Source organism: Parabacteroides sp. AF18-52, assembly GCF_003479145.1.
In the GTDB taxonomy this organism is placed as follows: Bacteria; Bacteroidota; Bacteroidia; order Bacteroidales; family Tannerellaceae; genus Parabacteroides; species Parabacteroides faecis.
The window spans coordinates 173015-230685 of record NZ_QUGR01000009.1 but is presented as its reverse complement, the minus strand read 5'-3'; the positions used below and the strand labels follow the sequence as shown (position 1 = coordinate 230685).

The window sequence follows — 57671 nt, the reverse complement described above, 5'->3', positions numbered from 1 at the left end:
AGTTGCCCGCTTTTTACAAAGGTATTTTTGAAACGGCACGGAAAATCAATCCAAATGCCGTTGTGCAAAACTGCCCTTGTGGCACTGCCATGAACTTTTTCAATATGCCGTATATGAATCAGGCAGTTTCTTCCGATCCGTTATCCAGTTGGCAGATCAGGCTGAAAGGAAAAGTCTACCGGGCTATCTTTGATAAAATAGCATATTATGCAGACCATGTGGAGTTGAGTGATAACGGAAACGATTTTCCTACCCAGATTGGAGTCGGAGCGGTAGTTGGCTCTAAATTTACTTATCCTAGAGATAATCCGGAGGTAAAGATCTCTTATTTGCTAACTCCGGAAAAAGAAGCCTGGTTTAAAAAGTGGGTTGGTATTTATAACGATAAGATGCTGTCAAAGGGTGAATATCTGAATTTATATGACTTGGGTTACGATAAGCCTGAAACGCATGTAATAGAAAAAGAAGGGAAGATGTATTATGCTTTTTATGCGGATAATTGGGATGGAGAGATTGTTTTAAAAGGTCTCGAAAATAAAAAGTATACAGTTTGTGAATATACCGATGATTCTTTGAAAAAATACCAGGTTGATGGTTCTGATCCGGTAATTAATATTTCCTTTAAAGGAAGCTATCTTATAGAAGTATATTAGCTCTGGTTTTGATTTATTTGATCTGAGTTATATTTTGTAATAAGGGGTAGGTTTTTTGTATAAAATCTACCCCTTATTTTTTTTTTCATTCTTCTTACTTTGATTTATAATGGATCACGATTTTAGTACAAAAAAATATGATTTTGTTGTGAGTACTTTTTATCTGTCATTCGTTATATATTTATAGGAGTTGAATTTGTAAGAAAAAATCACTAATAGAAATACATGGAAAATAAATATATAAAATTAATCATTGATTATTTGGAAGGACACTCTAATAAAGATGAAATAAATGAATTTTATGAGTGGGTCAATGAAAGCGATTCGAATAAAGAATTTTTTTTCGATATTAAAATGTTGTATGATGCAAATAAATCTCCTAAAAATGTAGACAATATTGATGGAAGTTGGGAGCGTTTATTTAAGAAAAAAACAGGAAAGAAACCATATTATTTTAATTTCTTGTATAAATGGGCTAGCTATGCGGCAATAGTATTATTTGCTGTCATGTTTAGTACTGTATTCTTTTTAACTATTCTGAAAGATGGAGAAGAAAAAGGATTGAATACACGTTATATCGGAGGTGACGGTTTGGAAGCAGATATTGTCGAACTTCCGGATGGAACTCGTGTCAGTCTCGGTTCAACAACTACTTTCCATTATGCGAAGGATTTTGGTGAAAAAAAACGAATTGTTTACTTGGAAGGAGAAGCCTTTTTTGATGTTGCCAAACAAAAAAATAAACCTTTTATTGTAAAAACCCGGGAACAGGATATAGAAGCTTTGGGTACAAAGTTTAATGTAATGGCTTATTCTATGGATTCATTAGTAATAACAACATTATTGGAAGGTTCTGTCCGGTTGACTTCTGCTCATTTGTCAGAAAAAATTACATTACATCCTAATGAACAGTTTACTTATAACCGTAATACGAAAGTAAGTTCTTTGCAAAAGGTCGATGCCCGGCAGTTTGTATCCTGGACTTCGGGATATTACTACTTCCCCGGACAAAGTCTGGAAGTCATCCTTGACAGGTTGAGCCATGTTTATGGAGTAAAGTTCACTGTATTGTCGGAAGATCTCTACAAAAAGACATTTACCGGGACTTTCTATCGCGGACAAAGTATAAAGGATATCATGGAAATTGTCAATCTATCTATTCCGATCAAATATATAATAGATGATCGTCATGTAACTATTTTGGAAATATAACTAATTGTTAATCTTTAAATTGTGATAAATATGAGTGAGTAAAAAACGAAAAAAGAAGGGAAAATCTTGCAGGATCCTCCCTTCCGGAAATGTAATCCAATTAAACTTCCATGGGCTGGAATTAGTGTTTAATCTTCAAACAATCAAAAGTATGAATAATCAACGTATAGTTGTTTCCGTAAATCTGAAAAGAACTATAAAAATTATGAAATTAACCATGTTAATGCTGATCGTCTGTTTATCACAGGTGGTAGCTGCTACTTATGCACAAACAGCGAAACTGAATGTTTCCGCTGAAAATGAAACATTGGAAAATGTATTGAAACAAATAGAAAAACAATCGGAATTTCTGTTTTTCTATAATCTGGAAGAGATCAATAAAAATGAAAAGATCTCTATTGTCAAGCAAAATGCTAATATTCAGGATGTACTGGATGCTATTGTTGCTAAAACCGGTCTGAAATATGTGATTAAAGACCGTCATGTCGTTTTAACGACCAAATCCTCATCTCCTGTTGGTGCCGTAACGCAGCAGGGGCGTAAGGTTACAGGTATGGTAAGCGATGCCTTTGGTCCTATAACAGGGGCAAATATTATCCAAAAAGGTACGACGAATGGTACGACTACCGATATGAATGGCTATTATTCCATAGAGGTGCCGGATGATGCTGTCTTGCAGATTTCGTTTATCGGTTATATACCGCAGGATATAGCTGTAAGAGGACGGGGGACGATTGATGCATTGTTGAAAGAAGATACGCAGGCATTGGAGGAAGTAGTGGTAGTTGGCTATGGTACGATGAAAAAGAAAGACCTGACAGGTGCTGTCGCTTCTGTTAAAATGGACGATACGCCGGTTGGAACTGTTTCTACCATTAGTCATGCTTTGGCTGGTAAAGCGGCTGGATTACAGGTTAGTGCGATCAGTGCGCAGCCAGGTGGCGGATCCACTTTCCGTATCCGTGGTGCCGCTTCTGTTAATGCCAGTAATGATCCCTTGATTATTATAGACGGTTTTCCTATAAGTACGCCGAATGAAGACAAAATTAGTACTGGTAAATATTCGAGTGGGACAACGGATAATATCCTGGCATCTATTAATCCGAACGATATCGAATCTATCGAGGTTTTAAAAGATGCAAGTTCCACAGCTATTTACGGTTCACGTGCCGGCAACGGTGTGATCATAATAACGACGAAAAAGGGGAAAACCGGTGCTCCTACGGTAACGTATTCTGGAACAGCCAGTGTTCAAACCCTTGCTAAGTCTTATGATATGTTGAATTCAAAAGATTTTATGACTGAGTCTAACCGTTATCAATACGAGCAATGGATGAAAGATAATAGTATTGGTATTTACGGAGGGAAAAGTGCATCTGATGCATCGTCTGTTTATGTTCCTCGTTATACAGATTCCCAGATTGCTAATCCGGCCAATAATACAAACTGGTTTGATGAAATCACCCGTACAGGTTTCCAGACTCAACATAATGTCTCGATTAACGGGGGTACCGATATGACGAAGTATCTGGTTTCCGGCAACTTCTTCAAACAAAATGGTGTGGTGAAGAATAATGATATGGAGCGTTTTACAGGTCGTATGAATTTGGAACAGGTTGTCAGCAAATATGTAAAAGTAGGTGTAAACCTGACTTTGTCAAGAAACCAGACCAATAATGTGCCTTTAGGTGCCGGACAGTATGAAAATGCCAGTATTATGGTTGCTGCCGCTCAGTTCAATCCGGTTTTAGCAGTTAGGGATGAGAATGGTGAATATATCCTGAATGACGAAGCATCCTTTTTGCCTAATCCTGTCTCTTTATTGGAAATAACTGATAAAACAACGAAAGAGAGATTATTGGCTACCTCTTTTGTGGAGGTGAAACCGATCAAGGAATTAACTTTAAAGGCTAATTTAGGGATCGATCGTAATTACCAGAAACGCAAAGTATATCTGCCTAAAACAACGCTTTACGGGGCTAAGACCGACGGACAGGCTAATATCGCGCAATATGATAAATCCGATTATCTGTTGGAACTGACAGCCAATTATGCAAAACAGTTTGGTGAACATAACCTGAATGCCTTGGCCGGATATTCTTTCCAACGTTTTACGGATGAGTCTTTATCGGCGGGTAACAGCCAGTTCCTGATTGATGGATTCTTATATAATAACCTGGGGGCAGGCGCTTACCCGAAACCAAGTGTGGGTTCTTCTGCTTCGAAAGATGAAATGGCATCATTCTTTGGACGTGTGAATTACTCTTTCAGAGATCGTTATTTATTAACAGCAACATTACGTGCCGATGGAGCTTCCAACTTTGCTAAAAATAACCGTTGGGGATATTTCCCGTCTGTGGCGGTCGGTTGGAGATTTACAGAAGAAGAATTTATGCGTCCATTGACGAATGTATTGTCTAACGGTAAGTTGCGTCTGAGCTTCGGGCAGACCGGTAACTCGAATATCGGTAACAAGGCGATCTCTTATTATAAAACCGGTAACAATAATGAGTTTGGGGATACGGAATCTGTAGGTGTTTACCTGGACCAGATGGGTAACCCTGATTTGAAATGGGAAACAACGACCGAATGGAACCTTGGCTTGGATTTGGGATTTTTTAATAACCGATTAAACGTAACCGCCGAATATTATCATAAAGTGATCTCAGACTTGCTGAGTGAACGCACTCTGTTATCTTACAATGAGGTCAGTAAAATAGCCGCTAATATCGGTGAAACGCAGAGCCAGGGTTTTGAATTGACTATTAATACTAAAAATATTGATACAAAAGACTTCAGTTGGAGTTCGGATCTTACATTCTCTTTATATCGCGATAAATGGAAAACCCGCGATGCGTCATGGAAACCGGCTGCCTATTCACAGTACAATGCTCCGCTTCGTTATTTTCATGGGTATATGTCTGACGGGTTGATTCAGGAAGGCGAAACTGTAGAGTGGATGAAAGGTGCTGTTCCCGGACAAGTAAAGATCAAAGACCTCGATGGTTATGTGTATAACGAGGACGGAACAATGAAAGTGGATAAACACGGTATTCCTGTAAAGAGTGGTAAACCGGACGGCAAGATCGATGAAGCCGATATGGTTATCTATGGTAGCAAAGACCCTGGCTATTTATTGGGGTTCAATAATTCGTTCCGTTACAAAAACTTTGACCTGAATGTTTATTTCTACGGACAGTTTGCCTTATGGAATATAGGTTCTTACAATGATTTGTGGCTGACAGGTGCCGATGGTATGACTGGTATCGTAAATATGTACCGTGGATATAATATGCCGGTTTCAGCAAAGGATGTTTGGGCTCATGATAATACGACAGCAACCCGTCCGGGATATTTCCAGGATAAGAGTCCTATTTCTGAAGCAGGCACAAGCACGGGTAAGATCGGTGACTATTATCTGGAAAAGAGTTGGTTTATCCGTTGCCGTAACATCACTTTAGGATATACGATTCCGATGAAGCAGTCGAAGAAAATTTTATCTAATATACGTGTGTATGCAGATATCAACAATCCGTTCACGATCACTCCGTATAAAGGGCTTGACCTGGAAACAGACAACTCCGTATGGGCTTATCCGAACGTTAGAAGTTTCAGTCTGGGATTGGATATAACATTTTAATTAAAGTCTAAATCGAGTATAATATGAAAAAGTTATTATATATAGTATCGGTATTGTTAGCTACCACTGCTTTCCTACCTTCTTGTACAAATCTGGAATCAGAAATGTATGATGTGATTAATCCGAATATCTTTCCGGTGAATGAAGCCGATGCGAATGCGTTGGTAACGGCCGCGGCTTATGCTCCGTTTCGTTCTAACTGGTACAGTGGTCTTTATTCTGCCGGATCCGGAGGCATACATGTGACGGCTGAACTGACTACCGATATCGGTTATTGTCAGTGGAATGACTCTTATTATCCTGATTTGTTGGAAGTGAATTTCACCCCTTCTTCTCAATGTCCGACGTCGCCGTACAAAGACTATATTGGTTATATAGGTAAAATGACGTTGACTCTGGACCGTATTTCCGGTATCGATATGAAGGAAGAAACTAAAAAGCGGTTGGAGGCCGAAATTCTTTGCGGACGGGGATGGTTAGCTTATCTTCTGTATGATTTTTATGGACCGATCCAGATCCCGACTTTGGAACAATTGAGTAATCCGTTGGGTGAAGAGATTATTCCGCGTGTTTCCCGTGAAGAAATGGTTGCTTTTATTGAAAATGACCTGAATGCTGCGATTGCCGTATTACCGGCCAGCTATAAATCTTCGGACAGTAATTACGGACGCTTTACAAAGGGCTTGGCTTATACGGTACTCATGAAATTGTATATGCAGGAAAAAAACTGGACAAAGGCTGTTGAATGCGGACGTGAACTGATGAAACCGGAATACGGATATGAGTTGGTGAAGAATTACAAAGATATCTTTACATTGGAAAATGAAGGGAATGCGGAAACGATTTGGGCTGCCATTTGTAGTAGTAGTGTGAATAAGCAACTTTGGGTGGCGCATGTTCTTTCCAGCCAGTATCCGACAAAGAACGAGAGCATCCAGAAATGGGGTGGTTACCGTGTGCTGTGGGATTTCTATGAGACGTTCGATAAGAATGACAAGCGTTTAGAAGTGCTGGTTGGTGAATTTGTAGGAACAGACGGGAAACTTTACAATAAAGAAAATCCCGGGACGGTTTTGCAAACAGGTGCCATGCCGATTAAGTACGGAGAGGATCCGGCAGCTACGGGTGAAGAAAGCCAGATCGACTGGATCATTTATCGTTATGCTGATGTCATTACTTTATTATCTGAAGCAATTGTCCGCAATGGCAATGCCGTAACGCAGGAAGCTGTCGATTTATTGAATATGGTGCGTTCACGTGCTGGTATTTCTACATATAACTTTTCTGATATTAAAGGCGTCGACGATTTTCTGGATAAGGTTTTGCTGGAGCGTGGTCATGAGCTTTGGTTTGAAGGTGCCCGCCGTACAGACTTGGTTCGTTACGGGAGATATATTGAATATGCCCGCAGATACAAAGGTTCTGTTACTGCACAGGACTATATGAACCTGATGCCTTTACCGCAGTCTGTAATAAACGAAAGTAGAGGGACAGTTATTCAGAATCCGGGCTATTAACAGGAAGGTTTTAGTAACTGAATAATTTATAGGGGGCTGTCTGACAAGTCGGAGACAGTCCCTTTTTTTATCAATAATTTTGTCGTTGTTTTTTTATGTAAAAAGTGCGTTTACCCTATCGTATTAAAAAAATCATTAGTTAAAAAAGAACTCTTTCATGTGTCGTTTCGAGATTTTTAATATGTTTGCAATATGGATGTAAGAGATCAAACGACAGATTGCTATCAGCGCATATACCTTGAATATGCTCCAATGCTGCTTCGTTTTGCCGGAAAATTTGTGTCTGATTTCTTTGCAGAAGATATAGTCCATGATGTTTTCCTTAAATTGTGGGACAAGCAGGTTTTCCTTCTTCCTGATGATGATCTGAAAAGAATTCTTTATACTTCCGTTCGCAATGCCTGTATTGATCATTTGCGCCATGCAAATATAGAACAGGAAATACTTGATCACCGTTCTGTGCAGCTTAAATTAGATGAGTTGGACTATTTCGAGTCGTCCGACGAACTTTTTATGCGTAAAGATCTCCTGGCTTTTTTAATGAAGAAGGTCGAAGAGTTACCGGAACGCAGCCAGGAAATTTTTCGTCTTTCTTATATGAAGGGAATGAAAGCAGCTGAAATTGCCGATCAGTTGGGTTTGTCTGTTCGTACCGTTGAAAATCAGTTGTACCGTTCATTACTTTATTTACGTAAACATTGCTCTCATTTATTCTTTTATCTTTTTACCCTGATTTAAAGCGCTTTATTATTTTATTTTAAAAAAAGATTGTTTTCTTGTGAGTATTTTTTTTCCGCCATGCGTTATAAGTTCATAAAGGACTAAGTCACCGAAAGGTAACAAATCAAAAAAGATGTCATGGAAAACGAACATACAGAGTTGATTATAGGCTATTTGATGGGGAATCTTCCACCTGAAGAAATGACTCATTTTTATGGTTGGGTGAATGAGAGTGCTTCTAATAAGGAGTTGTTTTTTGAAATTAAGGCAATGTATGATGCCGGAATATCATTGGGAAAACCAATTGATACGGCTTCCAGCTGGCAACGTTTGCTTAATAGAAAGAAAAATTCACAGATACGAAGGTTCAAACTTTGGTACCAAATAAGTACTTATGCTGCTGTCGCTTTGCTGGCTGTAGCGATCAGTTCTGTTTATTTTTTATTCTTCCGCGAGAGTGATAAAGGGTTATACTCTAGATATATAGGAGGGAATGGGCTGGAAGCGGATGTTGTAGAATTACCGGATGGTACACATGTTAGTCTTGGCTCAAAAACAACCTTTTATTATGACAAGGATTTTGGGAAAGATAAACGTGTCGTGTATCTGGAAGGAGAAGCCTATTTTGACGTTGCCAAACAAAAGAATAAACCTTTTATTGTAAAGACAAAAGAACAGGATATTGAAGCGCTTGGAACAAAGTTCAATGTGATGGCTTATCCGTTAGATTCGATGGTGATAACAACTTTATTAGAAGGATCGGTGCGTTTGACAACAGCGAATATTGCTCAGCAGACGATACTAAAACCAAATCAACAGTCTGTATATAACCGGAATTCCAAATTTGCTTATTTGCAGAAAGTAGATGCTTTGCAATTCACTTCCTGGACCGCTGGTTATTATTATTTCCCGGAACAAAGTCTGGAAACCATACTTAAAAGAATGAGTCATGTGTATGGTATACAGTTCTCCATCAATTCGGAGAAATTAAAGAAAAAGACTTTCACCGGAACTTTTTATCGTGGGCAAAGTATCAAAGATATCATGGAGATTATTCGTTTATCCATGCCAATCCGCTACAGGATAAACAGTCAATATGTGATTATATCGGAAATATAACGGCCGTTCTAATTATAAAATCAGAAAAGCATATGGATACAAGTTAATCTGAAAAACAAGAAGGTAAAATCTTGCCGGATTTTATTATTCTGAAATGAGTGAATCAATTAAACTCCCATTGCCGTGGGATAGTGTTTAATCTTAAAACAATCAAATGTATGAATGATCAACGTATAGTTGTTTCTTTAAATCTGAAAAGGACTATAAATATTATGAAACTGACCGTGCTAATGCTCGCAGTATGCTTGTCACAAGTAGTTGCAGCGACTTATGCTCAAACGGCAAGGCTAAACGTCTCTGCTAAAAATGAAACACTGGAAAGTGTATTGAAACAGATAGAAAAGCAGTCGGAGTTTCTGTTTTTCTATAATCTCGAAGAAGTCAACAAAAACGAAAAGATTTCTATTAACAAGAAGAATGCCGATATTCAGGATGTATTGGATGCAATTGCAACTAAAACAGGTCTGAAATATGCGATTAAAGACCGGCATATTGTGCTTACTTCTAATGATACCCATGCAGTTAACACTGTGCAACAGGATCGTAAAATTAGAGGTAAAATTGTTGATATGAACAATGAGCCTGTTATCGGTGCAAATGTTGTTATAAAAGGAACAACCAACGGTACCGTTACCGATATAGAGGGTTACTTTGAAATCGATGCTCCCCTCAATGCAGAGATGTTAATAAGTTATATCGGTTATTTGCCTCAGGCTGTCAAAATTGGAAAAAACACTTCATATACAATTCAATTGAAGGAGGATACACAAGCCCTCGACGAAGTGGTAGTTGTAGGTTACGGAACGCAAAAGAAAGCAACATTGACAGGAGCTGTGGCTTCCATTAAAGGAGAAGAAATTGTTAAAGTAAGCCAACCTTCGATTCGTGCCAGTATGTTAGGTAAGGTTCCGGGTATCCGTTTCCAACAGACTAACGGTGAGCCGGGTAACGATGGAGGTACATTCGATATTCGTGGTTTCGGGGATGCTCTGACCATTGTGGACGGTGTGGAAAGACCTTTCTCGCAAATAGATCCAAACGAAATAGAATCTATCAATATATTGAAAGATGCCTCTGCATCCGTTTATGGTTTTAAAGGTGCAAATGGTGTCATCATTATTGAAACAAAGAAAGGTAATATCAGTAAACCCAAAATCAACTATAGCTATACAATAGGTTTGCAGAATCCGGTTAAAAACCTGGAGATGATGGATGCTTATCAATATGCATATTATCGTAATGAAGCATTGATGAATGCCGGCCAAGCGCCAAAATACACAGCGGAAGAGCTTGAAAAATATCGTACAGGTTCCGATCCTGTGAACTATCCGACTACGGATTGGTATAAAGAAGCCGTTAGAAAAGTGTCTCCAAAACAGCAGCATAACTTAAATATCAATGGTGGTTCTGAAAAAATCAGATACTTTTTCTCTCTTGGTTACCTGAATCAGGAAGGTATACTGAAATCTTCACAGGAATTCGACCGTTATAACTTCAGATCAAATATTGTAGCGGATATTACTCCGAAACTTAAAGCAGAAGTAGGTTTGGGTGGCCGTTTGGAAGATTACAAATATCCTTATTATCTGGGTGACGAAGGTGTCAAGGTCTTTTCTGCAATTAAGTCAAATGCTCCGAACGTCCCGGTTTATGCCAACAACAATCCGGCATATTACTATAATTCCGACAACAACGAATTGAATCCGATAGCCATGCTCGACCGTGAAGCAACCGGTTATAAGGATAAACGTTATCTCGAATTCAATGGTCAAATGTCTCTAAGCTATGAAATTATGAAAGGTTTTATAGCAAGAGCTTTCCTGGCTTACGACTACACAAGTGAAATGAAGAAAGAATTGAAGAAAGATTTCAAATCTTATACCTACGATCAGACACTGGATGTATACAATCCGATTACCAAAGTGGCACAAGGCGAATTGTATCAGAGAACACAGCCTTACTATAAAACTACTCAGCAGTATTCGTTAAGCTATAAGAATACTTTCGGAAAGAAACATAACGTAGAAGGTTTGTTGCTTTTTGAGTGGAAAGAAGTTAAAACAAACTGGTTTGACGCACGCCGTTATTTCAGCATGACTTCTGCTATACCTGAACTGGATAAGGGAGATAAGGATAATATGCAGAATTCAGGAAACTCATCCGTTGATAAATATGGAGGTTATGTAGGTCGTTTCAACTATGATTTTGCCGGTAAGTATATGGCTGAATTCAGTTTCCGTTATGATGGTTCTTTCAAGAACTCTCCTAACCACCGCTGGGGGTTCTTCCCTGCTGTATCCGCCGGTTGGAGACTATCTGAAGAACCGTTCATTAAAGATGCAGTTCCGGCTATGGACAATTTCAAAATCCGTGGCTCATGGGGTAAGATTGGAAACAACAATTCGTTGAATGCAAACAACTTTGTTAGCGGTTGGTTATATCCGTCAGGTAATTACATTTTCGGGGGTAACAACGGAGCATCTATTACTCAGGGACTTTCAGAAGCTAATCTGGCAAATATGAATATCTTCTGGTATAAAGTACAAACAACCAATATTGGTTTCGACGGCTCTTTCTGGAATGGAAAATTGAGTTTTGAATTTGACTATTTCTACCGTAAAACAACAGGGTTATATGCAACTCGTGAAACTTCATTACCGACAACAGCCGGTATTCCTCTTCCGCAGGAAAACCTGAACAGCAGCGATAACCGTGGTTTCGAATTAACCCTGGGGACAGCACAACGCATTGGTAATGTAGATTTCCGTATTAAAGGTAATGTTGCTTATTCCAGAGCAAAAGATTTATATAAAGAACAAGCTGCGCCGTTAAACCAATATAAGAACTGGCGTGATAATGGAAGTTACCGGTATACTAACAAAACATGGGGGTATGAAGCTATCGGTCAGTTCCAGTCTTATGAAGAAATCTATAAATCTCCTATTCAGGATGGTAAGGCGAATTCTTCTTTACGTCCGGGTGATATCAAATACCAGGATTTAAACGGTGATGGCATCATCGACGATAATGACCAGAAGGTTATCGGTAAGGGGGCATTTCCTGACCTGAACTTTGGGTTGAATCTGACATTTGCATGGAATAACTTCGATCTCGACATTCTGTTTCAGGGAGCTTCCAATTATACCCAGATGCTGAATGCTTGTAAAAATCCGTTCAGAGGTCCAGGTGAAGGGAACGGTTTTGAAATTTGGACGGACAGATGGCATAAAGCAGACTATGATGACCCATATAGCGAGTGGGTACCGGGTAAATTTCCTTCTTTGCGTATCGATAATAATGATAACAATTCAAGAAGTTCTACATACTGGACGACCAATGCTTATTATGTCCGTATGAAGAGTATCGAATTGGGATATTCTATTCCTAAATCATTACTGAGCAAGGTCGGGGTGGATAACCTGCGTGTATACTTCAATGCTTATAACCCGTTGACGATTACTAACGTGAAATATACGGACCCGGAAGCTGTGGAAGGATGGATGAGTTTTTATTATCCGCAATTAAAAGTTTATTCATTCGGTATTAATATTGGTTTTTAAAAAGAAGATATATGAAAAGATTAGTATATAGTTTTATTTTCGCATCCCTTGTCGGCATGTCTTCATGTAACGATTTCGATGTTCCTGTTACTGACAGGTTAACAGAAGAAGATGTATGGAAAGATGAAACGTTGGTTACAGGTGCACTTGCCAATTTATATGATAAATTACAGGTGGAACAAAATTCTGCTTATTTTGAAGGTTGGGATGTTTGGAATGTGAGTTTAACAACTGCTTCCGATGAAGGAACCGGAGCTTTTCAGGCGGGTGATCTTGGAACAGGCGATGTGGTAAGAGCTACATTTAACGACGAATGGTTTGGGCTTTGGGCAGATACTTATAAAAGTATCCGTGGTTGTAATGTTTTTCTTGAAAAGCTGGAAGCATCTGCTATGGAGGAAAAACTGAAGAATGCCTACAATGCAGAAGCACGTTTCTTGCGTGCATTCCATTATTTCAACCTGGTAAAACGATACGGTGGTGTACCTATCGTAACAGATGTACAAAGTTATACAGGCCCGGAAGATTTGCCAGCTTTGCAAGTACCGAGAGATAAAGAGCAGGCAGTTTGGGATTTCATTATCAACGAAGTCGATGAAATTACTTCCGAACTTCCGGTTTCAAGAGACGCAAACAGCCGTACTCGTATTACCCGTTACGGAGCTTTTGCCTTACAGTCCAGAGCAGCTTTATATGCAGCCTCCATCGCCAAGTATGGAGAAGTTCAATTAAATGGTATCGTTGGAGTCAACAACGGAGACGCCGATAAATACTGGAAAAAAGCCATCACCGCATCAGATAGTGTTATTAATTCCAATCAATATAGTTTATATAATAAGTATTCCGATAAAGTTGAAAATTATCAAAAAATGTTCCTTGAAAAGAGAGGATGTTCAGAGTTCATTTTCTATAGAGAATTTCAGGCTGTAGATAAAGGACATTCCTGGGACTTACTGAATGTCCCGTTTAGTTTTGTTCAGAATGGATATGGCTGCGGACAAAATCCTACTTTAGATTTAATTGAAGCATATGAATATAAAGATGGAACTTCCGGTAAACTGAAGTTGAAAGATAACTCTGGCAACTTCATTAAGTATGATTCACCGCTGGATCTGTTCAAGGATAAAGACCCGCGCCTGAGAGCTACATTTTATCTCCCGTTTGATAACTGTCGTGGTGGTATCGTTGAAATCAGAAGAGGTATTTATGACCCGTCTATTGCAGGAAATGACAAATTCGTTACTTCCGGCAATAAAGATGAATACTACAAAAACAGCCAGGTGAAAATCTTGGGTAAAGACGGTGTTTGGGATACGGGAGACGTTGGTAAGACCGGTTTCTATACAAAAAAGTTTTCGGATGAATCGATTACAAACATTGTTGGGAATTATTCTGAAGCACCCTGGCCTATCTTCCGTTTGGCAGAAATGTATCTGAACAAGGCTGAAGCCGCTATGGAATTAGGGAAAAGCGGCGAAGCTGAAGCTGCATTGAATGAAGTCAGAAGACGTGCCGACATACGTGAACTGAGTGGTGAGGTAACTCTGGAACGTATCCGCAACGAACGCCGTGTCGAACTGGCTTACGAAAATCATCGCCATTGGGATTTGAAAAGATGGAGAACTGCCCATATCGTATTGGCTGACTTTCCGACAAATGCTTTATACCCCTGGTTTGTATGGGGCGAAAATAAATACATCTTTACTACCGGTAAAGCTCCAAAACCCAATAAAGTGTTCCAGACAAGGAATTACTATGTAAAAATCAAGGACGATGACATGAGTAGTAATCCAATGTTAGGTCCTAATAATCCTGGTTTTTAATTAAAAAATATTCTAAATATGAAAAAAATTATATATAGCATATTATCCATTTTGCTTGGCTCCCTTTCCTTGGTTTCTTGTCAGGATGACAACTATGATGAACCCAATTCTGGAATCAAAGGTCGTTTTATTGATGCAGAGACATCGGAACTTGTCCCTATGCCGGTACAGGGAGACAATGGCGTAAGGTTGCGACTGTATGAAAAAGACCGTTTCTATTCTACAGACCGGGATCATTCGGAACTTCCGGTTTCTTTCTATGCAAAAATAGATGGAACCTATGAAAATAGCTGGGCGTTCAGTACGGATTATCTATTGACTTTTGAACAAACTAATTTCTATCCGGTCGATACAATAGATGTGTCTCTTCGAGGTGGAAGCATTACAGAAAAAGATATCTTAGTCACTCCTTATGCCCGTATTAGTGATGTAAGAGCTACTTTCGAGAACAAACAACTGAACGTGGCTTATAAGATTTCAAGAAGTAAAGCTGATTACAAGATTGAAAATACATTTCTAGCCTGGCATATCAGTCCGTATATAGATAAGGTTACCGGTAATTTTATGGATATGAATACTCTCGATCGTAAAGGAACGGATGATAATCAGTTATTAAACACAGAACTGACCCAATCTATTGACCTTACCAATAATGCGAACTTCAACAAAGAAGATAACAAAGCCATTATCTTGGGTCACGGAAGCCAGATCTTTGTCCGTATTGGTGTAACTACAAACGGCAAAGTGAACTACAGTACAGTTGTTCCCGTTAAAGTTACTATAGAAAAATAAACAGAAAGGTTTATAGGTTTTAGTTTATTCACTTACAAGAATATACACTCTCTGTGTATCCTATGGAAACATCGGATACCGGGGAGGTATATTCCTAAGTAAAACGATTTTCTATTATAAAAATAACATGAGAAAACAGTTATATACATTTTTCCTGTCTGTTGCAATACAGATTTTATCTCTTTGGCCGGCTGTTTTACAGGCGCAGGATTATAGCGGGAAAGTAAATACTTTAATCGGAACTCAGGGGAATGGCTGGTCTTCGGGATATTTGTATCCGGGAGCTACTTATCCATTCGGGATGGTACAATTTACGCCTACTTATTTCTCAAAGCAACTGGGATTTGTTATCAACCAGTTGAGTGGGGCGGGTTGCGACCATATGGGTAATTTTCCGACTCTACCGTTATCCGGTGAACTGAGGACATCTCCGGACAGTATTATAAATCTGCGGGCATCTCTCACCAAAGAAAAAGGTACGGCAGGATATTATGCAACCTGTGTCAACGACAGTATACAGGCTGAATTAACGGTTACGGAAAGAACCGGAATGGCTAAATATTCTTTTTCAGCAAATGAAAATAGAGGAACGATTATTATAGGTGGTGGTGTAGCTGCAACGCCGATTCAGGTTGCTGCCATTTCAATAACTTCTCCTACTTCCTGCGAAGGTTATGCTGACGGGGGCGCTTTTTGCGGATTTCCTACTCCCTATAAAGTCTATTTCGTTGCAGAATTCGATGCTTCTTCCGTATCGTTAGGTGTATGGAAAAATGAACGCTTACTTCCCGGGGAGAAATTTGCGGAAGGTAAAAACTCCGGGGTTTATTTCACTTTCGACCTTAATAAGAAGAAAGAGGTTTTATATAAGATCGGAGTATCTTATGTTTCGGTCGAAAATGCAAGAGAAAATCTGAAAACAGAAAATCCGGCGTGGAACTTCTCCTCTGTAAAACAATCGGCAGCCAATAAATGGAATCAGTATTTGGGAAAAATTGAAGTAAAGGGAAATAATGAAGACCGTGTCTCACAATTCTATACGCATTTATACCATTCATTTATCCATCCCAACGTTTGTAGTGATGTGAACGGTGAATATATGGGTTCAGATAATAAAGTTTATAAATCCGAACGTAAATATTATACCTCTTTCAGTAATTGGGATACTTACCGCACACAAACTCAATTGATCGCCATGCTGGCTCCCGATGTTACTTCCGATATTGTCATGTCGCATCAGTTATTTGCCATTCGTTCAGGAGGTGGATTTCCCCGTTGGGTTCTGGCAAATATTGAGACTGGTATTATGCAAGGAGATCCTACACCTATTCTGATTGCGAATGCTTATGCTTTCGGTGCCAGAAATTACGATACACGCAGTATACTGAAAACGATGCGTTATGGAGCAGAAGTGCCGGGAGCCAATTCACAGGGTGTATTGACCCGTCCCGGTCTCGAACAGTATCTTGAAAAAGGGTATTATGATGCTTCTGCCATGCTGGAATATACCTCTTCCGATTTTGCGATTGGAAGATATGCGCTCCAGGCTTGCAACGATGAACCTGTCTGCAATTATTATACCAACCGTGCCATGAAATGGAAGAATTTGTATGATAAAGAAACTAATTGGCTCCGTTCCCGCAACGAAGATGGTTCCTGGAAGAAACAGGGTGACGATTGGCGTGAATCTACTTACAAAAATTATTTCTGGATGGTTCCTTACGATCTGAAAGGATTGCTTCAAATAATCGGAGGCAAACAAGAAGGAGAAAAACGTTTGGACGAATTATTTCACCGCCTGGATGCCAGTTATGGAGATGAATGGTTTGCTTCGGGTAATGAACCCAGTTTCCAGATTCCCTGGATTTATAATTGGGTGGGGGCACCTTATAAAGCACAGCATATCATCCGTAAAGTATTGGATGAACAGTACAATAGCCGTCCGGATGGACTTCCCGGAAATGATGATTTGGGTTCGATGGGGGCTTGGTATGTATTTGCCAATATCGGTCTTTTCCCTGAAATACCCGGAGTTGGAGGTTTTTCCATTAACAGTCCCTTTTTTCCTGAAATTATATTGCATTTGGCAGATGGGGATTTAGTGATAAAAGGTGGGGACGAAAGGAAAGAATATATACAGGCTTTGAAAGTAAACGGGAAAAGATCTGATTCGACTTGGATTGACTGGAATGACATTAAAAATGGCGGAATACTCGAATATTCGCTGTCCCCGAAACCGAATAAGGCATGGGGAACTTCAGTAACTCCACCTTCTTTTGGAAATTAAGCAGTCTATCCTGTCATAAGAAAGAAAAAATGATACAATTACACGAAGAAGGTCAAGAGTAGAGGCTTAATAACAGATATATATTATAATATTGTAAGTCTAAAAACAGTTGTGTGATAAATTGTATCTGTTATCTACTAATTAAATAAAAAAAAGATATCCATGAATAAAGGTATTATGATTATCTCTGTCGGCTTACTGCTGGCAATAGCATTCACTTCATGCGAAATGAAAAAGAAAAGTACAGAAACTGTCGCAGTAGACACTACAGACTGGTGTCTGGATGGTTTCGAACGCCCAGCCGGTAAGAATCCGATTATCTCTCCGCAGGGAAGTACAAAGTTTTACTGTCCGATGCGGGAAGACTCTGTTGCCTGGGAAGAAAGCGACACATTCAATCCGGCCGCAACTATTTACAAGAATGAAATTGTCGTTCTTTACCGTGCAGAGGATAATTCGGCACAGGGGATTGGTTCCAGAACATCTCGTTTAGGATATGCAACCTCTGTTGATGGGCTTAATTTTACAAGGAAAACTACCCCTGCATTCTACCCTGCGAAAGATTCGCAAGAAGCGAATGAGTGTCCTGGAGGAACGGAAGATCCACGTGTAGCAATGACTGAAGATGGTACATATGTATTACTATATACACAATGGAACCGAAAAGTACCCCGTCTTGCTGTTGCTACATCCAAAGATTTAGTAAACTGGACAAAACACGGGCCGGCATTTGGCAAAGCATATGAAGGTCGATTTTATGACGAACCGTCTAAATCTGCCTCTATCGTAACCACACTAAAGGGGAATAAACAAGTTATTACAAAGATCAATGGCAGATATTTCATGTATTGGGGAGAACAGAATGTATATGCTGCAACCTCCGATAATCTGACGGACTGGGAACCGCTTGTAGATAAAGATGGTAATTTGTTGAAGCTATTCTCTCCCCGTCCAGGTAAATTTGATAGCCATTTAACGGAATGTGGTCCTCCCGCCATCCTTACCAAGAAAGGCATTCTGTTATTATACAACGGGAAAAACAGAGCCGGAACCGAAGGGGACACCGCTTATCCAGCCAACTCTTATTGTGCAGGTCAGGTTTTGTTCGATCAGAAAGATCCGACAAAAGTAATAGCCCGCCTGGATAAACCATTCCTGCAACCTACGGATGATTTTGAAAAAAGTGGCCAGTACCCAGCAGGAACTGTTTTTATCGAAGGGCTGGTATATTATAAAAACAAATGGTATCTATATTACGGCTGTGCAGACTCATTTGTAGCTGTTGCAGTTTCCGACAAACAATTAGAATTTTAATGAAAATGAAACAATTAATAGTATTAATAGCTTCAGCTTTATTGGCTGTGCAATTTTTGTCTGCCCAAAAAGCTCCGGAACCGTTTAAAGCTGGCGACCGGGTGGTCTTCGTTGGAAATAGTATTACCGAAGGAGGACATTACCATTCTTATATCTGGTTATATTATATGACCCGTTTTCCGGATCAGCGTATGCAAATGTATAGTGCAGGTATCGGAGGGGACGCATCCTGGGATATGCTCAAGCGTCTGGAAGAAGATGCGTATGCAAAAAAGCCGACTGTTCTGACTTTGACGTTTGGGATGAATGACAGCGGTTATTATGAATACTTCCGGGATGATGCAGCTCAGTTTGTTGAAAAGCAACTACAAAGAGTGGATACCACGTTTCAGGCTATGCAGAAAATAATGAAAGGACATCCGGAAACGGAAGTGGTTTTGATAGGAGGTTCTCCTTACGATGAAACCTGGAAAAATGCGGATAATAAACCGTTCCCGAACAAAAATGAAACAATTCGGAAAATTATAGGCATGCAGATTGATGCTGCGAAGAAAAACAACTGGGCCTTCGTTGATTTCCATAACCCCATTTTACAAATCAACGCAGAACAACAAGCGAAGAATCCTGAGTTCACTTTAATGCAGGGAGACCGTATCCACCCGGATAACGATGGGAATATGCTGATGGCTTATTTCTTTCTTAAATCACAGGGACTTGCCGGAAAGTCAGTCGCTGAAATTTGTGTAAATGCTACAAACAAAAGAGTAGAAACGCAAAACAATTGTTACATTAGTAATGTGGAAAACCAAAACGGTAACCTCTCTTTTAGCTACCTGGCAAAAGCTTTGCCTTATCCTTTAGATACAGTACCACGTGGTTGGGGTAAAAAAAGGAGTCAGTCGATGGCTTCTCAATATGTGCCTCTTATACAGGATATTAATCAGGAAGTGTTGCGGGTTAAAGGTTTGAAAGGCAATTATACCCTGAAAATTGACGGAGAAGAAATGGCAACTTTTCCAGCGGGAGACCTGGCTAAAGGTATCAATATGGCGGAGTTGACCCAGACGCCCCAATATCAACAAGCAGTAAAAATCATGCATCTGAACGAAGAACGTTGGGAAATAGAAAAACGTTTTCGAGAATATGCCTGGACTGAATTTGCTATTTTGAAAGATAAAGGACTTCTGTTTGCCGATAATCATGTAGCGATGGATTCTATTCGAGCCAATCTGAATGCCAACATTTTCTTGCAGGGACATATTGATAATTTCACCAAAGCGATGCATCCTGAAATACGCGAAGCATGGAATAAAGAAATGGAGGTACTTGTAAACATGATTTATTCGATCGCTCAACCCAAAATCAGAAGAATTGAATTAATACAGATGTAAAAGTGAAAACAGACCAACAGTTAGTACCATGAGAAAGCAAATCGTATCATCACTTATTACCCTGATAGGGTTAGGAGGATTACATGCCCAGTCTGTCTATTTTGCCGACGGATATCACGGAGGTGTGTTCGGACATTACCCTAAATGGCAAACTGCATTCATGATGGATAAACTGAAAGAATATCCGAGCTGGCGGATTAATCTGGAATTGGAACCGGAAACATTTGACTCTGTTAAAGTTTGGGTACCGGATACATATAGAGAGTTTCAACAATTCCTGGCGAAAGAAGACGGACGGCTTATTGAATTCACTAACCCCACCTATTCACAACCTTATTGTTACAATATCTCGGGGGAAAGCCTGATACGGCAGTTTTCTTATGGTATGAACCTGTTGAGGGTTCATTTTCCTACACTTTCATTCCACACATATGCCGTGGAAGAGCCCTGCTTCACCAGTGCGTTGCCACAAATACTCCGTTTGTTTGGTTTCCGGTATGCTGTATTGAAGAACCCGGATACTTGCTATGGAGGATATATGATAGCTTACGGAGATGACTTAGTGAACTGGATCGGTCCGGACAATACTCAAATGCTGACCATTCCCCGTTATAGTGTGGAAAAACTGGAAGATAACTCCACTTGGCAGACAACCGCATGGAACAATTCCTCCAAATACCTGAATGCCTGTAAAGAAGGTGGTATAGCATATCCGATAGGTATGTGTTATCAGGATGCCGGATGGAAAAACGGACCTTGGCTCGGAGCCCCTGAAAAATCTTCCGGAACTTATACTCTATGGACTGATTATTTAAACAAGGTAACAGACAGACTTCCTGCTAAGGACTGGAGAGTCAGCCAGGAGGATGTGCTGGTTTCTTTGATGTGGGGAAGCCAGGTGCTCCAAAAGCTGTCGCAGGAAATACGAGTTACCGAACAAAAACTGATACAGACCGAAAAAATAGCTACTCTACAGAGGTTTTACGATCGGAAAGCCTGGGATAATAAAGCGCTCGACAGGGCATGGCGTAACTTATTGATGTCACAACATCACGATTGCTGGATTGTACCTTACAATAACATGGGAAGTACTGGAAAAACCTGGGCAGAGAACGTACGTTTATATACAACTGAAAGTAATAACATATGTGATCAGCTGATTGCTCCCCAACAAAGAGATGACTCAACGATACAAATATATAATACGGCTGGAATAAATCGTAAGGAGTTAGTCCATTGTAAATTAAATACTCCCTGGACTTCCATTCCATTTGTTGTGAAAAATATTTCTGGTAAAACGGTTCCTTATCAGAAAATATCAAAAAATGAAATCGTATTTATGGCGGATGTCCCCGCAATGGGATATACTTCTTTTTCCCTGAAAGAAGGTAAGGTTTCAAAGAGTAAAGAGATACAAACCAAAAGGTTAGCAAATAACCACTTACTTGTAGAGAATGATTTGTATCGGATAGAAATTGACCCGGAAAAAGGTGGTACAATCACATCTCTCTACAGTAAAAAAGAAAAGAAAGAATGGATAGACAATCAGGCAGGTTATGCTTTCAACGAGCTGCGTGGTAACTTTTATGAAGAAGGAGGCTTTTTATCTTCCTCCTCAACTCCGGCCAATGTATCTGTAGAAGTGGATGGGGCTCTGATAACGACTGTTTCCATCAAAGGGAAAATAGGACGACATCCGTTTACACAATATTTGACATTAAAGAAAGGAGACCCCCGGATTGATTGTCGTTTGATAATTAGTTGGCAAGGTAATACCAGGATTGGAGAACGGAAAGAAACCAGCAAAATGCAGGAATCTCGTAAGACTTATTATGATGATCGTTATAAATTACATCTGCTTTTCCCCGTTCTTCCGGGTCATAAGCAGGTTTACAAAAATGCACCCTTCGATGTCTGCGAAAGTAAATTGAAAAATACTTTTTTCAATCGTTGGGACAGTATAAAGAATAATGTCATCCTGAATTGGGTGGATTTGTACGACAAACAGAATGATCAGGCTTTCTGTCTATTTACAGACCATACAACCAGCTATTTGCATGGAGAAGACTATCCGTTGGGACTGACTGTCCAGTATTCTGGTGGAGGACTGTGGGGGCGGGATTATGCCATAAAGGAACAGACGGAAATCAATTACAGCTTTCTACCTCATAGAGGTATGTGGAATGAAGCCCATATATCTTTTGAAAATGCCAGAAGGGGAGAACCATTGGTTGCCTTGTATGCGACTTCGGATAAACCATCTGCTTCTTTATTAAGTATACCGGATAAGGATTTACTTTTGAGTACTGCTTATTACGACGGGGATAATTTGATTGTCCGTCTTTATAATGAGGGGACAAGCGGAATGAAATCCTTTATACTACCGTTTATTCCGGCTTCTGTTGAAGAAATAAATCTGGAAAATGAAAAGATAAAAGATTATTCTTACCGGAAAGATAAGAACCGGCAGATTTTGTCTTTTGATATTCCTCAATTCGGGATTAAGACATTCAGAATTAAACAATAATAAAAATAGACCTTCAGATGTATAAACTATTAGGTATTCTAGTCAGTACCGCATTGGTCGGTTGTAACTCTGTAGCCAACCAGGCGGAAATATCTTTGCATCTATCGGATTATGTCAACCCGTTTGTCGGGGCTAGTACGAATGTAGATGCGGCGGGAGCTTATCATGGGCTAGGAAAAACTTTTCCGGGGGCAACGACTCCTTATGGTATGGTTCAGGTAAGTCCCAACACGATTACCGGAGGAGATAACGGTTCAGGATATAGTTATGAACATAAGAGCATCGAAGGCTTTGCCTTCACCCAAATGAGTGGGGTTGGCTGGTTCGGGGATCTGGGAAACTTTCTGGTAATGCCTACTACCGGACCATTGAAAACTAATTCCGGTAAACCGGATAATCCGGATGCAGGTTACCGTTCCCGTTATGATAAAAAATCAGAACAGGCAAAAGCGGGATATTATTCGGTTCTTCTAAGCGATTATAATATTCGTACGGAAGCAACAGCCGCTCCACATAGCGGAATGCTTCGTTTTACTTTCCCTGCTGGTAAGCAGTCGCGTATCCAGATCGACCTGGCGCACCGTGTAGGCGGAACCTCTACCTGGCAGGAAGTGGAGGTGTTGGATAAACATACAATTGCCGGAAAAATGATATGTACGCCGGATGGCGGAGGCTGGGGTAATGGAGAAGGGAAAGCTAATTATACCGTATACTTTTATGCTCAGTTCTCCAAACCGTTAAAAAACTATGGAGTATGGAGTGCCGATATACCCGATGATCAATCCCGCAAAAGGGAAAACATAGAAAGTGATACATATCAGCAATTGATTGCTGATGCAAAAATTATACCGGGCGTAAAAGAATTTAAAGGGAAACATCTGGGTTTTTACTCCGAGTTTGAAACGCAAAAGGATGAACAGATATTGTTGAAGGCAGGGATTTCTTTTACCAGCCCTGAAGGCGCTGAAAAGAATCTGAAAGCTGAAATACAGGATTGGGATTTTAGTCAGGTATATGATAATAGTCGTATTTTATGGGATAAGGCATTAGATAAAATTTCAGTAGAAGGTAAAAACGAAGAGCAAAAGACAATTTTCTATACTTCACTTTACCATACAATGATTGATCCCCGTATTTTTTCCGACGTAAATGGAGAATATCCGGGAGCAGATGGAAAAGTTTATATTTCCGATTCATTTACCAAACGGACTATATTCAGTGGATGGGATGTTTTCCGTAGCCAGATGCCTTTACAGACGATTATCAATCCACAATTAATTGATGATTTATTAAATTCATTAATTGTGTTAGCAGAACAAAGTGGAAAGGAATATTACGAACGTTGGGAATTATTGAATGCTTATAGCGGGTGTATGTTGGGTAATCCGGCCATTTCAGTATTGGCAGATGCTTATGCGAAAGGTATCCGGAAATATGATATAGAAAAGGCCTACCAATATGCCGTTAACTCTTCTGAAAAATTTGGGAACGGGGAACTGGGATATACACCAGACCCAATAGGAATATCCAAAACATTGGAATACGGATATACAGAATGGTGTCTGTCGGAATTGGCGCGTCAGCTCCGGAAAAAGGAGGACCAGGAGAAGTATCGTAAACGTTCGCAGGCATACCGCAACATCTATGATCCTGAAAAGAAAAGCTTTCGCCCCCGGCAAGAAGACGGCTCTTTTGTTGCATGGCCGAAAGAAGGATATTTACAGGAATGGTATGGCTGCATGGAATGTAACGAATTACAACAAGGTTGGTTTGTTCCACATGATATCGAGGGTTTGGTTACCTTAAAAGGAGGAAGAGGCGTTGTGATTACAGATCTCGATAATATGTTTGAAAAAACACCTCCCGATTTTTTGTGGAACAGTTATTATAACCATGCAAATGAACCGGTACATCATGTTCCCTTCCTGTATAATCGTCTGGGAGAGCCCTGGAAAACTCAGAAATGGAGTCGTTTTATCTGCGAAAAAGCCTATAAAAATGCTGTCGAAGGATTAGTTGGAAATGAAGATGTTGGCCAAATGTCTGCCTGGTATGTATTGACTGCTTGCGGCATTCATCCAGTCTGCCCTGGAGAAACTCGTTTTGAAATTACAACGCCATTATTTGATCATATTGTCATACAGGTTGGGAAAGGTAAAACGTTTACAATTCAGGTGCGGAATAATTCACCTGAAAACGTGTACATCCAATCCGCACGGTTAAATGGCAAAACATATACAAAGTGCCACATCGACTATCAGGAAATAATAGCAGGAGGAACTTTAGAAATAGAAGTAGGAGCTGCTCCTAATCAAGAATGGGGAATAAATTAGCAACGAATAACATAAACGATAAATATGAGAAAGATTATCAAACCATCATTATTAGCTGTAGGCTTATTGTTCAGCAGCTTTATGCAGGCTACTGTCAGCCTGCCGCATTTCTTCTCCGATAATATGGTACTTCAACGGGATATGCCTATTCATATCTGGGGAAAAGCGGATAAAAAAGAAACCGTTACTGTTTCATTCAACGGAACGAGTATAACGGCAAAAGCAGATCAGCATGGTCGCTGGCAGGTAGAACTACCCTCTATGAGATATGGAGGTCCTTTTAGTATGACGGTGAAAGGCCATGATAATACTATTGCATTAGATAATATTCTGATTGGAGATGTCTGGTTGTGTAGCGGGCAATCCAATATGGAATTTAATCTGAGTGGAGCACATAATGCGGAAGAGGCTATTCGACAGTCGGAAAATAAGCAAATCCGTTTACTTACAGTTCCTAAAACGATACAAACGAATGAGTGCGACGATATACAAGAAACTTCATGGGAAGAATGTAACCCATTGACAAGCCCTACATTCTCTGCTGTCGCTTATTTCTTCGGACAAGCTTTAGAGAAAGAGTTGGATGTCCCTGTCGGGTTAATCCATTCTTCCTGGGGAGGTACCGATATTGAAACCTGGACAAGTTGGGAGGCCGCTATGGAGAACCCTGTATACGCCTCTTATAAAGGTAAAACGTTGGAAAAAGCATTAGGTTATTCTATGCAAGATATCGAACGCTTCAAAAAGGCTCTGGAAAAAGATAAAGGATTGATCGAAAAATGGTATGCTCCTACTATGAAAACGACCGATTGGAAAAAGGTTCATATCCCATCTATCTGGTCCGGTGATTTGAAAAATGAAGATGGGGTAGTCTGGTTCAGAACAGAGATTGACTTGCCGGATGAAACTGCCGGCTTGGAAGGCCACATCCAGTTGGGGGGTATTGATGACGGAGATATTACCTATGTGAATGGTGTTGAGGTCGGAAGAACTGATTTCTGGTTTGCAAACAGAAACTACCACATTAAAGACGGTATATTGAAAAGTGGAAAAAACATAATTACCTTGCGTATGACAGATACAGGTACTATCGGTGGCATGTCTGCAAAAGATGAGGAGGTTTTTCTGGAAGTCGCTGGACGTAAATATCCTTTAGCGGGAGAATGGAGTTACAAACCATCTGTTCTTAGTTCATCCTATGGTTTTTCAAACACAGGTTCCGGACCTAACAGCTTTTCGTCTTTGCTTTACAATGGCATGATACGTCCCTTGGTCGGTTACAATATTAAAGGGGTAATTTGGTATCAAGGTGAAAATAACGCTGCTCATGCCTGGCAATATCGTTCATTGTTTCCGCTAATGATTAATGACTGGCGTAAACAATGGGGGTACGAGTTGCCTTTTATCTGGGTTCAGTTAGCTAACTTTATGGCTATAGAGGCACAACCTCAGGAAAGTGAATGGGCTGAGTTACGTGAAGCACAAAATATGACTTTACGCTTGCACAAAACCGGACAAGCTGTAATTACCGATATAGGGGAGGCTTTTGACATTCATCCAAGAAACAAACAGGATGTAGGTAAGCGGTTGGCTCAGAATGCCTTGAAAATTGCTTATGGGCAAGATGTTTTGGGAGCCGGTCCTGTATTTGAGTCAATGAAAAAGGAAGGAAATAAAATCATACTTTCTTTCTCCAATGTCGGTAAAGGATTATCGACCAGTGATAAAAATAGATATAGCTATATCAACGGTTTTACTATTGCCGGATCAGACCGGAAATTTGTATGGGCACAGGCCTATATACATGATGGGAAAGTTATTGTCTTCAACGATGAAATCAAAGAACCGGTCGCAGTCCGTTATGGATGGTCTAATAATCCGGCAGACAATAACCTGGTAAATAGTGACGGACTGCTCGCTTCTCCGTTTCGTACGGATTCATGGAAAGGTCTCACTGAAAAATAAACAGGTCATGTAATAATTAATAAAATCAAACTATACAAAATGAATAAAAACAACAAATCCAATATCAAAAGATTATTTACAGCACTCATATTGATTGCAGGAATAAGCGTATCCCCGCAAGTATCGGCACAGAAAGATCTGGTAAAATATGTCAATACATTGCAAGGAACAAACTCTACTTATGAACTTAGCTGGGGAAATACCTATCCCACAACAGCCGTACCATATCCTATGCATGCCTGGTCGCCACAGACAGGTAAAAATGGAGACGGATGGAAATATAAATATACTGCTACTACTATACGTGGATTTCAGGAAACTCATCAATGTAGCCCGTGGGTGGGGGATTATGGCGTATTCTCTTTAATGCCGGTATTAGGAAAGCTGGTTGTTGGTGAAGAAGAACGTGCTTTATCTTTCAAACACGAAAATGAGGTAGGTAGTCCGCATTACTATAAGGTTAAATTTGATAATGGCATAACTACAGAAATGTCTCCGACAACTCGTTCTGTCCATTTTCGCTTTTCCTATCCTTCTACAGGTGATGCTTATGTAGTTCTGGATGGTTATACGAAAATGAGTGATGTAAAGATAGACCCGAAAAACAAACGAATTACCGGTTATGTGAACAATGGTGCATTTGTACCGAAAGAGTTCATGAACTATTTTGTTATCCAGTTCGATAAACCTTTTACGGCATACGGAACATGGAATAATAAAGACAATCAAACAGTAAGTGGTCAGTTAGCTGCTTCCGGTGCGGGTGTTGGTGCTTATGTCCAGTTCAAGCAAGGAGTAAAAGTGCAGGTTAAAGTTACCTCTTCTTATATTAGCCATGAACAGGCTATGGTTACGTTGCAACGTGAATTAGGGAATCACAAATCGCTGGAAGATACGAAAAAGGCTGCAAGGAACGAATGGAATACTTTGTTAAATCGTGTATTGGTAGAAGGTGGTACAGAAGAAGATATGACTACATTTTACTCTTGTATGTTCCGTGCCAATCTCTTCTCTCACAAATTCTATGAAGAAAAAGAGAATGGAGAACCTTACTATTTCAGCCCTTACGATTCTAAGATTCACGATGGATATATGTTCACAGACAACGGCTTTTGGGATACATTCCGTTCCCAGTTCCCTCTGACGAACATTCTCCATCCAACCATGCAAGGACGCTATATGCAAGCATTGCTTGACGCACAAGAACAATGTGGCTGGTTACCATCCTGGTCAGCACCCAGTGAAACCGGTGGTATGATTGGTAACCATGCTATTTCTTTGCTTGCCGATGCCTGGGCAAAAGGAATCAGAACTTTCGATCCTGAACAAGCTCTGAAAGCTTATGCACACGAAGCGATGAACAAAGGTCCTTGGGGGGGAGCCAACGGACGTTTTCTCTGGAAAGAATATTATCAGATCGGTTATATCCCTTATCCGGAATCCATGGGTTCAACAGCACAGACATTGGAATATGCCTATGATGATTTCTGTGGTTATCAGTTGGCTAAAATGACAGGAAACAAATTTTACCAGGATATATTCGGTAAACAAATGTATAATTACAAGAATGTATACGACCCTTCAGTCGGATTCATGCGCGGACGAAAGATTGACGGTTCCTGGGCCGATTTCGATCCGTACGAATGGGGCGGTCCATACTGTGAAGGAAATGCCTGGCATTACACCTGGTCTGTATTTCATGATGTAAAAGGGCTGATAGCTCTGATGGGGGGGGACGAAAAGTTTGTAGCAAAGATCGATTCTGTATTTTCTGTACCTAATACGATAAAATATGGTACTTATGGCACGAAAATACATGAAATGCTGGAGATGGAATTAGCAAAGATGGGACAGTATGCACAAGGGAATCAACCTATTCAACATATGATTTACCTCTATAATTATGCTGGTCAGCCATGGAAAACCCAGTACTGGATTCGTCAGGTGATGGACCGTTTGTATAATGGGACGGAGAATGGTTATCCTGGCGATGAAGATCAAGGCGGCATGTCTTCCTGGTATGTACTAAGTGCTTTAGGTATTTACAGTGTTTGCCCGGGAACAGATGAATATGTATTAGGTAGTCCAAAATTTCCAAAAGCAACAATTACTTTGGAAAATGGGAATAAATTCATAATAGAGGCTAATAACAATAGTAAAGATAATGTCTATATCCGAAGTGCAAGCCTGAACGGCAATAATCATACGCGCAACTTTATCAAATATAGTGATATAACCAATGGCGGTGTTCTCAAATTGGAAATGAGCAACCAGCCGGAAAAGAATCGAGGTACTGCACTGAGCGACCGCCCTTTCTCTCTTTCACAAAAATAAAATCAATTCATTTATATGATAAAACATCTCTTTGGTTTTATCGGAATGTTGCTCCCGCTACTTTCAGCTGGGGCAACAGCCGATAAGCTATCACTTAATAGTGCCGCAGAAATAGCCGATTGGCGTGTTAAAGCACAAGTAGAAATAGGAAAAGACAGTATTTCCATCTATAAAGAAGGGTATGATATTTCCTCTTGGGTAAAAGCGATTGTTCCGGGAACAGTGTTCGGTTCGTATGTGGAAGTCGGACTGGAAAAAGATCCTAATTATGCAGATAATGCTTATAATGTGGATAAGTCCAAGTACGACCGAAATTTCTGGTACAGAACTGAATTTGCAACTTCTTCATTACCGGCTGGCGAAAAAATCTGGCTAAATTTTGAAGGGATAAATAGAAAGGCTGAGATATTCTTTAATGAAAACCGCATTGGAGAACTCGATGGTTTTATGGAGAGAGGTAAATTTGATATTACTGATTTGTTGAAGAAAGAAGGGAATAATGTTTTGGCTGTTCTGGTATACTGGCCGACTTTACCAATTCCAAACTATGCAAGTCCGACTTATATATCGAGTGCCAGCTGGGATTGGATGCCTTATGTCCCCGGATTATTAAGCGGCATAACGGATGATGTATATATTTCGACTTCCGGTCCGGTATCCTTAATCGATCCGTGGGTCCGGACAAAGGTCCCTAATCCGGATGAAGCAGACCTGTCATTGCAATTTGAATTAAAAAATCATACGGGAGAAAAGCAAAAAGGTATATTGAAAGGTGTTATTCAGCCTGGTGATATTAAATTCTCCCAGGAGTTTAATATTGATGCCGGTAAACAGCGGACATTTCAAATAGATAGTAAATGGTGCGAACAGCTGCATATAAACAAACCTGAACTCTGGTGGCCGAACGGATATGGAGAACCGAACTTATATACTTGTGATCTTCAATATGTCATAAATGATAAGGTCTCTGATCAACAGGAGTTTAGTTTCGGTATCCGGGAATATTCCTACGACGACGAAGGTGGTGTATTTCATCTGTCTGTAAACGGGACCCGTATTTATGTCAAAGGTGGAAACTGGGGCATGAGCGAATATATGCTTCGTTGCCGTGGGAAAGAATATGACCTGAAAGTCAAGTTACACAAAGATATGCACTATAATATGATACGCAACTGGATTGGCTCCACCACTGATGAGGAATTTTATGAGGCATGCGACAAATATGGTATTATGGTATGGGATGATTTTTGGTTAAATTCGCATCCGAATCTACCGGACGATGTATTTGCATTCAATAAAAATGCCGTAGAAAAAATCAAACGTTTGAGGAATCATCCTTGTATAGCCGTCTGGTGTGGAGATAATGAGGGAGTTCCTTTACCTCCGTTAAATGGCTGGTTAAAGGAAAACGTGGCAGTCTATGATGGTAACGACCGCTATTATCATGCTAATTCGCGCGAATTCGACTTGTCGGGTAGCGGTCCATGGACTAATGGAACACCTGATTGGTATTTCACTAAATATCCGGGAGGTTTTGGGGACCATGCGCAGAAAGGATGGGGATTCCGTACGGAAATAGGAACCGCTGTATTTACTACATTTGAAAGTTTCAAGAAATTCATACCGGAAGAGTATTGGTGGCCTAGAAATGAAATGTGGAATAAACATTTCTTCGGACCTTCTGCGGGAAATGCCAGCCCTGACAAATATTTCTCTACTGTAAATGAAAACTATGGCGATGCTACCGGTATAAAAGATTTCTGCCGGAAGGCACAACTTCTTAACCTCGAAGTAAACAAAGCGATGTATGAAGGCTGGCAGCATCATATGTGGGAAGATGCTTCCGGAATATTGACATGGATGAGCCAATCAGCTTACCCTTCATTCGTCTGGCAGACATATGATTACTATTATGATTTGAACGGCGCTTACTGGGGCGTGAAAAAAGCTTGTGAACCTTTGCATATCCAGTGGAGTCCGGTAGATAATTCAGTAAAAGTAATCAATAGTAGTTCTTACAATTATACAGGATTAAAAGCTATTGCCGAGATTTATAACCTGAATGGTTCGATGGTAAAAACATATAATCGGATAGCAGATATTAACTCTCCTTCCAATACGGCATCGCTCGCTTTTAATCTCTTGCTGCCAGCCGAAAAACAACAGTCGGACTTGTCCCTCGTCTATTTTATTAAATTGAAACTGACAGATAATAAGGGTATAGTTCTTTCGGATAATTTTTATTGGAAAGGGACTGAAAAAGGAGATTACCGGGCTCTGAATAACTTGCCTAAAGCAAAATTAGCGGTAAAATCAAAAAAACAAAAAAAGGGAGAAAAAAATATTATTCATGCAACTATAAAAAATGTTGGTTCTTCCATTGCATTCTGTGTCAGGGTCACTCCTGTCCGCTCAGGTGATGGGGAACGTATCCTTCCAATAATGATGAATGATAATTATTTCACTCTGTTGAAAGGTGAGACCAAAGATATTGATATCGAATTTGATACAACTCTATTAGAAAAGGGAAATTACCATTTACTTGTAGAAGCGTATAATGAGTAAAATGTATAATGAGAGTGATTGGATACCGAATCACTCTCATTTTGTATAGTACAGATTATTTTATCTTCTCAAACCAAGGCAACCTCTCCAAAGGAGCTTCCACCTCAATCGTTTTCGGTCCACGGAATTTTTTGCCTGTATCGTCTTTCCATTGTCCTTTGGGCAACATAACTTTGCGGGTATGTTCTTTGGTCAGGATCGGGGCTACCAAATACTTATCCCCCAGCATGAACTGGTCTTTGCAATCCACAAATCCCTGATGTGGAAATGCGTATTCCATATGGCGGAGGATCGGTTCGCCTGTCTGAGCTGATTGGCGGGCTTGTTCCAGAATGTAACTTCCCATCTTTTCATGTAAATGAGCATAATCACGGCAAATAGCCAGGTGTTTCTCATCGAGAATACGCCAGGGAGCTACAGAAAACTGCATCATAGGCATTAATGTATGGACCTGGCAGGAACGAACGATCAGTTCCTGATCCAGTTTGGTTTGATCGACACCCAAAAAAGAACCGAACTGGCCTCCGCCAATCATATCCGGACAAGCATAAGCATATCCCAATAAGCCGGCTGCAATCATGTCAGGAATAAGAAGCCCTACAGCATTCCAGGAATAATCCTTATCTCCTAAACGCTGGACCAAAGCCTGTCCTCCCATTTTCCAACCGGCACGGTATTCGTTAAACGGAAAATCCAATCCTATTTTCGCCCAGTATTCACACATATCGACCGATGTAGCTGCTTTATCATAAAACTCCAGATTAGGATCATTATAATGACCTATATCGCCTGCATCGAATTTAAAACCATCGACACCGTATTTCTCCTGCATATTGCGTAACTGTTGCTTCAAATGTTCTGCCGCTCCCGGATTACTAAGATCGTAACAAGCGCTATACCCGTTCCACCAGGGGATTATCGCTGCTTGCTGGGTACCTTTTTTCTTGATCAGATATCCCTTTTGCTGCAATTCACGGAATTCGGGGCTATCCGGACTTACAAACGGACAGATCCATAACATAATGCGGAATCCGTCTTTGTGCAATTGGTCGATCATTCCTTTCGGATCGGGAAAACGTTCCGGCTTGAAGTCAAAATTTCCATAATGTTTTTGCCAGTTATCGTCTACCATAAAAACTCCTACCGGAAATTTGTTTTTCAATATGTTATCTGCATATTTCAGTATATCCTCCTGGTTCTGATTGTACATCAGTTCAATCCATGTATTATACTGCGGCATTGAGAAAAACAAAGAATCCGGCAATTGACCCGAAGGTGGAAAATACTTGGTTGAGGCAGCCAGATAAGCATCTCTTAATGTATTACCAGCCAATACAGGTTCCAAGCTTTCATACTCTGAAAAGATTTGTAAATTGCCATTCTCTATCTTGAAAGAGAACGGTTTTTCACTCCAGATATATCTTCCTTCAGAAGATAAAAGAAGAGGAACATTCTGATTGTTCAGGTTTTCAGAGGCAAGATCGAATAGACGGAGATTGTCTTTAAAAGGCATTTGAGATCCTAAGGCAACCATACCTCCCCACCATTTTTCACCTTCTAAAGATGCGATTTTTGATTCGTATTTGCTTCCGGCCCAACATGATAATGTAAAAAATACAGTCAGAAAGGATAGAAGAAGTGTTTTTCTTAAGTGCATAGCGTTATTATTAAAAGTTTTTATTCAAATACTTCCGCAAAGATACGTTTTACAGTTGGAATACAGTCTCCTTCCGGTTTCCAGGTATAAAAATTAGTTGCTTTTGTCCAAGGTTCTTCCAATGCATAAAAATCTATCTCTGCAGGATTATTCCCTTCCAGCTTTTGAAGTTGATGGTCAAACCAGGTTTTCCAGCGCATATAATAAAAGTCTTTCAGAATGCCATTCCATTCTTTGTGGGCATAATCCCGTAACCCTCCGTTATTTGCTGCATTCCGGTTTCCCCAGGTTGTGATCTGTACCCGGGCATTCCATTCATAAAGATCTTTTTCTTCCGGAGTATTACCAATGGAACGGGCTTGTCGAATCCAGTTACCGACTCTAAATTCCGGACGAGTCCCTAACAATTCGTCTTGTAACAGGAGTAATGCCAGAAAACGCTCTGTGGAAGCTCTATAAAGAGACTTATCACCGGAAATATAAGCCGCTTCGACCACTTTTTCAATCCGCCTTCCTTTTTCTGCGATTGCCTGGCGAGCGATATCTACCAGATCATATTCAAAGTTATTAATCCCTTTAAATTGATCAGCCACAGAAACCAGCATAGCTGCCGCATGTATCACATCTTCCGGATCGTAATAGTCCTCCATTTCCGACCAGCTGGATACCTGATACGGATGCTCGGAAGGGCGGGCGCAGAAAATAGATTCATGAGTACCTTGCTGCACATTTTCGGACGGACAGTTATAGATAGAATTACTTAATAATATCCAGGCATCCTGTACCGTCTTGTTTGTTTTCCCATAACGGGCAAACGTATAATTCTTTATCCATTGGTCTTTATCAAATTTTTCTGCACGCCAGGGTAGTTCAGTAAGCAATTCGAACATGACAGGATTATTCTCACTTCCTTCCATGGTCATGCCGACACCTTTCAATGTTTTGCCAAAAGGACTTTTCTTGGCTTTGTAGAATTCATCGATCACATGGTTCATCTTTCCATGTAATCCGATGTTCCCTCCGTAATTCAACAGCATACAGTAAATCCAGTCATGTTGTCCGAACCCTTCTTTCCGATACCAGGTAGATTTAGGATCTCCCCATTGCGGACGGCTTTCTGAAAACAGGTCCAAAACAATCATATCACCGGCTTTCAGGTTCTCTATCATTTGAGAACGTGGGTTTGCCTGCCACGCCTGAGCGACCCAAACAGCTTTCGGATTATTTTTTTTCATAGCCTGCATGATTGCTTTTCCGGCAGCATCCAGGTTTACTCCGGCAACACTTCCTCCTTCATGGAATGGGTCCATGCTATAAAAGTTGGCTTTGCCGTAGAGCTTGTTCATTTCTTTATAGTAAAGCGAGGCTATTTCATGAAAACGGGGATCGGTCGGCAGCAAAAATGCCGGACGGCGGTAATCGCACCATAATCCCGGATCGGATACGTTCAATCCCAATTTTTCTTTGGCATTATGAGGAACCATGCCTGAATAACCCGGGAGCACGGGTTCAATGCCATATTCACGCATTCGTTTTAAAATGCGTTGCTGGAGAGCTATCTGTTGTTTATACCAATTATCCGAATTGGGGCCTCCCCACCCTTCCTGATTGTTCATCAACCACCAGGCTTGAAAACCGGGACCGGCAATAAACTCGTCGATCTCTTCTTTACAGTATCCTAATTTTTTAAGCACATTATACCAGACACCATCTGTCCCAACCATAGCAAGCGGCAGATTGATCCCATGCAGGGCCATCCAGTCAATTTCCTTTTCCCAACGTTCCCAATCCCAGAAAGCCATAGTGTACGAATAGGTACAATAATTAAAATCGTACCGGTATTTCACTTCTGTTTCATGGCGTTCCTTTTGGGTGACGGCAGGCAAAATTTCCGGAAGCGTGGCCTGCATGCCATTCCAGGAAAGATGGATTCCGGCATAGTATTTTAAGTACCAGTTTAATCCCGCCGCAATATTTACCGGATTATTTCCACGGATAACGACTTTGTTCCCTTTCTGATCCAGTTCGAAGAAATCGACCGGAGAATTGACCTGTTCGATAAGAAATTTATCGGAAGCCCCTTTGTCTATACGCTCTAATAAAGCCTTTACTGGTGATGTGGCTTCGGCTATCACCGTGATGAACAGTAAGCATAAGAGATGAATTACTTTCATTGAATTAATTTTATTTAACAGTAATGATTAGCGTAGCTTTTTGTCCTTTCAGTAATGCCTCCGGTAGTCCTTTGATCCGACCGTCGACAATGACAGTTCCTTCTTTTTGAGTTTTCCCGAAGGCTTCGTCACTTAACGGTTCCCATTCGACAAATTGTTGTGTAGTAGTACCATCGTTATAATGTACGTTGACAAATGAAGGAGCAAATAACAACTCACGGGTAATATGTCCGTCAATGTTTCGTAGAACGGCATCCCCTTCCGCTATCTGTAAACGGGCAGGTTCTATAGAAGCGATGCACAGGTTATTCTCCGGAACAGCATTATATCCTTCCGGTATTTTTTTATACATGCGGATATAATCGATATCGAAACTTTTAGGGTAAGGAACGGACGGATCATAAGTACCTGTCCAACCATCTTTAGCTTTCCGGTTATCATAGAAAGAAATGATCTGGATAAGCGGATAAGTAATTGCTGCTTTGTGTTTCATTACCTCTATACCATCGACATAAACAGTGACACCTTCTGGTGTCCAGTCGAAGCCATATATATGGAACTCTTCTGCCAGTTTTTTATTGGCAAACCACGGATGTTCCGTATGATATTGAATGGTAGAATCTTTCCAGCTATGTACTGTAGCCCAAATACGATTGACATCAGTTCCCAGTATTTCGAATATATCGATTTCACAACTTTGATTCGGATCGTCTTCGAAACCGATGAGCCACCAGGCACAATGAACACCTCCGCCATCCTGCATCTTGGCACGCATTTCGTAATATCCGTACTGATTGATCTGAGTTGCTTCGGTTTTTATCTGGTGAAGTGCTTTTTTCTTTGGATCATAATGATGCAGTCCGGTTCGACTGGCACTCATGAAACCGGAAATATACATGCCGTTATCAAATTCATTTTTTGAGTTCTTGTCAATGATAAGTCTGATAATACCATTCTTCATTTCATAAGTTGGGGTACAAACGGATCTGTCTTTAGGCCATGACGGCAAATACTCCGGAATCCATTTATCGGTATTAATTTCTTTACCATCAAATTCATCATGGAAAATTAAACGGTATCCTTCTTTTTCCAAAGGATTGGGAGGATAGTCCTGGGCATTGGAAGGCAGTATATTACTTATAAAAAGTAAACCGGAGAGAAATGTATAAAACAAATGTTTCATGATATTTAGTTTTTTGTCAGAGAAAAAAAGGCCGCAGTTAAAGCGGCCTTTTCTTAAAATGCAAATATAGTTTTTATTCTTCAAAGCAGCGAATTAATATCCGGGGTTCTGAATAATTTTACCTTTGCCTTCGTTGATAACAGCCTGAGGCAACGGGAATAATACGAATTCATCTTTCGTTGTCGTACAGCCACGGTCTCTCGCATTCTGGATAAACTGTCCGTGACGGATCAGGTCGGAACGGCGAACTCCTTCAAACCAGAGTTCATGTCCTCTTTCATCCAATACTTTCTGAAGGAAGTCATCCACACCCTTCACATCACCCATTACATATGGATTCAGTTTGGCACGAACACGGACCTGATTCAACAAATCCAGTGCTTCTGAAGTAACAGCGTTGCCTTTGCGGACAATTGCTTCTGAAAGCAGTGTCAGGACATCTGCATAACGATAAACAACCAGGTCGATCTGACTGCCGTCACCCGTAGACTCGGGATCTTCACCATATTTTACGGGAACTGCTCCCGAATAGAGATTTCCATGTTTTTGGATATCAGATTCTTCATTGAAAAGGACCCCGTCGGTACCTACGTATTCACCGACTAAAACAGTCAAGCGGTCATCGCCTTTTTCAAATGTGCGATAGAAAGGCCATGGCACTTTATAACCATCCCATTTCTGGATAGCAGTATTCTGTGTCGGATAGTTACCTGGTAAAGCATGGTCATGCCATAACTGCAGGTTCGTACCTCTTTCTTCCGTACAAGCAAAGATAATTTCTTTATTACCTTCGTTTTCAAGTGTAAAGATGTCCGCATAATTACTCATTAATCCGTAACCGTATTCAGCTTTCAACAGTTCACGACCACATTCTTCAGCTTTCGCCCAGTTCTTTTCATGCATATAGAATTTCATCAGAACAGTATATGCCAAACCTTTGTCGAAACGTCCGAATTGTGTTGTACGGGTCGGCAGGCCTTTCAGGGATTCGGTCAATTCTGTTTCGATGAACTTTGTCATTTCTTCCTGGGTTGCACGCGGTTCTATCACCTCATCCAACGGATTCTGTAAATCTTCTAAGGTCGGGATTGGAATAGGACCGTAGAAGTCATATAGTAAAAATGCCAGCCAACCACGGCCGAGATGAGTTTCTGACACCAGTAATGCTTTCTTTTCATCACTCATTTCTACATTAGAAATACGATCCAATGTTAATGTCATTGTACCCAGGTATTTCGCATAATCCGTATAATTAAGAGTAGTATAACTATGGTTCGGAGTCCAGTTGTGAGTCGTCAGTGGAATCCAGCTGTCGTTTACCCAGCAGCAGACTGCAATATCGGTTGACATATCTCCGATAACCTGGAAGCTATGAGCCGTACTGAACACACCGCTATATTCCGCGCTACGGAAAGGAGCATAAACACCTCCTACAACAAGCGCTTCTGCATCTTTTTCATTTGTCGGGAAGAAGTCCGGATTGATCGCATCGTATCGCTCCGAATCCAAATTAGTACATGAGGCTAATGCGCAACAGCACATTACTGTATATAATAATTTTTTCATGACTTTATCTTTGTTTTTATCTGTTTATACTGATTAGAATGTAATATCCAAACCGAAACTATATGTGCGAACGTTCGGATAAGCCCATTGCAACTGTGCTGCATCGGTCTTGTCACTTGAGACATCGGTTTCAGGATCAAGACCTGTGTACGGAGTAATGATAAACGGATTGTTCACATCAAAGTAAACACGTACGTTCGACAAAATGTGTTTACTGGTCTTGAGCGGGATATTATAACCTAACGTAATATTACGGCAACGGATAAACCAGGTCTTTTCGTAATAATAATCACCTGTACCATATGCACTTTCTGTCTGGAAATAACCAGGCAGTGTACCATTCGGGTTTGCTGAACTCCAGATATCTTTGATGGAAGTCGGCTGGTTATAACCACGACGCAAGTCGTTTACGTTATTACTGATCCAAGTCTTTTTGTAACTGCCCGCAGATAATTTGTCGAACTGGCCGTAGAAATAGATATTGAAATCGAAGTTTTTATAACGTAATGTATTATTGAATCCCATTAAGTACCCCGGGTCTTTACTTCCGTAAATCACCTTATCGGCATCATCCAGCTTGCCGTCGGGTTTACCTGTCTTCATCGGGATACCATGTTCGTCTACTTTGATAGAACCATCAGCTTCATATACATAACCATCGATGTCTTTAATCTTTACCTGTCCAGGCAATGCACCCGGCATATGGTCGATTGTTTCACCCGGCTGAACTAATCCATCTGACAGATAACCGGAATAGTAACGCATCCAACCGTTATATTCGTCATACGCTTTCGGCTTCCAGTTCGGGTCGCGTTCTTTCCATTTGTCGCGATACAAAGAGAAGGTCAGGTCAGAAGTCCATTCGAAATCTTTATTACGGATATTCGTTGTATTGATAGTCAATTCAAAACCCTGGCTTTGTGTTTTACCAACGTTTGCAATGATTTTGTTTACTTCGTTATAAGAAAGCAAAGTACGTTCATTCAGCAGATCCGAGATATTCTTATGATAATATTCAGCTGTGACATTAACACGTCCGTCCAGGAATCCCAAATCCAATCCAACGTTCCATTCGCGTGTTGTTTCCCAGGTCAGGGCACCATTACCCAACTGATCCAGATAAACACCGTTGATCATAGAACCTCCGAATATATTATTGCGGTCTTTAACTTTATAGTAGCTGTAAGCCACATCGCCTACATTGGAGTTACCGGTTTCACCATAGCTTAAACGTAATTTACCATTGGACAGAACGTTTTTCAATGGTGACATAAAATCTTCTTCCAGGAATCTCCAACCGGCAGCAACAGATGGGAAAACACCCCAGCGGTTTCCTTCTGCAAAGTTGGAAGAACCGTCCGTACGAATCGTGGCAGTCAACAGATAACGATCTTTAAAAGAATAGTTCACGCGTCCGAAGAAAGATGCCATACGGGATTTTGTCGCACTAGAACCGACAGTCGGGCGTTTGGCATTACCAGCTCCCAGGTTATTATATAAGAAACCGTCTGTAATGAAGTCATTGCTCTTACCTGACAACATTTCGTACGTAAACAACTGATATGAATGACCAGCTAATACACCAAAGTTATGTTCACCGATCTGTTTGGAGTAGTTGGCAGTCAATTCCATCAGGTAATCCGAGTTATCAGCCTGAGCTACATATGCAGAACCATTCTCTCTGGCTCCGTAAAGTGTGGTAGTCGGCATGTACTGTTTACGTTTCTGGTAGTTACGGTCGATACCGAAGTTTGCTTTCAGCAGTAAATCCTGGATCGGACGGACTTCAAAGAATACATTTCCTAACAGACGTTCTTTTGTTGTCTTATCTGTAATATCCAGTAGAGATACAGGGTTCGGCAGGAAAGAAGCGTCGGAGTTCATCGAATAATCACCATTTTCGTCACGGATTGGTAATGCCGGATTGAATTGAGCGGCGGAAACCAGAATACCTGCATTTTCATTCTGTCCGTCTCCTAATGGAATATTGTCATATTCATTTCGTGAAACATTCAGGTTCACACCCATTTTTACATATTTGCTCAATTTCTGGTCCAGATTAACACGGGCAGAATAACGTTCCATTGCATTATTCTTGATCACACCGTCCTGTTTGAAATAGTTTCCGGAAATTAAATACTTTGTATTGTCGTTACCGCCTGTAATCGATAAGTTGTGTGAAGTCTGGAAACCCAAACGAGAGATCTCGTCAAACCAGTTTGTATTGTTTGCCGGATTGGCAATCTGGTCGGCCGTATAAGTCGGGACAAAAGGAGTTCCGATTTCAGATTCAGACTTTCCTCCATAAATACCGACACCGTTCGTACGTAACCACAACTCACGGTTATAGTTGTTTGTTGCCTGCATAAAACCGGAAGCATCCAGCATCTCATAAGACTTAGCGATATCCTGAACAGACACAGAACCGGAATACTGTACTTTAGCAGCTCCACTTTTACCGCGTTTCGTCGTTACGATGATCACACCGTTACCGGCACGTGCACCATAGATAGCAGTTGAACTGGCATCTTTCAAAACTTCGATAGATTCGATATCATTCGGGTTGATAGAGCCCAGGATGTTGTCTTTGTTACCATCTTTATACTGGTTACCACTATCCAATCCATCCGGTGCACTTACCGGGAAGCCGTCGATAATGATCAATGGGTCGTTTCCAGCTTTATCGGAGGAAGCTGCACCACGGATACGAAAAGTAGACTGACCGCCTGGCTGTGCACTGATCGTACTTACCTGCAAACCGGCAGCTTTACCAGCCAAAGCATGGCTGACGGTAGAAACGGTTCCGACTGGGGTATCGTCCATCTTGACAGAGGCTACAGCACCTGTCAAGTCTTTTTTCTTCATCGTACCATAACCGACAACTACCACTTCTTCCAGAGCCTGTGTATCTTCTTTTAAAAGAATATTGATAACACTTTGGCCTTTTACTGCTACATCTTGCGGTGTATAACCGATAAAAGAAACGACTAATGTTGCATTGGCTGGTACGTCAATAGAGTATTTACCATCGATATCAGTCGTTGTACCGTTGGTAGTTCCTTTCTGAATGACATTTGCACCGGCGACAGGTCCCATAGCATCACTAATCACACCTGTTACTTTCTGTGATTGCTGTGAGATGGCAGACATTGAAGCATGCTCTGTAGTCAGCACAATGTGACGGTCTTTAATAGTATATCTCAAGCCTGTCTTTGTAGCGATAGTTTCTAAGACATCCTGGATATTGGCATTTTTCTTACTGATAGAGATTTTTTCATTTTTGTTGATCTCTTCCAGATTATAGAAAAACAGGAACTCCGATTGTTTTTCTATCTGTTTCAGTACATTTTCTAATGTTTCTTCTTTAGCGGAAACATTCAGTTTTGTTGTTTGCGCATAAGTTGCGGCGACCATTTGCGACAGGCAAACGGTTAGCATTAACACGGTTAATTTCATAATTTTTATAGTTCTTTTCAGATTTACAGAAACAACTATATGTTGATTATTCATACTTTTGAATGTTTTAAGATTAAACATGATCCCACGGCAATGGGAGTTTAATTGATTCACACATTTTAGAAGAGAGAATCCGGCAAGATTTTCTCTTCTTTTTTCTTTTACCACTTTACTCACTCATATCCTTACATTTTTAAGATTAGCTATTATTTATATTTCAGAAACGGTTATATGATGATCGTCAATCTTGTATTTGATTGGAATGGAAAGGTTGATGATCTCCATAATATCTTTTATACTTTGTCCGCGATAGAAAGTACCTGTAAAAGTTCGTTTATTCAAAGCTTCAGATTCGACAGTGAACTGTACGCCGTAAACATGGCTTAAACGATATAGCATGGCTTCCAAGCTTTGTTCCGGAAAATAGTAATATCCTGTTGTCCAGGCTGTGAACTGTTTGGCATCCACTTTTTTAATATCGGTAAGATGTGTATTTCTGTTATAGATAAATTGTTGATTCGGCCTTAATACGGCCTGATGGGAAATGTTGTCCGTCGTTAGGCGGACAACACCTTCCAGTAATGTCGTGGTAAGCAGGGAGTCGGAAGCGTAGGCAGTGACATTGAATTTAGTACCCAACGCTTCAATATTCTGTTCCTTCGTTTTTACGATAAAAGGTTTATCCTTTTGTTTGGCAACTATAAAATAGGCTTCTCCTTCCAAATAGACAGTTCTTTGCCTTTTGCCGTAGTCATTTTCATAATAGAATACGGTTTTTGATCCTAGACAGACCTGTGTTCCATCCGGAAGTTCGACGATGTCTGCATTCAGGCCATCCCCACCGATATATCGTGTAGCTATTTTATCTTCCTCTTTATTCAGAGTCAGAAATAACGAAGTAAGACAGACCGTGATGAAGGAAACAGCTGCGTAATTGCCAAACTGAAGCCATTTGATTTTTTTCTGCCGATTGTTTTTCTTTTTCAAAAGACGGTTCCAGCTTTTATCTATATCATCATGCATTTTATTGGAATGGCAGGCATCATAGATAGCCTTAGTTTCAAAGAATACTTTTTTGTTTTCAGCATTCTCATTCACCCAGGAATAGAAATCATTTATCCCTTGTTCATCCAATTGCCCTTGCAGATATTTTATGATCAATTCAGATGGTTCCTCTTTCATATAATTTCCTCGTTAGATATAAAGTGACTTAGTCCTTTATGAACTAAGGATAAAATGTTATCTTTGTCAATGTCAACGGAGAGGAGAGATGAAAAAACACGCAATAGCCACAATAGACTCGGATGTTTTGCTTCGTTTGAAGCTGGGAGATGAAAAAGCGTTTGAGGTTGTTTACTGGAAATATAGTTCCTGGGTGTTTAATTTTATCCAGTCTCTTCTATATGATAAATCCCTGGCTGAAGATCTAACGCAAACTGTTTTTCTGAAAATATGGGAGAAACGCACAAATATAGATCCTGAACTGGGGTTTGATTCCTATCTATTTGCTATTGCCCGGAATCTGGTATATAAAGAAACAGAAAATCGTCTGCAATCAGAACAAGTCAATATTGCTTTGAAAGACCGGTCTATAGAGACCGAATCACTGATGGAAGAGAATATAGATGCAGACTCACTAAAGGAATATATTGATACATTGGTTGAACAACTTCCCCCTTCCAGAAAGGATATTTTTCATTTAAGCAGACGTCATCATCTGTCGAATAAAGAGATTGCAGCCCGTTTGTCTATTTCTGAAAAAACAGTTGAAACGCAATTGTATAGAGCGCTGCGTTTTATAAAACAAAAGCTTTCGGACGATACTAATTTGGCGATATTGATGCTTTTGATGATTAAAGGATGTTAAAGACATCCTTTTTTTATATCCCTTGTAAGGGAACAGTACGATTTTAGGATATACAATATAAAATAAAGATGATGGATAACACTAAGATATTATTACTGGATCGTTTTATGCGGGGAGAAACTTCGCCGGAAGAAGAACAACAGTTGTTGGCCTGGTTCCGGGAGGTTGATTCTCAGGAAGATATTTTGACTTTCTATCGCCAGCGCTGGCATGAATCTGCAACAAAGGAGATTTCCGAAGAGGTTCAGCTCCGGATGTTCAATCAGATAAGAGACCGGATAAATACAGATAAGACTGTACTGCAGAAGAACGATCGGAAACAAAACAGGAGACGTTTGCTTCGTTGGGGACAATATGCGGCGGCTGTTATTTTATGTGTAGTAGTTGGTATAACCTCTCATCTATATACTCGGCAGTCTATGGCGGAGGTTAAAGAGTATATGGTAGAAGCTGAAAAAGGACAACGGGCAAGTGTTACTTTACCGGATGGTACGAAAGTCTGGCTGAATTCTCATACACAAATAATATATAATAGTAATTATGGTGTGGAGGACCGGGTTGTCGATTTGCGTGGAGAAGCCTATTTTGAAGTTGCAAAAGATAAGGAACATCGTTTTATCGTAAAAGCCGGAGGACTGGATGTCGAAGCGTTGGGTACTACATTTAATGTAAAAGCCTATAAAGAAGATGACGATGTTATTGCCACATTGTTTTCCGGTAGTATTCGGGCAACGGCAGGAAAACACTCAGCTGTATTGTCTCCTGCCCAACAGGTTGCTTTTAGCCGGAAAAGTGAAACATTGGTAGTTGATAGTCCGGAGAATATAGCTTATGCAAGCATGTGGAGGGATAATGAACTGGCATTTAAAGGGGAAACATTGAATGATATTGCTATACGTTTGAACCGCTTGTATAATGTGCAGATCGAATTCAAGTCAGAAAAGATCAAACAGTACCGCTTCTCCGGTGTCATTAAAAATAATAGCCTGGATAACGTATTTGAGATCATCAGCCTGACATCCCCGATCATGTACGAATCACTTGGAGACACGATTCTCCTGAGTGAGAGAAAATAGAGTGAATTAACGGAGTATTGTTAACTTTAAATGAATTGCTTATGAGATAGATAAAGAGAATAAAAGAAAGGGACAACTTCTAATGAAAGCTGCCCCTTATACAAAGTTTTTTAGCTTAAATCGGAGTTTATAAATCATACTTATTACACAGTCAACTGGCGGGTTGACCGCGTGGGAATCTTTATATCCGATTTTAGCTTGTAAAGTTACTATTTATAATCCATTTACTATTAAAAAAACACTTAAAAATGAGTAACATCAAGCAGTTTTTAATACGGGCTTTTTTGTGTGGAATACTACTTGTTTCTTCAAGTATCGCAGCAATAAGCCAGATTTCCCTCACAATGAAGAACCGGCCGGTACGTGAGGTAATCAAAGAAATAGAAAAAGTGAGTGATTATCGTTTCTTTTATAATGATGAGCTATCGGATTTGAATAAAATCATATCTATCGATGTAAAGAACGGTGATATTAAAGACATTATGGAACTGATTGCACGACAGGCTGCTGTTTCCTATGTCTTGAAAGCGAACCATCAGGTTGTCTTGTCTCTGGCAACAGTTAACCAACAGAAAGATGTTGTGAAAATAACAGGGAAGGTCATTGACGATCAGGGTGAAGGTGTTATTGGAGCCAATGTAATGGAGAAGGGTACGACAAACGGAACTATCACCAACATGGATGGAGAGTTTTCTTTGGAAGTTCCGAATAAAGCAACCCTACAAATTTCATATATAGGATTCAATACCCAGGAAATACCGGTGAATGGTCAAAAAACGTTTACGATCAGGATGACGGAAGATACTCAATCATTGGATGAAGTTGTTGTTGTCGGTTACGGAACACAGAAAAAATTGAATGTGACGGGCGCTGTTGCTACCTTAAAGAATGAAGAGCTGGTTAAAAGTCCGGTGGCAAGTACGACGAACGCTTTAGTCGGACGCCTGCCCGGATTAATAGCCAAGCAAAAAAGCGGGCAACCCGGTTTTGACGCTGCGGATATAAATATCCGTTCTTTCGGAAGCGCACTTGTCATCGTAGATGGCGTAGAACAATCGTTCAATAATATAGATGCAAATGAAATAGAATCAGTTTCTATATTGAAAGATGCATCTGCAGCTATTTATGGTGCCAGAGCAGGAAACGGCGTTATCCTGGTTACTACGAAACGCGGCCAGTCTGGTAAGCCGAATATCTCGTTTAACGGAACGTTGACCAGCCAAAGTTATACGAATTTCCCGGAACCGGTTAATGCCGGCCAATATGCAACTCTTTTCAGGGAGGCCCAGATCAATTCAGGTATCCCTGAGAATCAGACTAAATTTTCCGAAGAAGATATTGCAAAATATTTTGCAGGGAACGATCCTCAGTATCCTAGTACGAACTGGTACGATGAGATTATGAAAAAATCAGCACTTCAACAACAGTATAATCTGACGATCAGAGGTGGTACCGATGTTGTTAAGTATTATACTTTCTTAGGTTATCTCAGCCAGGATGGTATGTTTAAAGGAGGAAATACCGGTTACCGGAGATTCAACGTACGTTCGAATCTGGATGTAAATCTGACTTCCGACCTGACATTTTCTCTTGATCTTTCTGCGATTAAAGACGATGTCCGTCAATCTAACCGGCCTGCTTCCGAAGAGTGGTTCTGGATGGACTTTTTCGATAGTACGCCGACCTCTCATGCTTCATTTCCTGATCCGACAAAGGTTCCCCATATAGGTCCGGGACCGTTCAATGCCATAATAAATACACATGAAGATTTGGGTGGATATGATAAAACATATAAGAACACATTGAACGGAGCATTTACGGTTAATTACAAAGTGCGCCCTGTTCCGGGATTGAGTGCCAAGTTGAAGTTGAACTATCAGCAGGTCTCTTACGACCGGAAGAACTGGACGAAGCAAAATGATATCTGGGATTATGATTATGCAACGGATACTTATACTTTATATGGTAAGTCGATGCCGACATCCCTGAAACAGGAGTTTCATAAAAATCAGGTTATAACAGGCCAGTTCTCTTTGAATTATGATAGAGTGATTAATAAAGACCATGCAATAAACGGTTTGGCACTGGTTGAGATTATAGATTATAATAATGGAAACTTTTCGGCCTATAGGGAGAATTATGTGACAAGTGCGATCGACCAGTTATTTGCAGGGGGTACCATCAATCAACAGGCGAACGGTAGTGCTTCGGTATCCGGAAGAGCCAGTTTCGTTGCTCGTGCGAATTATGCTTATCAGGGAAAATATCTGTTGGAAGCCACGGCTCGTTACGATGGTTCTCCGAATTTCCCGAAGGATAAAAGATGGGGATTCTTCCCTAGCCTTTCTGCCGGTTGGCGTATGTCAGAAGAAGCTTTTATAAAGAATAACCTGACCTGGATCGATAATTTGAAATTACGTGCCGGTGTGAGCCAGACAGGCTTTGACTCCGTCGGTGCATTCCAGTATCTTACAGGGTATAAGTTTGAAGGCTATAATGTACTGGGAGGAAAAGAGGTACCCGGTTTGACAACTACTGGTATTGCCAATACAAATATATCCTGGGAAACGATGACATTATATAATGTAGGATTGGATTTATCCGTATTGAATAATAAATTGTATTCGGAGATCGATGTCTTTTATAGAAAGCGGGATGATATGTTAGGAACCCGTGTCGTGTCATTACCCAATACCTTTGGAGCGACTCTTCCGAGTGAGAATATCAATAGCCAGAGTACAAGAGGTTTTGAAGTCCTGATCGGTCACCGGGGTAATTTCGGGGAATTCTCTTATGACATCAGCGGAAATGTTTCCTGGTCACGCTCGAAATGGATCCATTATGATGAACCTGATTATACAGATCCGGATGACATCCGTCTGAAGAAAAAGTCCGGTCAATGGATCGATGTCTATAATGCCTATAAATCGGACGGTTTATTTACGAGCCAGGAAGAAATAGACAATCTGGGATATGATATGGATGGCATGGGAAACACCTCCCTTCGTCCGGGTGACATAAAGATACTCGATTTGAATAATGACGGAGAAGTAGACTGGCGGGATGCCAGCACTATTGGAAGTGGCGGTACTCCTCATATCATTTACGGTATCAATCTTAATATGAAATACAAAGGATTTGACCTGAGTGTCTTTGCACAGGGAGCTGCTGATTATTATGTGCAACTGCAATCCGGTAATATCAATATCGATGGCGTAAGAACTCCTTTCAAAGTTATCTGGAATGAACGTTGGACACCTGAGAATAATGATCGGAACGCAATTATCCCGCGACAAAAGATCGGTCAGACCACCAATAACTGGAATTCTGACTACTGGTATAAAAACGCATCTTATTTGCGTCTGAAAAATCTCACTTTGGGGTATACTTTTGATAAGGGCCTGATACGTAACTTAAGAATGGAGAATTTGCGTCTGTTTGTTGTCGGAACAAACTTATTTGCAATAAATCCGTTGCGTAAATACGGATTGGATCCAGAAACACCGGATGCAACCAGAGGTTGGTCATATCCTGTCACCAAATCAGTCTCTTTAGGATTAAATGTTACTTTTTAAATAGTACGGTTATGAAAGCAAAATATTTTATCTACTTATTACTTTTTTGTGGAAGTTTTTCCTGCGATATAATGGATAAGGCACCGTTGGATATCATATCCGAGGAGGCTGTATGGAACGATAAGGCTTTGATAAATTCATACATCAGCGGAGTCTACAGTGAATTGGATTTTCTGATCCGTGACGGTTCCGGTTATGAAGAGGTAGACCCTACTTCCGGATTATCAGACGAAGGACGTCAAGGGCGGGACTGGCATCCTCTGTATTCAACATGGAAAGCCGGTTTTCTGAATAAAGATGGCGGTTTATTGGAGCAATGGCGTTATGGAACCATTCGTAAAACGAATGAATTTCTTGAAAAGATAGAGACATCCGCAGCCGTATCGGAACCGGAAAAGAAGGTGTTGTCCGGTAAGATCCGTTTTGCCAGGGCGATTACCTATTTCTTCATGGTAAAAAGGTACGGTGGCATTCCTGTTATTACAAAGGCACAGGCGATAGATGCTCCGATGGAAGAATTGCTGGTTTCCAGGGATAAAGAGATTGATGTTTATGATTTCATTATAAATGAAATGGATGAGATCGCAAAAGATCTGCCGGAGAGTTATAGTAGCGATGAGGTCGGTTATCCGACTAAATATGCTGCACTGGCATTGAAGAGCAGGGCTGCCATGTATGCTGCCAGTATTGCAACCTGGGGTAAAGTTCAGATCGATGGCCTGGTAGGTATTCCGGCGAATGAGGCAGAACGTTTCTGGAAAGCCTCTTACGAGGCATCGAAAGAGATTATCGACTCGAATGTTTTTGCGTTATATAATCAGTTACCTAATGATAAGGCAGAGAATTTCAGAAAATTGTTCCTGGATGAGAATAATGTGGAAGTAATATTCTCTAAACAGTTGACAGGCGAACAAGTGGGTAGCAACTATGATTTGTTCATGTCTCCGTTCCAGTTCTGTCCCGGATGGGGAGGTAGTAATACGTCCGTTTATCTGGAAATGGTAGAGTCTTTTGAGAATATAGATGGAACGCCGGGAACTTTCGACAGGGCCTTGGCTCTGAGTCAGCCCTGGGATTTGAATGAATTCTTTAAGAATAAAGATCCCCGTTTCTTTGCTTCCGTTTATTATGAAGGAACTATCTGGAAAGGAGAAGCCGTAGAGAACTGGGGCGGTATTATCACGGAAAACGGGACCAAGGTTACAACAGGATTTTATCAGGGAAAACCTGCTCAAGGCCGTTCTTACTCTGCTGCGGGATATGCAGGAGGAGCAATTACCGGATTCAATGTCAAAAAATATTTGGATGACGGTTTGGTGCCGGTAGATGCCGGCAAGACAAAAGTCGACTTTATCGTTTTCCGCTACGGGGAGATTCTGTTGAACTACGCGGAAGCAGCATTTGAGTTAGGTAAGAGTTCTGAAGCTTTGGATGCTGTAAACCAGATAAGGGGAAGAGCCGGTATCGCTTTGCTGACGAATATAACCCGTGATGCGATCCGCCATGAAAGAAAAGTGGAACTTGCTTTTGAAGACCAGCGCTGGTGGGATTTGAGACGTTGGCACACGGCAGTTGATGCCATAACCCGTAATTTCTCCGGTATTTATACATTCTATGATGTGAAAACCGGGAAGTTCAGGATTGAAATGAACGAAAATGCGATGGGGGGCGTACCTTCCGTATTTAAGGAAGAACACTATTATTTCCCGATTACTCCGGGTAGGATATCCAATAATCCGAACCTGGCTCCGGAGAATCCGGGTTATTAAAATTTATGGAGTATATGAGGGCGTACCGGGAATTGCTGTTCCCGGATGCCCTTTTATTGTCTGTTTTAATCAAATAAAAGAACATGAGAAGTCTGCAAAATATAATATATGTCTTGATTTTTGTAATGTTGACTCTACCGCTCAACGCACAGGATAAGATAAAAACACGTTCTGAATCATTTTGGGGTGTTCATTTCGACCGTCACTCCCAGTTAACGGATGAACATCTGGGGAAAACATTGACCGAAGGAATGATCGACTCCATGTTAAAGGCCGTGCGGCCTGACTATATTCAGGTGGATAGCAAAGGGCATCCGGGAGTCTCTTCTTATCCGACGGCGGTCGGACAACAGGCTGCCGGATATGATAAAGATCCTCTGGCTTTGATCCGGGAGGTTACCTTCAAAAGAAATGTGGCATTGTATGTACATCATTCAGGAGTAATGGATATAAACTATGTACGGTTGTATCCGGAAGAGGGTAGAAGAACACCGGACGGTAAACCGGATGGACAAAATACCAGCTTTTGGGGTAATTATGCCGACCGATTATTGATCCCCCAGCTCAAGGAACTGGCATTGAAATATAAAGTGGATGGTGTATGGATCGACGGAGAAAGCTGGGCGGTTTATCCTGATTACCACCCGAAGGCTCAGGAGGAATTTAAACAGGTGACTGGCTTGAGTTATATGCCGACTGTGGCGGAAGACCCAAACTACAAGATACTGCTGGAATTCAACCGGAAGAAATTTATAGCTTATATAGACCATTATACGGCAGAATTGAAAAAAGTAGCTCCGCAATTCCAGTTATGCTCGAATTGGGCTTTTAGTGCCTTGATGCCGGAACCGGTTCCGGCCGGAATAAAACTGGACTTCCTCTCCGGCGATTATGATCCGGATGATGCCTTGAACACTGCCAACTGGAATGCCCGTTGTTTAGCCGGACAAGGATTGCCTTACGACCTGATGGCATGGAGCTTTGTTCGTCATTCGGTTCCTAAAACAGCCTTACAGCTCTGTCAGGAGGCGGCAGCCGTGATCAGTCTGGGAGGCGGCTGCCAGATGTATTTCAGGCAAAACGAGGATATGTCTTTTCAACCCGCATCATTTGATATTATGCGGGAAGTTGCTGATTTTGTCTTGCCAAGAAGAGACTATTGTAAAGGAATAAAACCTATCCCGCAAATCGCCTTGTTCTATTCTACGGCAGGTTGGAAACAAAAGGTGAATGATATTTACAGACCTTTTGGTGTGAATGGGATTAGAGGTATTATGAATGCTCTTCTGGACGGTCAGCAGGCTGTTGAGGTTTTAATGACCCACCACATGGAAAAAAGGATGGAAGAATATCCGGTCATTGTTGTTCCCGAGTGGGAGGTTATGGAACCGGAAATGATCGCCAGGTTGAAGGAATATGTGAAAAAAGGAGGAAATCTACTCGTTATAGGTTCGGAGGCGACCGTTCTTTTTGACGATATATTAGGTGTGCAGGGAGTCGGTGAAAGAGGGGCATCCTGCCTGGGGTTTGATAACCGTTTTGTCGATATACAAGGTAAATTCCGTGAGATTCGTTGTGAGCAGGGAACTGAAGAACTTGCCCGGCTGTATCAGACGAATGATTTCCGTTTCCCATCGGGTAGTGCCGCAACGATTCATAAATACGGTAAAGGTAAAGTTGCCGGTGTTTATATGAATATCGGCGAATCTTATCTTTCAACGACTTCTCCTGTATTCAGGGACTTCCTGTCGGAGCTGATCGGCAACCTCTTCCCTGAACCTCTGGTTTCTGTGAAAGGTTCTCACCGGGTTCATGTGATCCCGTCGGAAAAGGACGGACGTATGTTGATCCAATTGGTCAATACATCCGGCGATCATGCAAACCGGAGTGTGAAGGGCATCGATGAGATACCTGAATTAAGAGATCTCAACGTCGTAGTCCGGTCGGAAGAAAGACCGAAGAAGGTATTGTTACAACCGGATGGACGGCCATTACGGTTCGATTACGTTGACGGGAAGGTTACTTTTGTAGTCCCTGACTTGAAAATACATGATATTGTGGAGATTATAAAATGAATGCACTATGAATAAATTAAATAAAAACGGATTATTCTCACTACTGTTGGTTACCTTGTTATTCTCCTGCCAAATGGAACAGTCTCAGTCTAATAATCAGTATGTGAATAAATTTATTGGAACCGGACTGAACGGATGTGTCACTCCTGTCGCTTCTGTCCCGTTCGGAATGGTACAGATAGGGGCTGATACACATGCGAACAGTTCAGGATATCATTATGACCATACGAGTCTGGTCGGCTTCAGCCATGTGCATAAAAGCGGCGGAGGCTGTGGCGACTTTCTGGATATTTTATTTCTGCCTCTTCCCCTGAACTATAAGACAGATAGCCTTACGGAGTTATATTCCCAGTATTATCAGGCTGATTTTTCCCATGAGAAAGAGTGGGCGGAACCCGGATATTACTCGGTTGATCTTTATAACGGCGATCTGAATGTGGAACTGACCGCTTCTTTACGTTGTGGACTGCAACGATATAAATATAAGTCTGCTGGTTCCGTCCCTGTTATTATAGATCTGGAATACGGCTCACAGGGGGCTTGTACAATCCAGCGTGAACACGATGTGGATACGGTCTTTTCTGCGTCTTTTGAAAAAGTAGATGATTATACGGTCCGCGGATACCGGTTGACTAATGGATGGGCTCCGGAACAACATGTTTATTTTTATACGACATTTTCTTCTCCGATAAAAGAGTGTCGGTTATTCCTGGATAACGAATGTGTAGAAGAGACCTCTGCCCTGAAAGGACGTAATGTGAAAGCGATCCTAACCTTTGAGAATCCGGAAAAGATACTGGATGTTAAAACAGGTATATCTGCAGTCGATATGAAGGGTGCTGAGGATAATCACCGGAAAGAAGCGGCGGATAAGGATTTCGATTCCTTGAAGAAAGAAGCGGCAGAGAGCTGGACGCCGGTATTGGGCCAGATAGAAGTCGAGACAAATGATTTGAAAAAGAAAGAACTTTTTTACACCTCCTTACACAATGTAATGATGTATCCGATGCTTTTTTCGGATGTAGATAACCGGTTTCGTGGTTCCGACAGCCAGGTACATCAGACGGATGGCTTCGCCTATTATGGTGCAGTTATCGGATTATGGGATACGTTTCGTGCCGCTTGTCCTTTGATCGCTGTCTTGCGTCCTGACGTGATGGAGGATTATATCCGGACAGCTTTGGAACATTTCAGATATGCCGGGCAGTTACCTATCTGGACATTGGCAGGCGTTGAGACTTACCAGATGACGGGTATCCATTCCATGCCCCTGATAACTAATGCCTATATGAATGGTGTCAGGAACTTTGATACGGAACTGGCAATGCGGGCAATGGTTGAATCAGCCATGAAAGATACGTGCGGCTATTCGATGGGGTACTTTGTCGGGTTGGAGAATTATAAGAAATATGGCTACGTGCCCTGTGATATGGAAATGGAGTCGGTAGCCCGTACGTTAGAATATGCATTCGACGACTGGGCAATTGCCCGATTCGCCTCTCTGACAAATCATCCCGATATTTGTAAAGAGTTCCGGGCCCGCTCCCTGAATTATAAGAATGTGATCGATCCTGTCACTTTGCTTGCAAGGGGAAAGACTAAAGACGGTCTTTGGCGTACACCTTTTTATCCTCTGCGCTCGGAACACCGGTCGGATGATTATTGCGAAGGGAATGCCTGGCAGTGGACATTCTTTGTCCCACATGATATAGACGGGCTGGCCAAATTGATGAGAGGCAAAGAGGTGCTGGCTTCTCGCCTGGATTCCTTATTTACGATGGATTCTTCGCTGGAAGGAGAAACCGTATCCGGTGATATCAGCGGGCTGATCGGTCAATATGCACATGGCAATGAGCCGGGGCATCATACTATTTATATGTATAATGAGGTTGGGCAACCCCATAAGACACAGAAATATGTCAATGAGGTATTGACAACTCTTTATGATACGACTCCGACGGGAATCTGCGGGAATGAAGATACGGGGCAAATGAGTGCCTGGTATGTTTTCAGTTCGTTAGGTTTTTATCCGATGGACCCGGTATCCGGTCGTTACGAACTGGGTGCTCCTTTATTCGACCGGGCGGTGATAAACCTGTCGTCAGGCAAGCAATTTGTCATAACAGCCGAGAATCTGTCCGATAAAAATATCTATGTAGAGAAAGTCTGGTTGAATGATCGTTCACTCGACCGGACATATATTACTTTCGATGAATTACTGAACGGGGGAACGCTCCGTTTTAAGATGACAGATAAAGTAGGGCTGTAAACCGGAAAGTCTGCGACTTACGGAATCTTTTGTCCTATGCTAAAAGTAGTGCCACCGTATTGGCACTCCAGTGTCACTATTATGGCACAACAATGCCAATAGGGTGGCACTGTTGTGCCATTATGATGTCATACGCTGTCACTCCCTCTTTTACAGTTAATCCTTTTATAGGAATAGTATTGTTCAAATCTCGGAAACAGTCAAAAGAACCACGCAAATTGAAAACTTCAACTCTTTTACTTCTGCTATTTTTGCTCATATTTAATCTAATAGATGGAAGAATATGAAACGTTATGGAAGTGTTATCGGCGTAAAGCCTGAAAAACTGGAAGAATATAAGCAATTACATGCAGCTGTATGGCCGGCGGTGCTGGCCATGATCAGCGAGTGTAATATCCGCAATTACTCTATTTATTATAAAGACGGAATGTTGTACAGCTATTATGAATATATCGGAAATGATTATGAAAAAGATATGCAGCGAATGGCTGCCGATCCGGTCACACAAGAATGGTGGAAGCTCACCGATCCCTGCCAGCAACCGGTAGAGAACCGTGCTCCCGGAGAATGGTGGGCGGCTATGGAAGAGGTTTTCCATACAGACTGAATAACGTATAAATAGAATAGGCTTTAAATATTATTGAACATGAACGACATCATTATTAAACTTGGCGAATGCGTGGAATTCGGCAAGATCAGTCTTGCATCGCCCTATCCACCGGCAATGAAAGGACAACCGGGTGCTGACGAATTGACCCGGGAAGCATTGGAGAGCGGCTTATCTCCTCAATCGGTATTGAATGACGCCCTGATACCGGCAATGAACCGGGTAGGCAATAAGTTTACGGAAGGGAAGATATTCGTACCTCAAATGCTGTTATCGGCTAAAGCGATGAATAGTGCCATGAAGCATCTGAAACCCTATTTTCAGAACGGAGAGATCAAACGGAAAGGTGTATTTGTTATCGGTACCGTTATGGGCGACTTGCACGATATCGGCAAGAACCTGACGGGTATGATGGTGGAAGGTTCCGGTTGGGAGGTGATCGACCTGGGGACAGATGTGCCAGCCGAGAAATATATCCAGGCATTGGACGAGCATCCCGGAGCTGTTTGCGGCATGTCTGCCTTGCTGACTACAACCATGAGCAATATGCAACCGATGATCGCCACTATCCGTGCAAAATATCCCGAGACCAAAGTGGTTGTCGGTGGCGCACCGTTAAATGCGAATTTTGCTCAGAGGATCGGGGCGGATGCTTATGCCCGTGATCCGCAGGATAATATCAACTGGTTGGAATTAATCGTAGCCTGTAACAGCGCCTCTTGTGCATATCGGAATATTAGAAGAAAAAACCAATAAGAGTTATGACATTTGAATTATTATTCGGAATCGGGCTGATAGCCATCGGGGCATTTTCGTCGGGAAGTTTTTCGATCCCTTTTGGAAAGACCCGTAACTGGGCGTGGGAAAACTATTGGCTGATATATAGTTTGTTTGCTTATGTGATCGTACCGCTGGTGGCATGTTATGTTTTTTGCCCGGGCTTTATGAATGTGCTGTCCGGTGTCCCGGCACAGACATTGGGATGGATCTTTTTACTGGGGATCATCTACGGTATTTGTAATCTTACTTTCGGACTTTCCCTGCGTTATCTGGGCCTTTCGTTAGGCTTCTCGCTTTCTCTGGGATTGATGATGATACTGGGAACGATCATTCCTCCGGCTATCGACGGGCGTTTGAATATTCTCTTGCAACAATCCGGAGGGACTATGTTGATAGCCGGTTTGCTGATTGCCGCAGTCGGTATTGCTTTGAGTGGATATGCCGGTTACCGGAAAGATAAAGGTGCCGGACCGGAGGCGAACCCGGAACTTAATTTCGGAAAAGGACTGGTGCTGGTTTTCTTTGTCGGAATAACCGGTGCTTCGCAAGCCCTGGGTATAGAACAGGGTACGGGTATTTCATCCGCTTTGGTTGCTTCGGGTATCGATCCGCTATTTCAGACGTTACCTGTCTTTTTCGTGTTGTTCGGCGGTTCTTTTCTGGCGACTGCACTTTGGTGTTTGTTCCTGTCGAAAAAGAATAATAACCTGAAAGCTTTTGTAAAGACAAAGGATATCGCGGTGTCAAGCAACTATCTGTATTGCGGATTGGCGGGTTTTCTCTGGTTTGTCAACTTTATCTTTTACGGTATGGGGAAAAGCCGGATGGGGGAGTTCTCGTTTACAGCTTGGGGAATATTAATGTCGCTGACTATTGTCTTTGCAACCCTTTGGGGATTGTACCGGGGTGAATGGAAGGCTGCGGATACAAAGACAAAAGTATGGATGTATGCCGGACTGGTCGTATTGGTTGCTGCCTCTTTCATTATAGGAATGAGTGGAGGAGAGTGAGGATAATTAAAAATTGAGAATTGAAAATTATGACTTCAAGAGAACGTGTTTTATCAGCTATAGCTCATAAAGAGCCCGACCGTGTTCCGGTCGATATGGGAGCAACTCCCAGTTCAGGTATTTCGGCAATTGCCTATTCCAATTTGCTGAAACAGTTGGGACGGACCGACTTACCGGTACAAATATACGATGTCGTACAGCAATTGGCACAACCGGATATGTCGTTGATCGATCAGTTTGGTATCGATGTTCTCGATATCGGCCGTACGTTTAATGTGAATGCGTCCGCCTGGCAGGAGACAATACTGGCTAATGGCGATAAAGCTCTGTATCCCGCCTGGTTCAATCCCATAGAACAACCTAACGGTTCCTGGCATTGTTATGATTCCGATGGTAAACGCCTGTTGGCAATGATGCCGAAAGGTGCCACATTCTTTGATCAGTCCTATTTCCCTTATGTGGATGGCTATCCTGATAGTTATGACGGCCTGGATGAAGAGATGGGGCGTGTCCTGTGGTCGCGTTATGTGCACAGTCCCTGGGATCATGCTGCCGATGACGGTTTCTGGGAACAGTTGAGAACAAATGCCTTGCATTTGCGGGAGACAACGGATAAGGCGTTGATGATCGTTTGCGGTTGCAATCTTTTTGAATGGGGAACTTTCCTGCGCCGGATGGATAATTTCCTGATGGACCTGCTTTGTGATCCGGACCAGGTGGAACGCGTATTGGATGAGTTACTGGAACGTCACCTGGCAACACTTGAAAAGGTCTGTGCTTCGGTTGGCGATATAGTTGACATTATCCGTTTCGGGGATGATCTCGGGATGACAACCGGTCCGTTTATGGATCCGG

General features: G+C 41.2%; 33 protein-coding genes (2 of these 33 running past the window's edge). 27 read left to right on the top strand and 6 right to left on the bottom strand.

Annotated features, from left to right (window positions below; genetic code table 11):
- The 17 genes from DWX23_RS16110 to DWX23_RS16030 all read left to right on the top strand — a co-directional run.
- On the top strand, nucleotides 1-653 hold the final stretch of the coding sequence (locus DWX23_RS16110; RefSeq protein WP_158607087.1) for a glycoside hydrolase family 36 protein. Its footprint begins 1264 nt before the window's first position; the window shows 653 of its 1917 coding nt (coding positions 1265-1917); its start codon lies beyond the left edge, outside the window; the stop codon is at nucleotides 651-653.
- A gap of 225 nt (nucleotides 654-878) precedes the next feature.
- A complete protein-coding gene (locus DWX23_RS16105) occupies nucleotides 879-1865 on the top strand; it encodes a FecR family protein (RefSeq protein WP_122375218.1) in 987 nt (328 codons plus the stop codon).
- A gap of 151 nt (nucleotides 1866-2016) precedes the next feature.
- Nucleotides 2017-5505 carry a TonB-dependent receptor gene (locus DWX23_RS16100; RefSeq protein WP_122375217.1) on the top strand — a complete coding sequence of 1163 codons (3489 nt, stop codon included), beginning with the start codon at nucleotides 2017-2019 and terminating at the stop codon, nucleotides 5503-5505.
- A 23-nt stretch (nucleotides 5506-5528) separates the two neighbouring features.
- A complete protein-coding gene (locus DWX23_RS16095) occupies nucleotides 5529-7022 on the top strand; it encodes a RagB/SusD family nutrient uptake outer membrane protein (RefSeq protein ID WP_122375216.1) in 1494 nt (497 codons plus the stop codon).
- Nucleotides 7023-7214: 192 nt separating this feature from the next.
- On the top strand, nucleotides 7215-7760 hold the full coding sequence (locus DWX23_RS16090) for an RNA polymerase sigma-70 factor (RefSeq protein ID WP_122355192.1): 546 nt from the start codon (nucleotides 7215-7217) through the stop codon (nucleotides 7758-7760).
- A 120-nt stretch (nucleotides 7761-7880) separates the two neighbouring features.
- Complete coding sequence (locus DWX23_RS16085; protein ID WP_122375215.1) at nucleotides 7881-8861, top strand: FecR family protein; 981 nt, start codon at nucleotides 7881-7883, stop codon at nucleotides 8859-8861.
- Nucleotides 8862-9019: 158 nt separating this feature from the next.
- Nucleotides 9020-12421: a TonB-dependent receptor gene (locus DWX23_RS16080; protein ID WP_233587636.1), complete on the top strand. Its 3402-nt coding sequence runs from the start codon at nucleotides 9020-9022 to the stop codon at nucleotides 12419-12421.
- A gap of 11 nt (nucleotides 12422-12432) precedes the next feature.
- Nucleotides 12433-14244 (top strand): RagB/SusD family nutrient uptake outer membrane protein, encoded by a 1812-nt coding sequence (locus DWX23_RS16075; protein ID WP_122375214.1) that lies wholly within the window; start codon nucleotides 12433-12435, stop codon nucleotides 14242-14244.
- Between the two features lie 18 nt (nucleotides 14245-14262).
- Nucleotides 14263-15036, top strand: a complete 774-nt coding sequence (locus tag DWX23_RS16070) for a DUF3823 domain-containing protein (protein ID WP_122375213.1) — start codon at nucleotides 14263-14265, stop codon at nucleotides 15034-15036.
- 127 nt (nucleotides 15037-15163) lie between these two features.
- On the top strand, nucleotides 15164-17323 hold the full coding sequence (locus DWX23_RS16065) for a GH92 family glycosyl hydrolase (RefSeq protein WP_122375212.1): 2160 nt from the start codon (nucleotides 15164-15166) through the stop codon (nucleotides 17321-17323).
- Nucleotides 17324-17485: 162 nt separating this feature from the next.
- Entirely contained in the window at nucleotides 17486-18637 is a 1152-nt protein-coding gene (locus tag DWX23_RS16060) for a glycoside hydrolase family 130 protein (RefSeq protein ID WP_122375211.1), read from the top strand.
- A gap of 5 nt (nucleotides 18638-18642) precedes the next feature.
- Complete coding sequence (locus DWX23_RS16055; protein ID WP_122375245.1) at nucleotides 18643-20028, top strand: SGNH/GDSL hydrolase family protein; 1386 nt, start codon at nucleotides 18643-18645, stop codon at nucleotides 20026-20028.
- Nucleotides 20029-20056: 28 nt separating this feature from the next.
- Nucleotides 20057-22555, top strand: coding sequence for a glycoside hydrolase family 38 C-terminal domain-containing protein (locus DWX23_RS16050; protein ID WP_122375210.1), 2499 nt, complete (start codon nucleotides 20057-20059; stop codon nucleotides 22553-22555).
- 17 nt (nucleotides 22556-22572) lie between these two features.
- A complete protein-coding gene (locus DWX23_RS16045) occupies nucleotides 22573-24888 on the top strand; it encodes a GH92 family glycosyl hydrolase (RefSeq protein ID WP_122375209.1) in 2316 nt (771 codons plus the stop codon).
- Between the two features lie 24 nt (nucleotides 24889-24912).
- Nucleotides 24913-26853: a sialate O-acetylesterase gene (locus DWX23_RS16040; protein WP_122375208.1), complete on the top strand. Its 1941-nt coding sequence runs from the start codon at nucleotides 24913-24915 to the stop codon at nucleotides 26851-26853.
- A gap of 39 nt (nucleotides 26854-26892) precedes the next feature.
- Nucleotides 26893-29187 (top strand): GH92 family glycosyl hydrolase, encoded by a 2295-nt coding sequence (locus tag DWX23_RS16035; protein ID WP_122375207.1) that lies wholly within the window; start codon nucleotides 26893-26895, stop codon nucleotides 29185-29187.
- A 15-nt stretch (nucleotides 29188-29202) separates the two neighbouring features.
- Nucleotides 29203-31752, top strand: a complete 2550-nt coding sequence (locus tag DWX23_RS16030; RefSeq protein ID WP_122375206.1) for a sugar-binding domain-containing protein — start codon at nucleotides 29203-29205, stop codon at nucleotides 31750-31752.
- 55 nt (nucleotides 31753-31807) lie between these two features.
- On the opposite strand, the gene DWX23_RS16025 is transcribed toward DWX23_RS16030, so the two are convergent.
- From DWX23_RS16025 to DWX23_RS16000, 6 genes are all read right to left on the bottom strand, one after another.
- Nucleotides 31808-33409, bottom strand: a complete 1602-nt coding sequence (locus DWX23_RS16025; RefSeq protein WP_122375205.1) for a glycoside hydrolase family 31 protein — start codon at nucleotides 33407-33409, stop codon at nucleotides 31808-31810.
- Between the two features lie 20 nt (nucleotides 33410-33429).
- Entirely contained in the window at nucleotides 33430-35583 is a 2154-nt protein-coding gene (locus tag DWX23_RS16020; RefSeq protein ID WP_122375204.1) for an alpha-N-acetylglucosaminidase, read from the bottom strand.
- A gap of 10 nt (nucleotides 35584-35593) precedes the next feature.
- A complete protein-coding gene (locus tag DWX23_RS16015; protein WP_122375203.1) occupies nucleotides 35594-36766 on the bottom strand; it encodes a family 16 glycosylhydrolase in 1173 nt (390 codons plus the stop codon).
- Between the two features lie 93 nt (nucleotides 36767-36859).
- Nucleotides 36860-38332, bottom strand: a complete 1473-nt coding sequence (locus DWX23_RS16010; RefSeq protein ID WP_122375202.1) for a RagB/SusD family nutrient uptake outer membrane protein — start codon at nucleotides 38330-38332, stop codon at nucleotides 36860-36862.
- Nucleotides 38333-38365: 33 nt separating this feature from the next.
- The gene (locus DWX23_RS16005) at nucleotides 38366-41842 is read right to left on the bottom strand and encodes a TonB-dependent receptor (protein ID WP_122375244.1); all 3477 of its coding nucleotides are present in this window, start codon (nucleotides 41840-41842) and stop codon (nucleotides 38366-38368) included.
- 156 nt (nucleotides 41843-41998) lie between these two features.
- Nucleotides 41999-42970 carry a FecR family protein gene (locus tag DWX23_RS16000; protein WP_122375201.1) on the bottom strand — a complete coding sequence of 324 codons (972 nt, stop codon included), beginning with the start codon at nucleotides 42968-42970 and terminating at the stop codon, nucleotides 41999-42001.
- Nucleotides 42971-43058: 88 nt separating this feature from the next.
- On the opposite strand from DWX23_RS16000, the gene DWX23_RS15995 reads away from it, so the two are divergent.
- The 10 genes from DWX23_RS15995 to DWX23_RS15950 form a co-directional block, all read left to right on the top strand.
- Nucleotides 43059-43655 (top strand): RNA polymerase sigma-70 factor, encoded by a 597-nt coding sequence (locus tag DWX23_RS15995; RefSeq protein ID WP_122375200.1) that lies wholly within the window; start codon nucleotides 43059-43061, stop codon nucleotides 43653-43655.
- 68 nt (nucleotides 43656-43723) lie between these two features.
- The gene (locus DWX23_RS15990; RefSeq protein ID WP_122375199.1) at nucleotides 43724-44731 is read left to right on the top strand and encodes a FecR family protein; all 1008 of its coding nucleotides are present in this window, start codon (nucleotides 43724-43726) and stop codon (nucleotides 44729-44731) included.
- Between the two features lie 248 nt (nucleotides 44732-44979).
- Complete coding sequence (locus DWX23_RS15985; RefSeq protein ID WP_122375198.1) at nucleotides 44980-48306, top strand: TonB-dependent receptor; 3327 nt, start codon at nucleotides 44980-44982, stop codon at nucleotides 48304-48306.
- Between the two features lie 11 nt (nucleotides 48307-48317).
- Nucleotides 48318-50075 carry a RagB/SusD family nutrient uptake outer membrane protein gene (locus DWX23_RS15980; RefSeq protein ID WP_122375197.1) on the top strand — a complete coding sequence of 586 codons (1758 nt, stop codon included), beginning with the start codon at nucleotides 48318-48320 and terminating at the stop codon, nucleotides 50073-50075.
- Between the two features lie 83 nt (nucleotides 50076-50158).
- Entirely contained in the window at nucleotides 50159-52150 is a 1992-nt protein-coding gene (locus DWX23_RS15975) for a beta-galactosidase trimerization domain-containing protein (protein ID WP_122375196.1), read from the top strand.
- A 7-nt stretch (nucleotides 52151-52157) separates the two neighbouring features.
- Nucleotides 52158-54419 carry a GH92 family glycosyl hydrolase gene (locus tag DWX23_RS15970; RefSeq protein ID WP_122375195.1) on the top strand — a complete coding sequence of 754 codons (2262 nt, stop codon included), beginning with the start codon at nucleotides 52158-52160 and terminating at the stop codon, nucleotides 54417-54419.
- Nucleotides 54420-54702: 283 nt separating this feature from the next.
- Nucleotides 54703-55026, top strand: a complete 324-nt coding sequence (locus tag DWX23_RS15965) for an L-rhamnose mutarotase (protein WP_122375194.1) — start codon at nucleotides 54703-54705, stop codon at nucleotides 55024-55026.
- Between the two features lie 39 nt (nucleotides 55027-55065).
- The gene (locus DWX23_RS15960) at nucleotides 55066-55782 is read left to right on the top strand and encodes a B12-binding domain-containing protein (protein ID WP_122375193.1); all 717 of its coding nucleotides are present in this window, start codon (nucleotides 55066-55068) and stop codon (nucleotides 55780-55782) included.
- 5 nt (nucleotides 55783-55787) lie between these two features.
- Nucleotides 55788-56816 carry an L-rhamnose/proton symporter RhaT gene (locus DWX23_RS15955; protein WP_122355144.1) on the top strand — a complete coding sequence of 343 codons (1029 nt, stop codon included), beginning with the start codon at nucleotides 55788-55790 and terminating at the stop codon, nucleotides 56814-56816.
- Between the two features lie 29 nt (nucleotides 56817-56845).
- Nucleotides 56846-57671, top strand: partial view of a uroporphyrinogen decarboxylase family protein gene (locus DWX23_RS15950; protein ID WP_122375192.1) — the 5' portion only. The gene runs 425 nt beyond the window's last position; the window shows 826 of its 1251 coding nt (coding positions 1-826); the start codon lies at nucleotides 56846-56848; its stop codon lies beyond the right edge, outside the window.

Coding starts and splice junctions, on each gene's coding strand:
- DWX23_RS16075 (WP_122375214.1), top strand. CDS start 12,433: ATGAAAAGATTAGTATATAGTTTTATTTTCGCATCCCTTGTCGGCATG.
- DWX23_RS16015 (WP_122375203.1), bottom strand. CDS start 36,766: ATGAAACATTTGTTTTATACATTTCTCTCCGGTTTACTTTTTATAAGT.
- DWX23_RS15965 (WP_122375194.1), top strand. CDS start 54,703: ATGAAACGTTATGGAAGTGTTATCGGCGTAAAGCCTGAAAAACTGGAA.
- DWX23_RS16080 (WP_233587636.1), top strand. CDS start 9,020: ATGAATGATCAACGTATAGTTGTTTCTTTAAATCTGAAAAGGACTATA.
- DWX23_RS16070 (WP_122375213.1), top strand. CDS start 14,263: ATGAAAAAAATTATATATAGCATATTATCCATTTTGCTTGGCTCCCTT.
- DWX23_RS16055 (WP_122375245.1), top strand. CDS start 18,643: ATGAAACAATTAATAGTATTAATAGCTTCAGCTTTATTGGCTGTGCAA.
- DWX23_RS15995 (WP_122375200.1), top strand. CDS start 43,059: ATGAAAAAACACGCAATAGCCACAATAGACTCGGATGTTTTGCTTCGT.
- DWX23_RS16045 (WP_122375209.1), top strand. CDS start 22,573: ATGTATAAACTATTAGGTATTCTAGTCAGTACCGCATTGGTCGGTTGT.
- DWX23_RS15960 (WP_122375193.1), top strand. CDS start 55,066: ATGAACGACATCATTATTAAACTTGGCGAATGCGTGGAATTCGGCAAG.
- DWX23_RS15990 (WP_122375199.1), top strand. CDS start 43,724: ATGATGGATAACACTAAGATATTATTACTGGATCGTTTTATGCGGGGA.
- DWX23_RS16020 (WP_122375204.1), bottom strand. CDS start 35,583: ATGAAAGTAATTCATCTCTTATGCTTACTGTTCATCACGGTGATAGCC.
- DWX23_RS15970 (WP_122375195.1), top strand. CDS start 52,158: ATGAATAAATTAAATAAAAACGGATTATTCTCACTACTGTTGGTTACC.
- DWX23_RS16060 (WP_122375211.1), top strand. CDS start 17,486: ATGAATAAAGGTATTATGATTATCTCTGTCGGCTTACTGCTGGCAATA.
- DWX23_RS16065 (WP_122375212.1), top strand. CDS start 15,164: ATGAGAAAACAGTTATATACATTTTTCCTGTCTGTTGCAATACAGATT.
- DWX23_RS16040 (WP_122375208.1), top strand. CDS start 24,913: ATGAGAAAGATTATCAAACCATCATTATTAGCTGTAGGCTTATTGTTC.
- DWX23_RS15980 (WP_122375197.1), top strand. CDS start 48,318: ATGAAAGCAAAATATTTTATCTACTTATTACTTTTTTGTGGAAGTTTT.
- DWX23_RS16035 (WP_122375207.1), top strand. CDS start 26,893: ATGAATAAAAACAACAAATCCAATATCAAAAGATTATTTACAGCACTC.
- DWX23_RS16030 (WP_122375206.1), top strand. CDS start 29,203: ATGATAAAACATCTCTTTGGTTTTATCGGAATGTTGCTCCCGCTACTT.
- DWX23_RS16000 (WP_122375201.1), bottom strand. CDS start 42,970: ATGAAAGAGGAACCATCTGAATTGATCATAAAATATCTGCAAGGGCAA.
- DWX23_RS16100 (WP_122375217.1), top strand. CDS start 2,017: ATGAATAATCAACGTATAGTTGTTTCCGTAAATCTGAAAAGAACTATA.
- DWX23_RS16085 (WP_122375215.1), top strand. CDS start 7,881: ATGGAAAACGAACATACAGAGTTGATTATAGGCTATTTGATGGGGAAT.
- DWX23_RS16025 (WP_122375205.1), bottom strand. CDS start 33,409: ATGCACTTAAGAAAAACACTTCTTCTATCCTTTCTGACTGTATTTTTT.
- DWX23_RS15955 (WP_122355144.1), top strand. CDS start 55,788: ATGACATTTGAATTATTATTCGGAATCGGGCTGATAGCCATCGGGGCA.
- DWX23_RS15975 (WP_122375196.1), top strand. CDS start 50,159: ATGAGAAGTCTGCAAAATATAATATATGTCTTGATTTTTGTAATGTTG.
- DWX23_RS15985 (WP_122375198.1), top strand. CDS start 44,980: ATGAGTAACATCAAGCAGTTTTTAATACGGGCTTTTTTGTGTGGAATA.
- DWX23_RS16050 (WP_122375210.1), top strand. CDS start 20,057: ATGAGAAAGCAAATCGTATCATCACTTATTACCCTGATAGGGTTAGGA.
- DWX23_RS16090 (WP_122355192.1), top strand. CDS start 7,215: ATGGATGTAAGAGATCAAACGACAGATTGCTATCAGCGCATATACCTT.
- DWX23_RS16095 (WP_122375216.1), top strand. CDS start 5,529: ATGAAAAAGTTATTATATATAGTATCGGTATTGTTAGCTACCACTGCT.
- DWX23_RS16010 (WP_122375202.1), bottom strand. CDS start 38,332: ATGAAAAAATTATTATATACAGTAATGTGCTGTTGCGCATTAGCCTCA.
- DWX23_RS16105 (WP_122375218.1), top strand. CDS start 879: ATGGAAAATAAATATATAAAATTAATCATTGATTATTTGGAAGGACAC.
- DWX23_RS16005 (WP_122375244.1), bottom strand. CDS start 41,842: ATGAATAATCAACATATAGTTGTTTCTGTAAATCTGAAAAGAACTATA.